The sequence below is a fragment of the Brevibacterium sp. ACRRH genome, from assembly GCF_022346365.1.
GTDB classification, from domain to species: Bacteria; Actinomycetota; Actinomycetes; order Actinomycetales; family Brevibacteriaceae; genus Brevibacterium; species Brevibacterium paucivorans.
Window position 1 is genome coordinate 1 of sequence record NZ_JAKRMN010000005.1, and the last position, 57,671, is coordinate 57,671.

Consider the following 57,671-nt stretch of genomic DNA (forward strand, 5'->3'; position numbering starts at 1 on the left):
CCCAGCAAGCTAGAGCTTCATCGTTCGACTTGCATGTGTTAAGCACGCCGCCAGCGTTCGTCCTGAGCCAGGATCAAACTCTCCACAAAAAACAAGAAAGAAAAACCCCAGCACCCAAAAAAGAAAAGACAAGAAAAAATCAAGCCAAATCAATCTGAGAACCAGAAAAAATAAAAAACTGGCATCACAAAAACAAACAAACACGCTATTGAGTTGAAAAAGAACACACACACAAAAACACTCACCAACACACAGCCGGCTCACGCTAAAGGTGGTTTTGTTCACCAGGGCTTCACTCTCTTGTAGTGAGTTGTTCGCCTTGGCGACGGATCTTTACTCTATATCATTCGAGACAGCTTTGCAACTTCAGTTTTGAGTGATCTGAAACATGCTGCGATCGAGTTGATCTGGAGTAAGATTCGGCTCTCTGGCTCGTTACCTCGCTGAGAGCAACGTTGAAAACTCTATACCGATTCGCCTGAGGTTTGCAAGTCGTTTTGCCCACTTTCTTCTGCGGGCCCCGAATTCCTCGCTACGCGCCATACGAGAGCGACACCTAAAGGGAGCAAAACTACAAGGGACCACACACCAAGAGCTGACGCAATTACGCCGTTGAATGGTGTACCAGCTGGCCAGAACAGCAACGTGATTCCAGCTGCCGCGTTGAAGAGTCCGTGGGCAAGCGCTGGAACCCAAATGGAACCTGATGCGCCGTACAGGTAGGCAAACAACGCGCCTAAGCCCATGCACGAAACCATCATGAGTGCCACGCCGGGCAGTCCAAACAGCCCAAAGTTGTAACCCATCATGATCATGGGAGCGTGCCACAGCCCCCAGATCGCACCGCCGATGACGACAGCCCACATGAAGCCAAAGCGCTGAGTCAACGCAGGGTACAAATAACCGCGCCAGCCCAGCTCCTCCCCCACTGCCGGTAGTGCGTTGAAGATGGCACCCAGTGGAATTTGCGCGAACTGCAGAACTAAGAACAGCGCAAGAGGAATACCCAGCGCCGATGCTGACTGGTGCGCCAGAGTATGTCCGTTAGCCGGCCACACGGGTGTCGCAATCGTGATGACAAGCGCGATGAGTAAGCTCACACCAAACGTCGCCACAAGCCCCATAAGAAGGCGACGAACGTATGGCCAGTTTCCTACCACACGCGGACCAAAGCCTGGCACGTCCACTGGTCGACTGGCACCCAACAGCGGAAATACGCGAGAAAACTTCACGCCACTAACCAACAGTGTGATCACTGCGGCAATACCGGGCGTGAACATCATGGCAACGCCACACGCCTGCGCGACCAGGCTCTGCGTGAACTGTTCTTCTTCCGTAGGCATAGGGCCAGACCCTGGATCCCCGGTTTCTTTGACAGCCGGAAGTGTGGGCGATAGGTCAATTCCCATCAACCAGATGGGCAACGTCACAAGCCATGCGAGCGCAAGTGCAAGAACAACATACAGTCCGATGGCCTTTCCACTAACCGGAAGGGCCTGTGAGCGGTTGTCTAACGTGTTCACCGCAGACATGCTACTGCGAGCGTCTTCTTTCCGCGTCGGAGGAGAGCTACTGCGTGGTCGCCTGCCGGCAGGAACTGATCCGCGGTCATCACGTGGTCTTCGGATTCGACTTTGACGTTGTTGATGTACGCGCCACCCTGCTGGATCGCTTTACGTACTTCACCCTTTGATTTGAGCTGTCCGGTCTGTGCGAACGCGTCGACGAACAGGTCAACGACGTTGATTCCGGCTGCTAGGGCAGCTGAGTCAATGTCGGTTCCGGGAAGGGCCGAGGTGGCGCCTGCGATCGTAGGTTCGTCTAGTTCGGTGAGTTCCCCGCGTCCGAAAAGAGCGTCGGCGGCGGCGAAGGCCTGGTCCGTGGCTTCTTTTCCATGGACGAGCTCCGTGACGTCCCGTGCGAGGGTTTTTTGCACGAGTCGCGTGTGAGGTGCTTCTTTGAACTGTTCGATGATGTCGTTGATTTCGTCGAGTTCACGAAGCGAGAACACCTTAAGGTAGCCCGGCGCGTCAGCGTCGGCGGTGTTGAGCCAGAACTGGCTGAATGCGTATGGGCTGGTCAGTGTTGGGTCGAGCCACACGGTTCCGGTTTCGGTTTTCCCGAACTTGGTTCCGTCGGCTTTTGTGATGAGTTTGATGGACATCGCGTGGACGCTGGTCCGTTCGACGCGACGAATGAGATCGGTTCCACTTGTCAGGTTGCCCCACTGGTCAGATCCACCCGTTTGGAGGGTGATTCCGTAGCGGCGGTAGAGCTCCAAGTAGTCGTTTCCTTGGAGCAGCTGGTATGCGAATTCGGTGAACGAAATTCCCGCGTCCGAATTCAACCGAGCAGACACCGCTTCTTTTGCCAGCATGCGATTCACTGAGAAGTGTTTACCTACGTCTCGTAAAAAGTCGAGCACGTTGATGTCGCCGGTCCAGTCGTAGTTGTTGACCATAGTGGCGGCGTTGGGGCCCTCGAAGTCGAGGAATGGCTGGATCTGGGCTCGGATCTTTTCCACCCATCCTTCGACGACGTCACGCGGGTTGAGCGAACGTTCAGACGTCATTCGAGGGTCACCGATCAGCCCGGTTGCCCCGCCTACCAGCATGAAAGGCGTGTGGCCGGCTGCTTGTAAGCGCCTGGCAACAAGAACTTGGACAAGGTTACCCATGTGCAGGCTGGGAGCCGTGGGGTCGAAGCCCACATAGAACTTCAGTGACTCTTCAGACAGCGCTTTACGCAAAGCGTCTTCGTCGGTCGTCTGAGCGACAAGCTCACGCTTGACTAGGTCACTAAAAATGTCCACGGGTTACCTTTCCTACTTCCTATTGCCATTCTGCATGACAGTGCTCAGTCTAATCCAGCTGATCCGCCCGAGGTGGTTGCCCCGAATTCTCGGAGGCGCGCCAGTTCTGCCCGGGCGTTGGAGAGTTGCTGTTCAACAGCCGACTGAGCTGTTCCTCCCTTGGCGTTGCGTGAGTTGATCGACCCCAGGGTCGTCAGAACGCTACGCACGTCCGAGGTGTAGTGCTCAGAAATGCTTGCATAGTCCTCATCGCTTAAGTCCCACAGTTCTACGCCACGGGATTCGGCCAGTTTCACTGCGGCACCTGAAAGTTCGTGTGCCACGCGGAATGGAACTCCTTGGCGCACCAACCATTCGGCAACGTCGGTGGCCAGTGCGAACCCGCGCGGGGCCAAGTGCGCCATGCGTTCGGTGTTGAACTTCAGGGTGGCGACCATTCCGGTGAAGGCTGGAAGCAGAAGTGTGAGTGTGTCGACTTGGTCAAACACTGGCTCTTTGTCTTCCTGCAAGTCGCGGTTGTATGCCAGTGGCTGAGCCTTAAGCGTGGCCAAAAGCCCGGTGAGGTCACCGATGAGACGTCCTGCTTTTCCTCGTGCGAGTTCAGCCACGTCTGGGTTCTTCTTTTGAGGCATGATCGACGATCCAGTGGAGAAACGGTCGTCGAGCTTGACGAAACCAAACTCTGCAGTCGCCCACACAATGATTTCTTCACTCAGACGCGACAGGTCCACCCCAATCATGGCCGCGCAGAACGCGAATTCTGCAAAGACATCGCGGCTGGCGGTTCCGTCGATCGAGTTTTCTACCGAATCGCTGAATCCAAGCTCAGCAGCAACAGCCTGCGGGTTGAGTCCCAGAGACGACCCTGCAAGCGCACCCGAACCGTACGCGGATACGTCTGCGCGCTTATCGAAGTCCATTAGACGGTCAACGTCACGCATGAGCGGCCACGCGTGGGCCAGCAGCTGGTGTGCCAGCAGAACAGGCTGCGCGTGCTGCAGGTGCGTACGCCCCGGCATAGGCGCGTCGATGTGAGCGTGAGCCTGTTCGATCAGGGCTTCGACAGTGTCCAACACCAGGGAGGCGATAATGCGTGCCGAGTCGCGCAAGTACATGCGCCCCATGGTGGCGATTTGGTCGTTGCGCGACCGCCCGGCACGCAGTTTGCCACCCAGCTGCTGACCGGCGATCTGGAGAAGACCGTTTTCCAGCGCGGAGTGGACGTCTTCATCGCCTTCGTCGGGCACAAACTCCCCGGAGTTCACTCGTGCTTCCAGTTCGTCCAGTGCACTGAGCATTCCGCGAAGTTCGTCTTCGTCCAGAAGCCCGGTTGCGTGCAGCACGCGTGCGTGAGCACGTGATCCGGCGAGGTCGTAGCTGGCGAGTCGCCAGTCAAAGTCGGTGGACTTTGACAGTTTTGCTAGTGCGTCGTCGGGGCCGTCTGCGAAGCGTCCACCCCACAGGCTGATGCCGGTCATAGTTCTCCTTAGTGTGAGTAGCCCAAGCGCTGGTTACGTGCGGTGGCCTGCTTAGAGGACAGTCCGTAGATGTCTATGAAACCGCGCGCTGCTGACTGGTCGAAGGACTGGCCTTCATCGTAGGTGGCCAGGTTGAAGTCGTACAGGGTGTTTTCTGAACGACGACCGGTGACGGTGGCGCGTCCACCGTGCAGGATCATGCGGATGTCACCGGATACGTGTTCCTGGGTGTCGTCGATGAACGCGTCGAGGCTGCCCTTGAGTTCTGAGAACCACTGGCCGTCGTACACGAGTTCGGTCCAGCGCTGGTCAACCGTGCGCTTGAAGCGTGCCTGTTCGCGTTCCAAGGTGATGTTTTCGAGCTCTTGGTGAGCCGCGATCAGGGTCATCGCACCGGGAGCTTCGTACACTTCGCGGCTCTTAATTCCAACCAAGCGGTCTTCGACGATGTCAATACGTCCGATTCCCTGGCGACCAGCACGTTCGTTGAGCTGCATGATCGCTTCGAGCGGGGTCACGGCGTTGCCGTCAATAGCCACCGGGATTCCCTTTTCGAAAGTGATGATGAGTTCGTCGGCCGGTGGTGGGAACGCTGGGTCGTCGGTGTAGTCGTAGACGTCCTTAGTTGGACCGTTCCAGATGTCTTCGAGGAACCCAGTTTCAACTGCGCGTCCCCACACGTTCTGGTCGATTGAGAACGGGTTGTTTTTGGTGGTAACGATGGGCAGTTCGTTGCGTTCTGCGTACTCGATTGCAGCTTCGCGGGTCAGGGCCAGGTCACGCACAGGTGCAATGGTCTTGAGCTCGGGAGCAAGCGACGTGATAGCCACCTCGAAGCGCACCTGGTCGTTACCTTTACCGGTGCATCCGTGGGATACCGTCGATGCACCAAACTGCTTAGCTGCTGCCACCAGGTGCTTGGCGATCACCGGGCGCGACAGAGCCGACACGTTTGGGTACGCACCCATGTACAGCGTGTTGGCCTTCAGCCCGGGCATACAGTATTCGTTTGCGAACTCGTCACGCGCATCAGCGACGTAGGCCTCAACGGCACCACAGTCCAACGCACGCTGACGGATCGTATCCAGGTCTTCGCCACCCTGGCCCACATCCACGGCCATTGCAACGACCTCGGCGCCGGTAGCTTCCTGGATCCACCCGATAGCTACGGACGTGTCCAGACCGCCCGAATATGCAAGAACAATACGTTCAGTCATGTTTACTCCTTGTCTTCCGCGCCAGCCAGGCAAATGAACTGGTTGGCAATGTCTTTTCCACCTTGTGGGTCTGCTGAAATGATGAGAACTGTGTCGTCGCCGGCGATTGTGCCGATGATTTCGGGAATCACCGAATGGTCGATCGTGGAGGCGAGGAACTGAGCCGCTCCTGGCGGGGTGCGCAGCACTGCGAGGTTGGCCGACCATGTGGCCGACACCAGCAATTCCTCCAGGTGCCGCTGAAGTTTCGCGTCCAGAACGTGCCCTTTGACCCCCTGCTCAAGGGAGCGGTCGCCTCCTTCACCGGGAACAGCGTATGCGTTTCCTTCTGCCGTGCGCACCTTGATGGCGCCCAGCTCCACCAGATCGCGTGACAGGGTCGCCTGTGTGACAGCGATTCCGGTGCCGGCCAGAAGCTCGATGAGTTCGGTCTGCGAGCGCACGTGGTTGCGACGGATGATGTCGATCAACAGCGCGTGGCGGGCGGCTTTTGTTCCGGGAATCGCGTTCGCGACGCCGCTGGTTTCGTTTGCAGAGTTGGCCCCGTTTTTACTCACGCGCCACTCCCCTGTGCGCCACTCCCCTGCGTTTGCGACATGAGCCATGCCATGAGCGCCTTTTGTGCGTGCAAGCGGTTTTCGGCTTCGTCAAAGACCACGGACTGGGGTCCGTCGATGACCTCTGCACTCACTTCGTATCCGCGGTAGGCGGGCAGACAGTGCATGAAGATGGGGTCATCGCCCAAGTCCATGAGTTCCTGCGTGACGGTGTAGGGAGTAAAGGGCGACTGGGCGTCGTTACGCCCGTGGGCGTCTTGCCCCATGGATACCCATGTGTCGGTGACCAGGATGTTTGCACCCGAGGCGGCTTCCCGTGGGTCTGTTGTGACGGTGACGCTGCCGCCGGTGTGGCAGGCGAGTTCGCGTGCTTCGGTGAGTACGTGGGTGGCTGGGTGGTAGCCTTCTGGCGCTGCGATGCGCACGTGCATTCCGGCGTTGACGCAGGCCAGCACGTACGAGTGGGCCATGTTGTTGGCACCGTCACCGAAGTAGCTCAAGGTCAGGCCCGCGAGCCCGTTTCCCTCACCGGTTGACCTGTGTTCGCGGATGGTGAGCAGGTCGGCTAGCAGTTGGCACGGGTGGTAGTCGTCGCACAGTGCGTTGATGACGGGCACTGTGGAGTTCTGTGCCATCTTTTGAAGTCCTTCGTGGGCGAAGGTGCGCCACACGATCGTGGACGTCATGGACGACATGACGCGTGCTGAGTCTTCAATGGTTTCCTTGTGCCCGATTTGGGATTCACCGGGGTTGATGATGAGTGGCTGCCCACCCAGTGCGGCGACACCCGCGGCGAAGGACACGCGTGTGCGGGTTGAGGTCTTGTCGAAGATGATCGCAACGGTCTGGGGCCCGGCGTACGGCTTGTGCGAGTACGGGTTGGCTTTGAGCTCCGCGGCCAGATCGAGTACTTCGTTGAGTTCGGCCGGGCTGAGGTCGGTGTCTTTGAGGAAGTGTCTGGTCATGCGATGTCCTGAAGAATCTGTGGAATCGAGTGGATGAACTGGTCGATCTGGCTAGTAGTCACAATAAGTGGTGGCGCGATGCGGACTCGCTCCGGGGTGGCCGGGTTGACGATGATTCCGTGTGTGAGCGCCGAGGCGGCAAAGGCTTTCGCTCCCCCGTTGGGTTCGAATGACAGCAGCAGGCCACTGCCCCGAACGCCGGTGATGCCGTCAAGGTTTTCGAGGCTGCTGCGTAGGTGTTCGCCGGTTGTGCGGACCTGTTCTAGCAGGCCGTCGCGTTCGATGACGTTGAGAACGGCGAGCCCGGCCGCGGTTGCAACGGGGTTGCCACTGTAGGTGGAGCCGTGTTCGCCGGGTTCCAGGAGTTTCGTCACGTGCTGCCCGAACGTGAGGGTCGCAGCAAGTGGGATTCCTCCGCCAATACCTTTAGCCGAGGTGACCACGTCTGGCACGACACCTTCGCCAATGTCTGGGTTTTGGAAGGCGTACCAGTGGCCGGTGCGTCCAATTCCGGTTTGGACTTCGTCAAGGATGAGAAGTGCTCCCGCCGCCGAGGTGGCTTCCCGTGCCGCTTTCAGATAACCGGCCGGGTGGGGACGGACCCCTGCTTCACCTTGAATGGGTTCGATGATGACGGCTGCGCAGGTGTCGTCGATGGCGCGGGTAAGCGCGTGAATGTCGCCGTGTGGAACGTGCTCGACTCCTGGGAGGAGTGGGTTGAAAGGTTCGCGGTAGGCGGGTTTGTGGGTCACGGAAAGGGAGCCAAGGGTGCGCCCGTGGAATCCGCCTTCGACGGCAACGATTTTTGGGCGTCCGGTTTTGCGTGCGATCTTCAGGGCCGCTTCGTTGGCTTCTGATCCGGAGTTGGAGAAGTACACGGAGGAACCTTTGGGCGCGTTCGCGACCTTGAGCAGTGCATGCGCGAGCTCGATCTGCGGATCGGATGCGAAGTAGTTCGAGATGTGCCCCAGCGTGAGCATCTGGTTGCTCACGGCTTTCACCAGGTCAGGGTGCGCGTGTCCTAATGAGTTGACCGCGATTCCGGCCAGGAAATCCAGGTACTGCTTACCTTCGGAGTCCCACACGTAGGCTCCGTCGCCGCGCACCAGCTTGAGCTGAGGTTTGCCCAGTGCGGGAAGAATTGCGTTGCTGTGTTCGTCTTGCCAGGTCATGCGTCGCCTCCTAGCACCATGGTTCCGATTCCTTCGTCGGTAAATACTTCGAGCAGGATCGAGTGGGCGGTTCGTCCGTCTACGACGTGAACCTGGTTGACACCCGCATCGACGGCTTCCAAAGCGGCTGTCATTTTGGGGATCATGCCCGAATCGAGTGACGGCAACAGTTCACGTAGCTCCTGCGCAGTGATTTCGCTGATGAGGCTGTCGGTGTCGGGCCAGTTGGCGTAGAGGCCTGGCACATCGGTGAGCATGATGAACTTGTCCGCCTTCATGTGCTTAGCAATCGCGGCTGCTGCCAAATCGGCGTTGATGTTCAGTGGCATGCCAGGTTCGCCATCGATTTCAGCGGCGACCGAACACACGACAGGGACACGCCCTTGGTCCAAAAGCTCATTGAGCACCTGCGTGTTGACCGCTTCGATGTTCCCCACACGCCCCAGTTCGGTGCGTTCGACTGGACGTGCCAACAGCAGGTCAGCGTCTTCCCCGGAAAGCCCAACGGCTGCGTCTCCGTTTTGGTTGATGCGCGAAACAATGTCGCGGTTGACCTGCCCAGCCAGCACCATACGGGTGACGACCGCCGCCTCGGGAGTGGTCACCCGCTGCCCGTCAACAAACTCACTGGGGATGCCCAACCTATCCAGCATTGCCCCAATTTGCGGGCCACCTCCGTGGACCACGATGGGCCGGATCCCAGCGAACCGCAAGAACGCCACGTCGTCGGCGAACGACTGCTGGAGTTCGTGGGAAATCATGGCGTTGCCACCGTATTTAATGACGATGGTGGCGCCGGAAAACTTCTTGATCCACGGCAGCGCCTCGGTGAGCGTCGAGGCTTTGATCTGCGCGCGGGCCACGCGTTGGGCGGGTGAAAGTTGTGTCATGACGAGTATGCGCTGTTCTCTTCGACGTACTGGTGGGTGAGGTCGTTGGTCCACACGGTGGCCTGGTGGTCGCCTGCGTTGAGGTTGATGTCCACGGTCACGTCGCGGGTGAAAACCACGCTTTGGGGGTCGGCGTGCGGGCCTGATGCCACGCACACGGGAACCCCGTTGACCGTCACGTCGATGTTGGCGGGGTCAAATTCGGCCGAGGTGGTTCCCACCTGCGCCACGATCCGTCCCCAGTTGGGGTCCTCACCGAAGATGGCGGTTTTGAACAGGTTGGAGCGGGACACGGCCCGGGAGACTTCCACGGCGTCGGCTTCGCTGGCCGCTCCCGAGGTGGTAATCGCGATATTGTGCGCGGCACCTTCCGCGTCGCTCATGAGTTGGCGGGCCAGGTCTTGGCAGGCCTCGGTTAGCGCTTGAGTGAAGGCGTCCAGGTCGGGGTGGACACCGCTGGCACCTGAACTCATGAGGACCACGGTGTCGTTGGTGGACATGCACGCGTCGGAGTCGAGCCTGTCGAAGCTACGGGCAGTTGCGTGGCGCAACGCGGAGTCGAGTTCTTCGGGGGTCAGTTGAGCGTCGGTGGTGAACACCACGAGCATGGTGGCGAGCGCAGGTGCCAGCATTCCGGCGCCCTTGGCGATTCCACCGATTATGCAGTCGCCCACGGGCACCTCGATGTTCTTGGGAACGGTGTCGGTGGTCATGATTGCCCGGGCGGCATCTTCTCCCCCGGTGGTGCTCAAGGCGTTGATCGCGGGCGCGATTCCACCCAGCAGCGTGTCGCGCCACGTCTGGTCCCCCACCCCAATCAGGCCGGTCGAACAGACCACGACATCGCTGGCCGTGACAGGGTCGGTGCCGGTCGCTGTCAGGCCGGCGGCCACCTCGGCGGCGGTCAACTCAGTGGTCTCATACCCGAACTGGCCGGTGAAGCAGTTGGCGCCCCCGGAGTTGAGGACAACGGCACGAGCCCCGCCACCTGCGGTGACTTTCTGCGAGAACAGAACGGGGTTGGCCTTGCACCGGTTGGACGTGTACACCGCGGCCACGGCGTGCTGGGGGCCGTCGTTGACGACGAGAGCCAGATCCGGGTGACCGCTGGGCTTGAGTCCCGCGGTGACTCCTGCTGCGCGGAATCCGCGTGGTGAGGTTACGGTCACGGTGCCACTCCTTGCTGTGTGAGGCCGGTTGTTTCGTCCAGGCCCAATGCCAGGTTCATGCTTTGGATCGCCTGCCCTGCGGTGCCGCGGACCAGGTTGTCGAGTGCGCACACGACGATCGCGGTTCCGGCGCGTTCGTCCACGGTGGCCTGGAGGTGCGCGGTGTGGGCGCCTGCCGTAGCCGAGGTGGCGGGCCACTGGCCCTGTGGCAGGACGGTCACGAAGGGTTCGGTTTCATAGGCCTTGGCCAGGGTTTGGCTGATCTGGCTGGCCGAGGTGTGGGTGGGCGCGGACACGGTTGCCAGGATGCCGCGCGCCATGGGTACCAGTGTTGGGGTGAAGGTGATGCGCGTGGTGGACTGCGCGACGTCTTCGCCAAGCACGTGGGCGAGGTTCTGTTCAATTTCGGGGATGTGGCGGTGAGTGCCGCCTACTGCGTATGGGCTGGCGTTGCCCAGAATTTCGCCGGCCAACAGGTGAGGCTTGAGGGCTTTTCCTGCCCCGGAGACTCCGTTGGCAAGTACCGCGGTGAGGGCGGTGTGGTCGATGAGGCCGCCTTTGACGAGTGGCTGCACGGCCAGCGTGACCGCGGTGACGTTGCAGCCAGGGACCGCGATGCGGCGGGCCTGGGCAAGGAGTTCACGTTGCGTGGGGCCCTGTGCGCGCAGAAGTTCAGGGAGACCGTATGTCCAGGTTCCTTGGTGTTCGGACTTGTAGTACGCTTCCCAGGCCTGGGCCAGTTCGAGGCGGTGATCCGCAGCCAGGTCGAGGATGAGGGTGTCTGGTGAGAGTTTTTCCAGCTCAGCGGCGATCTCACCACTAGCTCCGTGCGGCAGGGCCAGGACGACAACGTCGTGCCCGGCGAGCACCTGAGCGGTGGACGGTTGGATCTCCATATGCGCGTATTCGCGCAGGTGTGGCTGGTGGTTTCCGAGGAGTGAACCGGCAGTAGAATGGCCACAGACTGTTGTTACGTTTGCACATGGGTGTGCCGAAAGTAGCCTCAGCATTTCGCCACCGGCATATCCGGTCGCACCGGAGACGGCGACGGAAAAAGTCTTCATATGAATAACTATACATCACAGCCGAATTTTATTCACGTGAGCTGGATTGGAGGAACATGTACGCGGTACAGGCACAGCGCCCAGGAGGACCAGAAGTCCTGGAGTACGTCGAAGTAGACGACCCCACCCCGGGAGAAGGCGAGGTACTTGTCGACGTCAAAGCCACTGGTATGAACTTCATCGACACCTACCGCCGAAGTGGCATCTACCCCATGCAGTTCCCACACATTCCGGGCACTGAAGGTGCCGGTGTGGTGAGCCAGATAGGCGAAGGCGTCACGGATGTCCAGGTGGGAGACCGCGTTGCATGGCACGACTCCCCTGGTTCATATGCGCAGAAGGTCGCCGTAAGGGCCGACATGTTGGTCCCCGTGCCCGGCGACATCGACTTTGACACTGCAGCCGCGATTCTTCTGCAAGGGCTCACCGCGCACTACCTGGTCACGGGTTCACACCGCATTGAGCCCGGCCAGACGGCACTCGTTCACGCGGCCGCCGGAGGCGTGGGACTGTTGCTTACCCAGCTCATTACGCACATGGGCGGAAAAGTTATTGGCACCGTGAGCACTGAAGAGAAGGCACAGCTTGCCCGCGAAGCCGGAGCCCAGCACGTGTTCTTGTACGGCGAAGGCGTTGACATCGCCCAGACTGTCCGTGACCTCAGCGACGGTGAAGGTGTCCACGTGGTGTATGACGGCGTGGGTAAAGACACGTTCGACGCGTCCCTGGACTCACTGCGCGTGCGCGGTTCGCTTGTGGTGTTTGGCGGCGCCAGTGGGCAGGTTCCTCCGTTCGATGTGCAGCGCCTCAACGGAGCAGGTGGTATCTTCCTGTCCCGCCCATCCCTGCAGTGGTTTGTGCGCACACCTGAAGAGCGACGGGAGCGCAGCGAGGTTCTTTTCACCGGCCTGAAGGACGGCTGGTTGAAATTCCGGGTTGGCGCAACCTTCCCCCTTGACAAAGCCGCTGATGCTCACCGTGCATTAGAAGGGCGCAAAACCACTGGAAAAGTGGTCTTGAAGGCATAGACAACACACTCAAAGGAGAGAATACGTGAGCACACTCAGCACAGGCAGTGCGATCCTCACAGCGATTCGTAACTACGGTGTCGACACCGTTTTCGGCATCCCAGGAACCCACAACCTGGAGTTCTACCGGTCGCTCAAGGACTTGGGAATGCGCGTAGTGACCACCCGCCACGAACAGGGCGCCGGCTACGGATCTGACGGCTGGTCCCTCCAGACGGGACTTCCGGGGGTAGTAATTACCACCTCGGGACCGGGACTTCTCAACGCACTGTCTGCGGCTGCCACGTCATTCTGCGAATCCCGACCCATGCTCATCTTGGCACCCGGACCAGAGCAGGGAGCGGAGTTCGCGGACAAGGGCACCTTGCACGAAACCAAGGACCAGTTCAGTGCCGCGGCGGCCATTGTCGAAACCGCGGTGCGGGTCACCAGCGCGAGCGAAGCGGTGGAAGCGGTTCACGCGGCGTTTGAGCGCTTTGCCACGGCTCGCCCGCGCCCCACCTACATTGAGGTGCCGCTCGATGTTCTGGAACAGCAGGTCCAAGCGAACTCGCTTGACCTTGAGGCGCGCACGTACCAGCGTCCGGGATGCACGGATGAAGCCCTTTTGGAGCAGGCGCGTGTGGCTTTGCGCGGTGCGTCACGTCCCGTGATTGTGGCCGGCGGCGGGTCCCGAGGTGCCGCGGAGGAACTGCGCGAATTGGTCGACACGCTGGGCGCACCGATCGTGACCACACTCAACGCAAAGGGTGTCGTGGATGAGCACCACCCGCTGTCCTTGGGTGCGAACCTTCGGTTTACTCAAGTACGCGAGTATGCGCGCACGGCCGATGTTCTGCTGGTTGTGGGCTCGAAACTCGGTGAAGCGGAGCTGTGGGTCGAACGCTTGGAAGCCACGGGAACCGTGGTGCGCATTGATCTTGCGGAAGGGCAGATCAGCAAGAATCTCACGGCTGACATTGGCCTGGTGGGAGACGCCAAGGCCACGTTGCGTGCGCTTCTTGACGGCCTTGACGTCACGAGCCCGGCAGGTGATTTCCGGGCTGATGTCGCAGGAGCTTTGGAGGCTGCACGCGCTGAAGGCCTGGAGACTTCGCGGGAAAGCACGCTGATCGCCGAAGACATTGTTGCTGCGCTTCCGCACGACGCGATCGTGTCCACGGACTCGTCTCAGATCTGTTATTTGGGTCTGCTCAACGCGATCAAAGTGACGACCCCTAACTCCACTCCGTATATGGCCACATATGCGACTCTGGGTTACGGCCTGCCTGCTGCCCTGGGGGCGCGAATCGGTGCACCGGACCGCCCCACTTTTGCTGTTGTGGGTGACGGGGCACTTATGTTCAGTCTGCAAGAACTCATCACAGTGGTAGAACAGGGCGAAGACCTTACAGTGATCGTGATGGACAACGGGGGTTACGGAGAAATCCGTACGAACGAGATCTCTGCCGGCATTGACCCCGTTGGAGTGGAACTCACTCAGCCAGACTGGCCACTCATGGCCGCGGCCAGCGGAGGTCACGGCGTGAGGGTGGACGACCTCGGGCAACTCAAAGACGCAGTGGCCAATGCGGTAGAAGCTGGCGGTCTGCAGCTCATCCACATTGACGCGAAACGTTACACCACAGCCGGTTAAGTTTCTGGTTCGTGGCGCAAAGACGGAGCCAAGACCAACGCACCCAGTACGCATCCGGTGAGCAGAACCCAGGCACCAAAGTAGGTGAACAGTTTGAGTTCTGGGGTCAGTGGTGGGCCAAAGTCAGCGCTCATCATGACCACACCACCCAAAATTAGTGCGGTGGCGAGAACGGTTTGGACGCCTTTGTCGACGACGTTGCGGACCAGACCCTTGATCGCACTCAAATCAACACCCGAGGTGCCGATGTCCAAGCTACCGTCCTCCAGGTGGCGCACCACGCGGGAGACCTGCGCGGGCAGGTCCAAGGCAAGGGATGACGTAGTCAGGGCGTACAGTTCGGAGTCTTTGCGCACAGTTTCCAAGGACAGGGATTCGCGCATGATGCCACTGGCTCTGGAGCGTGCCAGGTCCAGCATGTTGATGTCGGGGTCGATGTAGGCGATGCTACTTTCGAGCGTTGCCAGGGCGCGCAGGGCCTGAGCGATGGATCCGGGCAGTGAGAAGCCACCCCGGAGGAAGAATTCAAGCATTTCGTCGATCGCGGAGCTCACGGACCCGTTGCCCGACAGTGACATGAGGATCTCACCGATGTCGCGCTGTAGTTCGCGCACGTCTACGCCGGATGGGGTGCCCAGCATGTCCAAGACTGCGTGAGTTGCCGCACGGGAGTTTTGCGAATCGAACGCCATGAGGAGCACTGCGATATCGTGGCGGTCGCGCCGGTCGATGTGTCCCACTGACCCGAAATCGACCAGTCCACCACGGCCAGACGGTTCGATAATGATGTTTCCTGGGTGGAGGTCGGAATGGAACACGCCGTCGACCAACACTTGGCGAGCAATCATGATGAACAGTTCTTCTGCCAGTTCGTACCGGGCGATCGTGGACAAGTTGTCGACGATAGACCCGGCCTTTGACAAGACTTGGCCGTGAACGTGTTCCATCACGATGACGTTGGGGCCGGACAGCTCTTCGAACACTCGCGGGATTCTCATGAGTGTGCTACCGGACTCCAGTGCGGATTCGCGGAGGAGCTTCATGTTGCCGACTTCGCCACGGTAGTCCAGTTCGTCGTTGAGCGCGTCGACGAAGTTTTCGGCCAGGCGCACAATTCCCAGTTTCCTAGCCCACCCGGCCATCCGTTCGATCTGGTTAGCCAGGGTCACAACGATGTCGGAGTCTGCCCTCACCTGAGCGCGAATCTTGGGACGCTGGACCTTAACAACGACCTCGGTCCCGTCATGCATGACCGCCCGATGGACCTGCGCAACGGACGCGGCGGCAAGCGGGGTGCGGTCGAAACTCGCAAAAACCTCGTCGACGCCCCTCCCCCACTCTTCTTCCAAATCAGATTCCACTTCAGCGAAATCGACAGCGGGCACGTCGGACTGAAGCTTGGAGAACTCTTCGACGAACACAGTGGGGACGGCATCGGCGCGGGTAGCGATGAACTGCCCCAGTTTCACGAACGTCACCCCGGCAGCCGCAAACGCCTCGGCGGTGGTTTTTGCGATCTCACGCATGTTGAGACGGAAACTTGGGACGCGCGGGCGCAGATACCGCACGAGCCCGAACCGGATGAGGATGCGCTGAATTTGTGCGAGCCTGCGCATGCGCCGGTACCGCACGGGAATGCGAGTGAGCGAGCGTACCACGTTGCTCAGCGAGCCGGACGGGAGGATGATTTCGATGCCCAACAGCAGCGTGATTTGGATAACCACGAACCAGCCGAAGAGCAACAGGAACACCATGATCGCTGCGAAGCCCATTTCGGGGCCGGGGAAACTGCCGTGGTCGTAAATTTTCAGGATCTCGAACGCTTGGAGCGTGATAGGCCACAGGCTCATGCCCATCACCAGGGACACGATTGTGTTGCGAAGTATGCCCGTACCCACGGATACGACGCGACGGACCAGAACACCCACGACTACCGCGTTGAGTAGTCCCAAGAGTATGGTCCACACAATCGTTTGCATGAGAATCCTTCCCCTTTGAGCCCCGCTTTACAAGGTCAGACGTAGGCGCCGGTGGTCCTCGGTTAGGTTCATGGCTTTGAGCGATTCCACGGTGTCGTGACCGGCGCGAGCGAACCGGCCGGAGAACGCGTCGAGTTCCCCGGACGCGAAGCCCAGTGCCAGATCGATCACGTCTTGTGGTTTGGTCCAGTCGTCATCACCACGCCAGTCGTGAACGGGCATGGAGGTGGTCATATCGGAGCGGATGACACCTGGGGCAAGTTCGAAGATCCGCAGACCCTTGTCATATCCGTAGTGGTGAACGGAGTCCGCCAGCCTAAACAGCGCGACTTTAGACGCCGAATATGCCGCATACTGCGGTGTTCCGTGCGAGCCTGAACCGGAGTTGATGTCAATGATGCGGGCGGGTTTGTGCGCTTCCGCTTTGCTCAGCAGGTGTGGCGCAAACGTGCGAATCATGTAGAACGGGCCCAGCACATTGGTAGTGATGGTGCGCTCCAGCTGTTCCGGTGGAACGTCCCACACGGGACCTTCGGGTGCTTCGATAACGCCTGCGTTGTTGATGAGAACGCCGAGGTCGTCCCCGGTTTCCGTTTCAATCTCACGGACCCTCGTGAGAAGGGCTTCAATTGCGTTGGGGTCGGTGACGTCGACGCCTTCCCCGTGGACGCGGTCGCCGTGCTCTATGCCCAGTTCTTGGGCCAGTTCAGCAGCGTGGGCGCTGGCTTTCGAGGCGTCAGTTGCCGTGAAGATGACGCGGTAGCCGGCGGTGAGAAACCCGCGGACCAGGTGGCTTCCGATTCCGCGGGTTCCTCCCGTGATGAGCGCGATCGTCATGAGCGCACCTCAACGCCGAACTTGGCGTGGGCGTTGTCGGTGGCTTTCACACGCAGAGCCGAAGCTTCGTCTGCGGTGAGGGTACGGTCGGCGGCGCGGAAGGTCATGCGGAATGCGACTGACTTCTTACCTTCGCCCACTTGGTCGCCCGTGTAAAGGTCGAAGATGTCCAGGTCTTCGAGTTCCGGCCCGGCACCTTCGCGCAGAGCACGCGCAAGGTCTGCCGCGGGGACTGATTCGTCCACGATGAGTGCAACGTCTTGGCGTGAAACTGGGTAGGTGGACAGGGCACCGTCCCACGCACGTTCAAGCGAGTGAGTGAACAGCGCGTCGAGGTCCACTTCGAAGGCGCACGTGCGGGCGGGAAGCCCCAGGTTTTCAATCGCCTTGGGGTGGAGTTCACCCGCGTGACCCACCACGGTGTCGCCCAGTGTGAACTCTGCGCAACGGCCTGGGTGGAATGGCGCTGTCTGAGCCGCGCGCACGTCCAGGGTCAGGCCCAGGGCTCCGGCGATGCGGTGGACGAGGTCGATTGCGTCGGTGGCTTCGACGTTACGGCCCTTACCCCACACGCCCAGGCGCTCAATTTTGCCGGTCATGACGGCAGCTGCGTGAAGTGGCTGCGGCGGAACGGCCGAACGCAGAGTTTCGAGTTCCTCTTCAGTTGGGTGGTAACCGGGGGCGAATGTGCCGGTCGCAGTGGCCTGTGCCTCTGGTTGCGTGACCAGGCCGGTTTCAAACACGAATACGTCTTTGAAGCCGCGTCCCAGGTTCTTGTTGACCGCGTCCGGCAGGGTTGCGAGCAGGTGGGAGCGCAGAAGTGGCTGGTCATCGGCCATGGGGTTGGCCAGGCGCACCATTGTGCGACGTGGGTCGTCTGCTTCGAGGAGCAGTGCGTCGCTACGGGTGTCTGCGGTGAACGGGTAGGTGAGAACTTCGGTCAGTCCCACGTGGGCCAGCAGATTCGACACCGTGCGCAGAGCCTTTTGGCGGTGGGTCAGGCCCGATCCGCCTGGCGCTTGAGGTGCGACCGAAGGGATCTGGTCGTAGCCGTTGACGCGCGCGATTTCTTCGATGAGGTCCTCGGGCCCCGTGAGGTCCGGGCGCCAGCTGGGCGCTGTGACAGCCAGGGTCGATTGCCCGTCAACCGCGTGGTCGACCTTGCATCCCACCGCAGTGAGAGCGTTCTCTACCTGCTCACTCGTGTAGTCCACACCTACGCGCTTGGCGGCAGCGTCGGCGAGGAGTGGGATCACGTTAGGTTCCGGGACAGACCCGACGACAGTCACCTCGGGCGCGATGGTGCCCCCGGCAAGTTCCTGCAGTAGCTGTGCGCAACGCATGGCGGCAGCTGGTCCCAGGTGTGGGTCGACTCCGCGTTCAAAGCGACGAGCGGCTTCGCTGGGGAGTTTGTGGCGGCGTGCGCTACGGGCGATAGTCACCTTGTCGAAGTGGGCGGCTTCAATGATGACCGAGGTGGTTGTTTCGCTGACCTCGGTGTCCTGCCCGCCCATGACGCCGGCCAGCCCGATGACGCGTTGACCATAGTTGGCTTCGTTGAAGTCCTGTTCAGGGTCCCCGGCGGGGGTTCCGGCGTAGTTGTCGGTGATGAGCAGGTCTTCGGGGTGGAGTTTGCGCTCAACGTCGTCCAGGGTGGTGAGTTTTTCCCCGGCGCGGGCGCGGCGCACCGTGATTTTGGAGCCAAGTTTGTCTGCGTCGTAGGCGTGGAGGGGCTGGCCCAGTTCCAGCATGACGTAGTTGGTGATGTCGACGACCAGGGACAGTGGTCGCATGCCGGCTTCCAGGAGGCGCTTTTGCATCCAGTACGGGCTTGAACCCTGTGCATCGATTCCGTCCACGCGCATGGCCGTGAAGCGCGAACAACCGTGCTGGCCGTGGATGGGTGCAGTGTCCTCGAGGTCCACGCGGTAGCCGTCCAGTGACGGTTCGGGGACGTCGATGTTGGCGGGGTCGTTGAAGGTTTGGTTCTTCAGTAGCGCGTATTCGCGTGCGATGCCCCGCATGGACAGTTGGTAGCCACGGTCAGGGGTGACATTGACGTCGAGTGTGGTGTGGTCAAGGCCTAGGAGTTTGATGGCGTCGTCACCGGGTTCACCGGTGAGACCCAGGTCTTTGAGCACGATGATGCCGCCCTGGTCTTCGCCCAGACCCAGTTCTTTAAGCGAGCAGATCATGCCGTCGGAAACGTGGCCATAGGTTTTGCGAGCAGCGATTTCGAAGTTGCCTGGGAGCACTGCGCCGGGCAGGCACGCGACCACCAGGTCACCTTCGACAAAGTTGTGGGCACCGCACACGATTCCGCGGGGTTCGTCCTCGCCTACGTCAACGCTGCACCAGTTGATGGTTTTACCGTTGGAGTGCTTTTCCTTTTCCAACGAAAGGACGCGGGCAACGACCAGCGGGCCGGTCACCTCGGGACCAAAAAAGTCTTCTTCTTCCAGACCGATTGACGCGAACTGCGCGGCCAGCTCATGAGCGTCCGGTGACGCGGAAAGGTCAACGTAGTCAGATAGCCATTCCAGTGATACGCGCATTAGTCCATTACTCCAAACGTGTGAGAAAAGCGGAGGTCGCCTTCCACCATGTCGTGCATGTCGTTGATTCCCTCTTTGAGCATGAGGGTGCGTTCAATACCCATTCCGAATGCGAAGCCCTGGTAGACGTCAGGGTCGATTCCGGCGGCGCGCAGAACGTTGGGGTGGACCATTCCGCAGCCACCCCATTCGATCCAGCCGGGACCGCCCACCTTGTTGGGGAACCAGAAGTCCATTTCGGCGCTGGGCTCCGTGAACGGGAAGTACGAGGGGCGCAGACGGGTGTGTGATTCGGGGCCGAACATGGCGCGGGCGAATTCGTCGAGCGTGCCCTTGAGGTTAGCCATGGTGAGGCCCTTGTCGATTGCGATGCCTTCGACCTGGTGGAAGACCGGGGTGTGCGTGGCGTCGAGTTCGTCGGTGCGGAAGGTCTTGCCGGGGCACACAACGTAGAGTGGCACGCCGCGTTCCAGCAGGGAGCGCGACTGCACGGGTGAGGTGTGCGTGCGCAGAACCAGGCCGGATTCTTTGGGGTCGGCGAAGAACGTGTCTTGCATTTGGCGGGCCGGGTGGTCTGGGCCGAAGTTCAGGGAGTCGAAGTTGAACCATTCGTGTTCAATTTCCGGGCCCTGGGCGACTTCCCAGCCGTGGCCAACGAAGTGGTCTGCGATCTGTTCTTGCAAAAGTGTCAGCGGGTGACGGGCACCGGTCTGGGCGCGGTTACTGGGGAGGGTGACGTCGATAGCTTCTTCGACGAGCACCTGGGCGTCGCGCTCCGCCTCGAGGGTGGCCAGGCGGGCGGCGAACGCCTTGTTCACACGACCTCGGGACTGGCCCACCAGCTTCCCTGCCTGCGCTTTTTGGGACTTGTCGAGTTTGCCGATTTCCCGGTTAGCAAGGGCCAGCGGGGACTTGTCGCCCATGTGCGCAATTTTTGCGTCTTTGAGTTCGTCAAGCGTGTGAGCCGCTTCAAATGCGTGAAGCGCCGTCTCAACCGCAGCGGTTACGGACGCTTCGTCCAATGGGTCACAGGCATGCTCTGACATGGGCCTTCTTTCTGTTGTCTGGTGCTTGTGCACGGGGCCGGGCTAACGCCATCTTAACGCCCAGCTTTAGGTGTAGTTGTGGTTGCGGGCCGATTCGTACAGGCACACGGCAGCCGCCGTGGCAAGGTTGAGGCTTTCGGCCTGGCCGTAGAGCGGGATTGCCACGGCCGAGTCTGCTTGTTTGCGGTCTTTTTCTGGCAGACCCCAGGCTTCGTTGCCGAATACCCAGGTGGTTGGTTGTGACAAGTCAAGGCCGGCGTCCCAGGGGACGTGGAGGTCGTGTGCCGGTGGGTGGGCGTCTGCTGCCAACACCTGAAGCCCGCGGGCGCGGGCGAGTTCGACCACCTCGGGAAGCCCCACACCGGTCACCACGGGAAGGTGAAACAGGGAGCCGGCGGTGGCGCGCACGGTCTTGGGGTTGTACACGTCCACGGACGAGTTGGTAAAGATGACGGAGTCGGCACCGGCGGCGTCAGCTACGCGGAGGACGGTGCCGGCGTTGCCGGGGTCGCGCACTTGGGACAGGACCACGACGAGTTTGGAGTCCTTGGTGATGGCTTGCGGGAGTTCGGTGTCGATGTGCTCGACGATGGCGACGATGTCTTGGGAGGTGACGGTGTCGGTGAGTTCGGCAAGGGCCGCCGAGGTGGCTTCCCGGATGGGGATGTTGGCGGCCTTGGCGTGTTCGAGGATGTCAGGGTGGCGTTCCGCCGCTTCCGAGGTGGCCCACACGTCAAGGATGGCGCCGGTTGGGCGGTGGCGGGTTTGGCCGTCTTCTACGCCAACGGTTGCGCGGTGGGGTTTTTTGGTGGCTTGGTGGATGAGAGCTTCGCGGACAGCTTGGGGGCCTTCAACGATGAAGCGACCCATTTTGGTGCGCCAGTTTCGTTTCGTCAGTTTCACCGCTTCGCGTAGCCGTTTGGATTGCGGTGTGAGCGGAGGGCCGGTGAGATTGGTGGCGGAGTTGCGGGGGTGGGCAGGGTCTGACATGTTAGCAACCCTAGCAAGGTCGCAGGGGCCCGGCCCCCGGAAAGTAGACACCGTGGGGGTGAAATTATTGGCTTTACTCTAGCGCATTGTTAGGAAGCGTGAGTTTCGTACTCAATGGGTGTGAGGTACTTGCACCAGGAATGCCTTCGGGTGGTGTTGTAGCGCGCACACCATGCGAAGACGTCGCGCCGGCAGACTAGCTGATTGGAAAAGACTTTCTGGTCTTTGAGCACTTCTCGTTTCAACGCCGCGTTAAACGACTCCGCGAGTGAATTATCAGCGCTGCTGCCAACTGCTCCCATCGACTGGGTGACGTTGAGTCTTCGGCAGACAGCCTGAAACTGCGATGAGGTATACACGCTGCCATGATCTGAGTGGAAGATCGCCCCGGAGAGACTGCCACGGGTACGGCGAGCATGCTCGAGCGCTTCTTCGACGAGGTCGGTGCGCATGTGGTCTGCGATCGCGAAGCCGACGAGCATCCGCGAGTAGCAGTCAATCACAGAAGCCAGATACATATTCGACCCGTCTGCGATCGGCAGATAGGTAATATCGCCGACGAGGATCCTATTGGCAGCTGGCGCAGTGAAGTTACGCTTGACCAGGTCAGCGAATATAAAGCGATGACGCTCACGCTGCGTTGTCGTGACCTTACGTTTTTTCGTGTAGCCGCGCAGCTGAAGCTTCCTCATAATCCGGGCGATGCGCTTATGGTTGACCGGTCCGGTGCTACTGTACGCATCGTTGAAAGTCAGCTCGGCGGCAATGCGTTTTGCGCCGTAGAGCTGCCTCTTGTCGTCGAAGATGGCCTGGACCTTGGCTCCGAGTATGGCATCATCAACCAGTCTGCGGTGCCGCTGGGCGCTGCTAGCTTTCCATTTGTAGTAGGAGCTGCGGTTTAACCCGAGTACGGTGCACATCCGCTTGACCGAGTAATCGGTGCGGTGGTCATCAACGAACCGGAAGCGGATCACCAGTTCGTCTCTTCCATGAAATATTTGGCTGCCTTACACAAAATATCGCGTTCTTCTTTCAGGCGGGCGTTTCCCTGTTGCAGCTGACGTAGCTTCTCAGCATCGGTCAGTTGCCTCGCACGATCAGCACGTAAGCCCGCTGAAAGCTGGGGTTTCGTGCCAGTTCCGTACTTATCAACCCATACGCGAAGCGTGGAGCGGTTGATCCCTAAATCAGCGGCCGCAGCGTTCAACGACACCTGTGGATCGTTCTCGTACATCGCGACCGCGTCGCGCTTGAACTGATCCGAATAAACCTTCCTAGGCATGGAGGTAGATTACCTTTCCCCGACTCAACACAGCCGGAATCAGAGGTGTCTACCAAACAGGGGTCAGGTCCCTATCTATCAACGATCAGGCGCTCAAACGTTGGGCGTTAAATAAGCGGAACGAAAGCCAGGACGCTTCATACGGAAGCTGGGTTAACATTTACTCATGTCTGTTTCTGAGCTGTCCACCAGTACCCAGAACTATTTGAAAGCTATCTGGGGGCTAAAGGAATGGTCATCCGAGCCCGTTACCGCCACACTTATAGCGAAACAGCTGGGACTCAAGCTCTCCTCGGTCTCCGATGCAGTGCGCAAAATGTCGAAGCAAGGGCTCGTGTCACACACGCCCTATGGCTCTGTGGAGTTAACCGAACTTGGCAGGCAGTACGCATTGGTCATGGTGCGCCGCCACCGATTGCTTGAGTCTTTTTTGGTTCAAGCATTGGATTATACGTGGGACGAGGTCCATGATGAAGCCGAAAATCTTGAACACGCGGTGTCTGACATGCTCATAGAGCGCGTGGATAAGTTCCTCAATTACCCCACTAGGGATCCACACGGCGACCCTATCCCTACGGTTGATGGACAGATCACTATCCCCAGTGCGCACCGTCTCACCGACAGCGGCGCACAACCGCAGGTGACCGTGGAACGCATTTCTGATTCCGACCCACAACTGCTGGCCTTCCTCAAAGAGCAAGGCATCGTCACTGGGGCTGTTCTTACCACGCGCGAAGGAACGCCCTTTTCAGAATCGCTCGAAGTACAGGTAGCCGACAGTACTCAGTGGGTAGTACTTGGGCGCCCAGCTACGGACGCAGTGTTTGTAGCACACCACAGCCTGTAGTCTTTCCCTTTCTCATTAATCCTGTCCCTACCTGCCCTTTTAAAAACTACGGTGCGGCGTAGTTTGCAACTACGGTAGTACGTAGTTAATATTTTCGATCATCACCTATCCCACTTATGGCTAAGGCCAGGATGAGCAGGATTGTCATGTCAGACTCACCAGATTTGGTGTACTTTTCTAGCGTTTCTGAAAACACAAAAAGATTCGTCGAACGCTTAGATAGACCCGCAGTGCGCATTCCACTGCGGCCCAAGAAAACCGGAATGATCCAGGTTTCACACCCGTACGTACTCATCGTTCCAACCTACGGCGGTGGCTCGCTCAAACGCGCAGTCCCCAAACAGGTCATCGACTTCCTCAATGACCCAATCAACCGTTCCTTTATCCGGGGCGTGATTACCTCAGGCAATACCAACTTCGGAAGCGCTTACTGCGTCGCCGGCCGCATCATTTCCGCTAAGTGCCACGTTCCAGAGCTGTATCACTTCGAGCTACTCGGCACGCAGAAGGACGTTGCCGCTGTAAAGCAGGGCCTTCACAAGTTTTGGGAGCAGCAAAGCAACTAACAATTACACCCCATTGATTTCCCACAAAATGAAGACCACATCCGCAACACACAGATTGGAAACCACAATGCCGCCACTTAAGGCCACCCCCACACAGCCCATTGGCCCTACGCCCCGCACCGCTTCAGCAGACGATGCCGGCGGTGTCGGTAAGCGCAAGAGCTACCATGCACTCAACGCGCAGCTGAACCTATTCGACGATTCGGGAAGAATCCAGTTCGACAAGGACATTGAGGCAACACAAGACTTTTTAGCGCACCATGTCACTCCCCGCATGCATCAGTTTGAATCCACCAAGCAGCGCTTGGAGTGGTTGGTTGATAACGAATACTACGAGCGGGAATTCCTTGAGCTTTATGATGACGATTTTCTGTGCACTATGTACGACAGAGCCCACCGAGCCAAGCATCAGTTCCGCACTTTCCTCGGCGCATTTAAGTTCTTTACTTCATACGCACTGAAAACCTTTGATGGCTCGCGATTTCTGGAAGGCTACGAAGAACGCGTCGCCACCACAGCTTTGTACCTTGCACAGGGCGATGAAGAGCTTGCGGAGAAGCTGGTGGATGACATCATGACCGGACGCTTCCAGCCCGCCACCCCTACTTTTCTCAACGCAGGAAAAGCCCAGCGTGGCGAAATGGTCTCCTGCTTCCTCCTTCGCATCGAAGACAATTTGGAAAGCATTGGCCGCAGCGTGAACTCTGCACTGCAGCTTTCAAAACGCGGCGGTGGTGTGGCCTTGTTACTGAGCAATCTGCGCGAATCCGGAGCCCCAATCAAAAAGATTGAGAACCAAGCTTCCGGCGTAGTCCCAGTCATGAAAATTCTGGAAGATAGCTTCAGCTATGCCAACCAATTGGGCGCTCGACAGGGCGCTGGAGCCGTCTACCTACATGCGCACCATCCAGATATTCTTCGTTTCCTGGATACCAAGCGGGAAAATGCCGATGAGAAAGTCCGCATTAAGACTCTTTCGCTGGGAGTTGTTATTCCAGATATAACCTTCCAGCTGGCCAAAGAGAACAAGGATATGCATCTTTTTAGCCCGTATGACATCGCTCGCGAGTACGGCGTAGCCATGTCTGACATGTCTATCACCGAGTATTACGACGAGCTGGTTTCCAATCCGCGAATTTCTCATACGACTATCAAGGCCCGCGAGTTTTTCACCACGCTGGCTGAGCTTCAGTTTGAATCTGGATACCCCTACATACTCTTTGAGGATACGGTCAACCGCGCTAATCCCCTCAAAGGACATATCAATATGTCCAATCTGTGTAGTGAGATCCTCCAGGTCAACACGCCATCCACCTACGGCGCCTCAGGTAACTACACCACCGTTGGCCAGGACATTTCCTGCAATCTAGGGTCGCTCAACATCGCTAAAGCTTTTGAATCACCGGACTTTGGGGAAACTGTTGAAACCGCGGTGCGCGCTCTCACGAAGGTCTCAGACCTAACAAATATCGAAGCTGTTCCTTCCATCGCTCACGGTAATGCATCCATGCATGCCATCGGGTTGGGCCAAATGAATCTCCACGGTTTCCTGGCTTCCAAGCGTATTCCTTATGGCTGCGCCGAAGCACTGGACTTTACAAATATCTATTTCCTGACCGTGACCTATCATGCGCTCCGTGCATCCCATGCGCTAGCGGTTGAGAAAGGTCAACGATTCACTGGCTTTGAAGAATCCACCTATGCCACTGGCGTCTACTTCGACAAGTACATCGACCAAGACTGGGCGCCGGCCACTGACCACGTAAAACAGCTATTCCATGAGGCTGGCGTGCAGATTCCTCAACGCGAGGATTGGCTACGGCTCAAGAACCAAGTGATGCAAGACGGCATCTACAACGCCTACTTGCAGGCAGTTCCACCCACTGGATCAATTTCCTACATCAATGACTCCACCGCGTCCATACACCCGATTGCCTCCAAGATTGAAATACGCAAGGAAGGCCGCTTGGGGCGCGTGTACTACCCCGCACCGGAAATGACCAACGACAACTTGGAGTATTTCGATGACTCCTACACCGTGGGGTACAAAAAAATCATCGACACCTACGCTATGGCCACCCAACACGTGGACCAAGGGCTTTCCCTGACTTTGTTCTTCACCGCTGACACCACTACGCGGGACATCAACAAGGCACAAATCTATGCCTGGAAAGCCGGAATCAAGACCTTGTACTACATCCGTTTACGCCAACCTGCACTCCAGGGAACCGAGGTCGAAGGCTGCGTTTCCTGTGCTCTGTAGGAACACGGTCCTTCCTTCATTCACAACCATCCATCAAGAAAGAAAGAAGCTATGTCTTCAACATCAAACACTGCTGAGCTAACCAGCATCTCAGTTACGCCGCCAAGTTACCGGCATGACCCTTCAGCCCGCATCCGCGCCATCAATTGGAATCGGGTGAGCGATGAGAAGGATCTTGAAGTGTGGAACCGCCTCACCGCCAACTTTTGGTTGCCAGAAAAGGTTCCACTTTCAAACGATCTCCCGGCGTGGCAGAGGATGACACCGGAGGAACGCAACCTCACCATGCGGGTGTTCACGGGACTCACCACCCTGGACACCGTCCAGGCCACTGTGGGCGAAATCTGTCAGATCCAAGATGCCCGCACCGAGCACGAGGAGGCCGTGTATACCAACATCGCCTTCATGCAATCAGTCCATGCCCGTTCTTACTCTTCAGTGTTTTCTACTTTGAGCAGTACGAAAGAAATTGATGAGGCATACCGCTGGGCGGTGAATAATGACCTTCTCCAGGCACGCGCCAAAAAAGTGCTCACTCATTATTTTGGACCCGATCCACTCAAGCGCAAAGTGTCATCGACGCTGCTTTCCTCGCTGCTTCTCTACGCGGGTTTCTATCTTCCCCTGCATTTTTCCGTCCACGCCACCCTGACAAATACGGCAGACATGATTCGCCTCATTCTGCGTGACAAGGCAGTGCACGGTTACTACTCAGGCTACAAGTACCAGCGCGGACTGGAAACGTCTGCTCCACAACGGCAACAGGAGATGCATGATTTCACTATTTCCTTGCTCGAAGAGCTTTATGCCCTAGAGCTGGATTATTCCGGCGAGCTATATGAGCCGTTGGGGCTCATGGATGATGTAGCTGTATTCGTTCGCTATAACGCCAATAAGGCGCTCATGAATTTGGGCTACCCGGACTACTTCCCACCTGAAGAAACGGAAGTGAACCCGGAAATCCTCGCTGCCCTAGCACCTGGAGCAGATGAAAACCATGACTTCTTCTCCGGCTCCGGTTCCTCCTATGTCATTGGCACCGCTGAAGAAACGAGTGATGATGACTGGGTTTTCTAAACCGTTTCCACGACCAGACCAAGGAAGCTGGCTTGAGACCATCGCGCTGTTTGAAGCCATCCGCGAAGGAAACCAACCAGCAGCCATGCGGCTTTTGGATACGTCCGCCGCACGGGAGGCCGTCCTCGGGGGACTGTTAGGACTCATCGAACTGTACTTCCGCCATGAAGAAGACAAAGTGGATAACTTTCTTACTGCCGCCCACGCCGCCGGGCCACCGCCTGCCTTTGGCTGCAAGCCTTTTCTCCCTTGATCGCACGTACCTACGCCCAACTAAGAAGAAAGGACTTCCTATGACCACCCCACGCATTAGTGTTATCGTCGGCAGCCTGCGCCGCGGCTCATTTGCGCGCAAGATTGCACACGAAGTGCTCACAATGATCCCTGAAAACTACCAGGCAGACATCGTTGAAATCCGTGACTTGCCGCTCTATGACTTCGACTACGATGACCCCTCGGTCACGGACAAGCCCATTCCAGCTGAGTACACCACTTTCCGCGACACCATCAAGAACTCGAGCGGCGTCCTCTTTGTTACCCCGGAAAATAACCGTACTATCCCTGCCTGTCTCAAGAATGCAGTGGACATCGGTTCCAAGCCCAACTCGGATGTGGCTTGGAAGAACCTTCCCGCAGGTATCATCAGCCACTCTGTAGGCCGCATGGGCGGCTACAGTTCACAGAAGAACCTCCGGCTCGCCCTGTCCTACTTCGATATGCCGCTTCCTGGTCAGCCCGAGGTATTCCTTGGCCAATCCCCCACCCTCTTCGAAGACTCCGGCCATCTCAATGAAGGCACCGCAGGCTTTGTCAAAGACTACGTTATACGCTTCCTGCAGTTGGTCGACATGACATTAACAGCCAAGCACAGCTAGCGACGGCGACTAACCCTAGCCACCGCCCTCTACGAAGTACTTGAAGGCTTCTAAAGGGCCTTCTCAAAGACACAAACCCCGGATTCACACTCATCCTTGAGTTACCTGAATCCGGGGTTTCGCTTTCCCTCGACCACACACAAAAGGGTCTCTTCCGGTTTTGGGGTGCGTAGCGGGGTGAGGTAGAACATGACGGGTTCAGCGGGTCACCACAACATGTAGGGGTCCCTGGTGTGAAGATGAAAGTTCCTACACAACCATCTACACCCACCAGGGACCCGTACTGTGAAGCCTACTGGAAACCTCGTTGCTGACACCATCTGCCGTACCGCGGAAATCGGACTTGCCATCACCGGTGCCGCTGACGCCGGACCATTGACCATCATTGAGGCCACGCCAGTAGCCGTTTCTGGTGTGTGTCCGGACTGTGGGCAGTCAGGAAAGCTGCGCGACCACATCACCCGTCGACTCGTTGATCTTCCTGTCGTCGGATTCCCCACTAGGCTGCACGTAACAGTCCCTAGATTCTTGTGCACAGCCACGTCGTGCCCAAGGAAGATCTTCCAGGCCTCCTTGGCTTGCGCGGATGACGGCTCCAAGCTCACGCACCGGGTCACCCGCTGGATCTTGCAACGCCTTGCTATTGACTGAAGCGTCCTGGGTTCAGTTCCTACCTCAGGTAAGGAAGGATTAGGCACTATGCCCAGAAAGTATTCCGTTGAGTTCAAGGAGAAGGCGGTCCATCAGATCATCGAAATGGTCCGTCTGGAGTCTTGCTCACTGCAACGCGCCTACACGGAGGTCGGTGAGCTGCTTGGAGTATCCCACCACACGTTGCGGGCTTGGTACCGTGACAGCGCTTCAGTACGAGACAATTCTGATGCGCCAGGCGGCGAAACAATAGAAGAAGAGCTCAAGCGTCTGCGCCGCGAAAACCGCGAACTGAAACGAGCAAACGGGATTCTTAAGACAGCTTCGGCTTTTTTCGCAGCGGAACTCGACCGACCCACGACCAAATGATCTCCTACATCGACGCGTACAAAGATCAATTTGGGGTCGAGGCCATCTGCCGAGTCCTTAAACAAGCAGATCGTGGATTCATCACCTCCCGGGGCTACCGCAAGGCGACCACTCGTGTTCCCAGCGCAAGGGCCTTAAGCGATAGCCTGCTCATCCCAGAGATTCGGCGTGTACACGCGGAGAATTTCTCGGTCTACGGCATCCGCAAAATGTGGCACGCGATGAACCGTGAAGGCTTTCATATCGGTCGCGACAAGACCGCACGTCTGATGAAACTCGCAGGTGTTTCCGGCCGCCGACGTGGGCGAACCCCGGTGACAACGATTAGCCCGAAGACACCGGATCACCGCCCGGACCTTGTGCGCCGAAACTTTCGTGCACAGGCACCAGGCAGGCTTTGGGTTGCCGACATTACCTACGTTCGCACCCTGTCAGGATTCGCCTATACCGCGTTTGTCGTGGATGTATTCAGCCGAAAAATTGTTGGTGTCGCTACACGCTCGACGATGCGTACCGACGCGCTGCCGATGGAGGCTTTGGAGCATGCGTTAACGACTGCAGGGCGAATCCATGGAAACCAGCTCATTCACCACAGCGATCGGGGCAGCCAGTATGTGTCACTGAAGTAGGGCCCGGCCCCCGGAAAGTAGACACCGTGGGGGTGAAATTATTGGCTTTACTCTAGCGCATTGTTAGGAAGCGTGAGTTTCGTACTCAATGGGTGTGAGGTACTTGCACCAGGAATGCCTTCGGGTGGTGTTGTAGCGCGCACACCATGCGAAGACGTCGCGCCGGCAGACTAGCTGATTGGAAAAGACTTTCTGGTCTTTGAGCACTTCTCGTTTCAACGCCGCGTTAAACGACTCCGCGAGTGAATTATCAGCGCTGCTGCCAACTGCTCCCATCGACTGGGTGACGTTGAGTCTTCGGCAGACAGCCTGAAACTGCGATGAGGTATACACGCTGCCATGATCTGAGTGGAAGATCGCCCCGGAGAGACTGCCACGGGTACGGCGAGCATGCTCGAGCGCTTCTTCGACGAGGTCGGTGCGCATGTGGTCTGCGATCGCGAAGCCGACGAGCATCCGCGAGTAGCAGTCAATCACAGAAGCCAGATACATATTCGACCCGTCTGCGATCGGCAGATAGGTAATATCGCCGACGAGGATCCTATTGGCAGCTGGCGCAGTGAAGTTACGCTTGACCAGGTCAGCGAATATAAAGCGATGACGCTCACGCTGCGTTGTCGTGACCTTACGTTTTTTCGTGTAGCCGCGCAGCTGAAGCTTCCTCATAATCCGGGCGATGCGCTTATGGTTGACCGGTCCGGTGCTACTGTACGCATCGTTGAAAGTCAGCTCGGCGGCAATGCGTTTTGCGCCGTAGAGCTGCCTCTTGTCGTCGAAGATGGCCTGGACCTTGGCTCCGAGTATGGCATCATCAACCAGTCTGCGGTGCCGCTGGGCGCTGCTAGCTTTCCATTTGTAGTAGGAGCTGCGGTTTAACCCGAGTACGGTGCACATCCGCTTGACCGAGTAATCGGTGCGGTGGTCATCAACGAACCGGAAGCGGATCACCAGTTCGTCTCTTCCATGAAATATTTGGCTGCCTTACACAAAATATCGCGTTCTTCTTTCAGGCGGGCGTTTCCCTGTTGCAGCTGACGTAGCTTCTCAGCATCGGTCAGTTGCCTCGCACGATCAGCACGTAAGCCCGCTGAAAGCTGGGGTTTCGTGCCAGTTCCGTACTTATCAACCCATACGCGAAGCGTGGAGCGGTTGATCCCTAAATCAGCGGCCGCAGCGTTCAACGACACCTGTGGATCGTTCTCGTACATCGCGACCGCGTCGAGCTTGAACTGATCCGAATAAACCTTCCTAGGCATGGAGGTAGATTACCTTTCCCCGACTCAACACAGCCGGAATCAGAGGTGTCTACCAAACAGGGGTCAGGTCCCAGCCTAGAAATCGCGCCAAACATTCACTGAACGTTTGCTTCTCCATGCATTTAGCCAAAACCGACAACGGAACGCACGTACCAGACTATGACACGGTTAACCCTAGTAACCGTTCATGGTAGGCCTGAGCCACAGCATAAGTGGTCGCCAAGTCTTGCCAGTTCGACGAAAGTTATGGGCTTCAATTTTTCGATTTTGCACCCTTCAAGATCCCCTGCAGAAGCAAAAGTGAGGCTCTCAGCTATACGGATAATGTAAGCGCGCCCGCGCGTCGCAAGCTTTCTGTCCCGGCCGAGACGGACAGTACCTGATTGCCAAGGAACGCTTGACCCGATCCAAGGTCAACGAATCTGTTTTGCATTATCAGGACGCGGACATGATGAGCAGTCTCGTCGGTCTACACCAGCCTTTTTGCACTCACAGTTGACCGATCACGCCTACCAATTACTCCAGGACTGATGTGTAAGAACGCGCGGTGTGTGTCCGCCATGCGAACCATCGACTGCAACGAGGAGAAATCTATACGAAGCACACTCGGCAACTCTTGTTCTCTCTTTGTCGAGAACCAATCATGCATCTCTTCTTGCGAAACGTTCAGAACTTGTTCAATCACTGACCTAACACGTCTCGAACCTCATCGTCTCTTACTCCAAAGAACCAGCAGCCACCTACGAGCAGAAGACAGCAAGTCGCGGCGCTCCAAGCAAGCGTTACACCACTTACCGAGATGAGAACTCCAGCCAGAAGCGATGCCCCAGCCTTAGCCAACCCTGCAAATGCATTACGTAACAGCGTGAAACTACCCACCCGACTTGGCGTCGGTGCTTGGTTTGTTAAAACCTGCATTGCAAGCACATTTACAGTTCCGAAGAATGCGCATAGAAACAAAAGTATTGGTGCGATAAAAGGCGAGCGAACAAACACAAACGCGAAACAACTCGCACTCGCGAGCGGTAATGACCATTTCAAGATTGATACTAACGGAACCGCAGCAAAACTGAGGCATGCCCCCGCAACGACACCTCCAACGGACACGGAAACCGAAAGAAGAGAAAGATAGGATGCCGTCGAACCATCGACTAGCAAGTCCGCTAGTGGGGCAATCATCGTGTCAATGTACGGAAGGAACGCGCTACTTGGAACGGTAAACATCAAAACGATCACCATTATTCGCGACAAGTTTCCAGCCGATGTTTCTATTTTTCGTTCTGTAGCGCTGCGATCCACTCCGCGCTTAATACGATCATGAACTCCAAATCGATGGCGTGAACCCTTATGCGAAAGCGCAACATTAGCGAAGCACAACGAAAGGCAATAGAGAGCACATGTCAAAGCAAAACACCACACCACTCCTACAACGTCTATAAGCAGCCCTGCACATCCAGCGCCGACCAGCCCACCGACAATACCCAAAGCGGTCGATTTCTGTAACACGAGCGCACCTTCTACGCCGGGAAACTTTAACCTTATTACGCGACCCACAAACGCTTTATTGAACGCTTTTACAATGCTTAAGCTTGATTGCACCAATAACACTGTTGCCACAAAAGTAATCAGCGATGCGCTCATTGCTTGACTAAGAAGAAGGGCAAGAGACCCAACAACTAATATGAAATTGGAGATTGATAGGTGACGCTCAGTACCTTTCCGGTCAACAACAGACCGGAACACAATGCTTGCAATAACTCCAGGTAGATATGCAGTTGCACCGACAATTCCTACTAAGATAGAACTTCTTGTTGCAGAAAAAACAGAAAATATAAGAGCAAGACCTTGCATTGCTTCGGCACAACTTGAAGTGCAGTAAAATGCTTTTAACGCCAAAGCGTTTTGATGATTCTGATGTCTATGCGATGCACTCATTACACATCCGACATTCCGCGAGGAAGCCGCTCGAGCTTTTCATCTGTAGACACTGTCCACTTTCGGAAACTCCAGCCATGACCGACCCGGCATTCGACAAAGGAACTGAGGAGGCAGAAAGAGGCCGGTCTATACAACTCAGCGGTGAGCCGAGACTCGCGCCCATCATCAAGCACCTCAAAGTGACACTCAGCTTTTCGCAGTCCAATCACGCTTAACGTCCTATACACACATCCGTTGAATGAGTCACGTACGAGAATGAGTATTCTACGAGGCGCCTGAGCTACACGTTCCCGAATTATCAACTACTGGACAATCCTACTGTGACGTTGCGCACTTTTCTTGCGCACCGCCATGAAACCTTCAAAATCAGTGGTTCTCAAAAGTGTTGCAATCTCAGCAACACAACAACGTCCCTGCGCGCGACAGATCCTCTCTCACAGATCCGCATAAAAAATCGGGGCGGACTGAAGTCCACCCCGATTTTTACAGACCTAGTGCGTATCAGCACCCAGCCAGCAACCTGGCCAACGTCTACTTATGCAGCGTTGTTCTTAGGTGCGTTGACGTCAGCTGGGAGTGCCGACTTTGCAACCTCGACCAGCGAGGTGAAGACTGCTGGGTCGTTCACTGCCAGTTCAGCCAGCATGCGGCGGTCAACCTCAACCTGTGCGGCCTTGAGGCCCTGGATGAAACGGTTGTAAGTCATGCCGTTTGCGCGGGCACCGGCGTTAATGCGCTGGATCCACAGGCGACGGAAGTCACCCTTGCGCTGGCGGCGGTCACGGTAGCTGTATACCAGTGAGTGGATGACCTGCTCTTTTGCCTTGCGGTACAGGCGTGAGCGCTGACCGCGGTATCCCTTTGCGCGTTCGAGGATTACCCGACGCTTCTTCTTGGCGTTAATCGCCCTTTTCACACGTGCCACGTGTTCTCCTTAAAAATCTAAATGTGTTCAGCGGTAGTGAGCCAAGCGAGCGGCTTGGTCCACGTACGTGTCAGCGGCCCTTGAACTTACCCAGAAGCTTCTTGGCCTTGGCTGCGTCACCCGGTGCCAGTACCTGGTCCTGGGAGATCTGACGCTTACGCTTCGAGCTCTTGTGTTCAGCGAGGTGGCGGTTACCTACGCCTTCGCGCATGATTTTTCCGCTACCCGTAACGCGCACGCGCTTCTTCGTACCGCTGTGGGTCTTCTGCTTCGGCATTGTGCCGTCTCCTTACGTTTTACATCGACGACGCTCGTGAGCGCCGTTTTCTATTCAGCTGTGTGAGAGCTTTAAGCTTCTTCGCGTGCTTCGGCTTTAGCCTGAGCTGCGCGTTCGCGCCGCGACTTTACTTCAGCCTTCGTGCCCTTCGCGCCTTTGGTTGCGCGACGGCTTTCAGCCTTAGCATCGGCCTTCGATTTGACCGGCGCGATGACCATGACCATGTTGCGTCCGTCGACACGCGGTGCAGATTCGACAGTTCCCAATTCTGCGACGTCGTCTGCCAACTTGTTGAGCAGTTTCATACCCATTTCTGGGCGAGACTGCTCACGTCCACGGAACATGATCATGACCTTGACCTTGTCGCCACCGGAAAGGAAGCGACTGACATGGCCCTTTTTAGTTTCGTAGTCGTGGTCATCGATCTTGAGGCGGAACCGGATTTCCTTCAAAGCCATGTTGGCTTGATTCTTCCGAGCTTCACGAGCCTTCTGGGCAGATTCATACTTGAACTTGCCGTAGTCCATGAGTTTGACAACAGGTGGCTTGGCCTGAGGCGCAACCTCTACAAGGTCCAGATCGGCCGAGCGAGCAAGGTCGAGTGCCTTCCTGATGGCGACAATTCCAACCTGTTCTCCGTTTGGTCCGACGAGTCGAACCTCTGGAACTCGAATGCGATCGTTAATACGCGGCTCGCTGATGTGTTGCTCCTTCTCAAGATGATTGTTCACGAGTGGGGCACAAAAAAGGCCCCCTTTGCACAAAGGGAGCCCACATGAACGTTCGCACGAACGCATCCATCTGAAACACAGATATACATATCTTCTATTCAAATGGTGGTAACCCGGCTACTGAAAATAACCAAGGTGGGAGTGAAACTCCGCTTTGCACAGGCTCCAGCATACACGAACTGAAGCGAGAAAGAGAAATGTGGGCTTGTATGTCACTATTGTGGTCATGACGACCCACAGTTTTGACAATAGTGACTTTAATGCCGGCGATGATAACGGCGCCAGCAACAGCATTGACAGCAACGACGCCGAACAGCAGGCGTTACGCGACATTGCTGATGTGCCGGCGGTTGAGATTATTTCTTCTGCCGCGGTGCACTTGATGAGTGCAGCTGCTGTGAAGTGCGGTCTTGCAGAGGACACACCGGAGTCGAGTGGGCGGGATCTGCAGGATCTTGATGAAGCGCGCAAGTTGATTACTGCGTTGGCTGGGCTGGTTACGGCGGCTTCGACCGAGGTTGGCGATCACCATGCGCGCCCGTTGCGTGATGGGTTGCGGTCGTTGCAGTTGGCGTTCCGCGAGGCGTCGTCGATTCCGGATGCGCCAGGTAAGGGACCGGGCGAGAAGTTTACTGGACCTGTGAGCTAGTGCGGCGCTGGCCGTGTTGGTTAGTGGCCTAGTACCCATTCAGGGAACGGGTCTGTGTAGTTTTCCCATGCTTGGACTCCGTCGAGGAGTTCGGAGTCGGTGAGGGTGGCGGTGTCGAGCACTGCACGGAGTTCTGCGGCGTGAAGGTCAACACCTGTGATGCCAAGTTCTTGACCAAAAGCCAGTTGTTGATCTGGGGTGTCGCGTGCCGCTGGTTCTAGGGATACTGCGGGGCCGGTGTTACTCCATAGTCCCGTGATGCCGGGGCGGCTTGCGAGTCTGACGAATCCTGCTACGCGGATGACGGTTCCGCATATGCCCGAGGTGATGACACGGTCGAAGGCGCTGTGGAGCCGGGCTGGGTGGAAGGGGCGGAGGTTTTCGTAGAGGAACGAGGTGACGCGAGGGTGCGTACGCGGTGGCGTGTGGCTTGAGTTGAGTAGTTGCACCCACCCGGGCATGGTGAGTTCGGGGCTGATGGGCAGGTTACTGTGGATGGTTGCGCTGATTGACTCGGTGTCGCTCCAGATTATGCGTACAGTTGGGTTGAGATGGCTCAGCAGGGCTTGAGCCATTTCCCATTCGAAGGGCTTCGCCCCTACTAAGCATATGTGGGTGGCGTATTCGATGCATCCGGCGGCGCATTGGCAGGCGGGGGTGCAGTCGTCGAGTGGTATGCCGTGTTCGAAGCGGACGTGGTGCACGTCAATGTCACTGGCGAGGTCGTCGAGTAGTGCGCGGGCTTCAACGGCTACGACGACTGCGCGTAGTTCGACGTCTGGTCGCGAAAGGGAGCCGATGATGTCTTCGACCTGCGCTGAGTGCGGGTAGTCGGCGACAATTCCGGGGTGAGTGCCCAGTTCCGGGAGTGGGCTTGGTTCTGGAAGTGAGTCTGTTGCGTGTAGTGAGTCGATGAGTCGTGAGCCGGCTGTGACGGGGTCGGTGGTTCCGATTGGGCGATAACGGTATCCGAGGTTGTGGGCGATGTCGGTGGCGGTGAGGTAGCGGGCGTCTGGCGATCGACCCACGACGGCTACGACTGGGAGAAGAGTCATGGCGAGGATCTTAGCGAGACTTTGTCGCTGGGACTAAGAGCCCGATAAATATGTGTTCATATCATGCGTGACCAGGCATTATACAAGCGGAGCCGAGCGCCCTAGAGTGTGCTTTCGACATTTTCTATGACTGTCCACGAGCACTACTAGCACTAGAGGAGCTACCCCATGAAGGTCCGAGCATCACTGCGATCCATCAAGAACCAAAAAGGCGCTCAGGTTGTTAAGCGCAAAGGCCGCATCTACGTGATCAACAAGCAGAACCCCCGCATGAAAGCCCGACAGAAGTAAGCATTCTTGCCCTTAGCCCTGCACTCTCATTAACCCTTCAGTGGAGCGCGTGCCAATCACGAAGGTGTGATTGGGAGGAGTGCTGGTTTTAGTACGTAACGTTAGGCCCACTAAAATATCCAAACATGCCGCCTAACATTAATAAGAAGAATTATCGTCTGGCAGACATGAGCCTATCGCCAGATGACGCGGTACCCTACCCTGACCCCGATGAAACGGCCGAAGTCATTGAGGACCGTATCGATATGGCTGAATTCGGCACTGTTTTGCATGTTCGGGAGTGGCGTGGCTCTGACGATACGGTGGAGCAGTTTGCTCTCATGCTCAATGTCTCCCCCGAACACGAAGCGTATAACCGGTGTCGGCAGCTCAAGGGCGGCATGGCAAATTTTGAGCAGGTGAGACGCACTGACACGTGGCACAGCACTATTCACAGCCATCAATATTTCATCGACTGTGACGAGTGTGATTGGCAACTTCACACGAAGCTAGTCGGAGGTATCCACAAGGATGAATCCCGCCGCGTCGTTCACGGAACGTTCCAAAAGCACTATTATGAAATGTTGTATCCGTTTGTCTACCTTGAGCGTTGGGAGGCCGGTAAACAATGAGCGAAGTGCAAAAACGACACTACAGCGCGCGTATGGCGGTTGCGCAACTGTTTCGTTCGTTCCTTGACGAAAACGGCGAGCGTGCCCGCCTCATGGAGCGACTGGGCGTTAAAACTATGCCAGTCATTATTCCGGCTCTGGGTGATACCTTGGCGTCGAACATTCGCGAAGCGGCCAACCGCCATTTCCAAAGCGGTGAGCAACATGTAGTCGTTCCGGTTTGCTTGCCAGTCCGAAGCTCCAAGACAATGAAGCTATTCATACTCGTTGTTTCAACGCAGGACACTAAGACTTTCTGGCAACTGGATATGAACGAACTTCACGACAGTGGTGAAATGGCACAGGTCGTCGAGACGCTAGACGCGCGCAAGAAGTGGGAGATTAAAGACCTTGACTCCCAGCAGCAAGAATTAAAAGACCTGGCGGCTTCGATTTAGCCGATAGCTAGAAGACAAAACCAGCCAACACCAAGGGCGCCTCCCCCAGTGGGGAGACGCCCTTGCGGGTTAAGCGAACCGTGCACCTACAGGAACACGCGCCTACAACAACTTGGCCCTACAGGAAGATGCCGTTTCCTGGTCCCAGTGGCAGATCCAGGAAGTACCAAATCGCCAGCAACGCCGCCCACGTAAGCCAGAACGGAATCACAAACGGCAGCATGCGCGAAACCAAGGTACCGATTCCCGCCTCGGGCTCATACCTGCGCAACAGCCCCAGGATCACAATCATGTACGGGTTCAGCGGCGTAATCACCTGCGTCGCCGAGTCACCCACACGGAACGCCGCCTGCACAAACGCCGGCTCCAGCCCAATCAGAGCGAACATGGGCACGAACACACCAGCCATGATCGTCCACATGGACGACCCAGAAATAATGAACAAGTTCAGCACACTGGCCAGCAGGATGAAGCCAATGATCACGGGGAACCCGGTCAGGTTCGCGGCCTTGAGCCCCTCGGCGCCAGTCACCGCAATCCACGACCCAATCCCCGTCCAGTTAAACAGCGCAATGAACTGCCCCAGAATGAACGCCAGCACCAGGAAGCTAATCATGTCGATGAGCGCCTTGCCCATCATGTCGACCACATCGGCCATCTTGGTGACGGTCTTCACGACCACACCGTAGACCACACCCATCCCCATGAAGTAGATGAACACAATAAATGCGATCGACGACAGCAGCGGCGACTGCGGCAGGAAGCCACCTTCTTCATTTCGCCACGGCGAGTTCGGAATCAGCACGGCCCACAGCAAGATCACCGTCAGAATCGCACCGAAAATCAGCGACGCAATCAGCGCCTTCTTCTCAGCCGGCTTCAGGTACTGCGAAATCTCCTCGCCCTCGCCAGCCTCGGCTTCTTCCACCTTCTCACGCGGAGAGTTAATGCGTTCAAGCTGCGGCTCCAACACCCGGGAGATGATGAACCCACACACAATCGCCAGCGCAATCGACGACGCGATGTTGAACCAGTAGTTGGACACCGGGTTAACCGCCGCGTACTCCTGCCCCGGCAGGGTGTTCATGACCGAGGTGGTAATTCCCGCGAACAGAGCGTCCAGTGACGTGGGTACGAGTGCAGTAGAGTAACCGGCACCCACTGCGGCGAACCCTCCCAGCAGACCAGCCACCGGGTGACGCCCCGCCGCCTTGAACACCAGAGCGGCCAGTGGCGGAATCACCACGAACGCCGAGTCAGCCATGATCGACCCGGTCACACCCACGATCCCCACCGCGTACGGCAACAACCAGCGCGGCGAGGATCCGAACGCCACGCGCACCATAGCCGCGAGCATTCCGGTCTTTTCAGCCACACCAACCGCCAACAGAATCGGCAAAACGGTCACCAGCGGCGGGAAGCCAATGTAGTTATCACCCAGCATCGTGGTGAACCACGACAGCCCCTCACCCGTGAACAAGCCCTTAATCGCAATAGTTTCAGGGCCTTCTTTTCCTGGCACCTCAACGGACACACCGGCCATCGCCATAGCGGTGGACACGACTCCAGTAATGAGGAACAGCCCCAGGAACAGGGTGAACGGTTCAGGAAGTTTGTTTCCGACTTTCTCGACACCCTCAAGCATTCGCACGGACAGCGAAGGCTTGGCGTCTTTAGCCGAGTTGGTGGCACTACTCATTGTGTCTCCAAGGTTTGTAGGTCTGTGGTAAAAGCCAGACGGCTTCCGGTCGAAGCCAAGTGGCCCCAAGTGAAAGAATCGTCAGTTAAAGAAATTCGGCACATCCATCCGCCCTCCGGCGGCTTCAAAATCGGCAGTCACGCTCGCCGCGAGCTCGTCGTCAAACAGGAAGTCAGCCGCCGTCATGGCCAGGCCGTACGCCCCGTCAACAACGCCCTTCGACGCGCTCTGGGACCCAGATGCCGCTTCAAACGCCCGCGTGTGCAACGCCACCGATTCGTCTGAAATCTTAAGTAACGGGTGGATCCCTGGCACGCGATACGACACGTTCCCAAAGTCGGTCGACGCCGCAATCGACTCGTCAAGCACACCCGCCGGCAACGGCTGCCGCCCCACCGTGTTCTGGTGCTTCACCCACCTGTCGGTCAGCGGCTGGTTCGTGCGAATCGGAAGGCTCGGCGGGTGTACGTCCCACTGCAACTCGACCGCCGTACCCGTCATCAACGCTGCGCCCTGCGCCACATCATGCACACGCTCCGACAAGTCTTTCAGCGTCTCCGGGAACTTCGACCGCACGTACACCTGCACCTGCGCTTCCTCGGTGACGATCGACGGGCGCGTGCCACCTTCCGGAATAACCGCGTGGATTCGGTCAATCGGCGGCATCTGCTGCCTGAGCAACCCCAGCCCCTGGTAGAACAGGTTGGCCGCGTCCAACGCGTTGCGTCCCATGAACGGTTGCGCCGAGGCGTGCGCCGACACCCCCTTGTACGTCACCGTGAGCGTGCGCCGGCCCAGCCACACTTGGTCGGCACAGTCGTATCCGTACCCGTGCAACATGATGGCCGCGTCGAGCGAATCAAACGCACCTTCCCGCGCCATGTACTCCTTGCCGGTGTGCCCCTCCTCGGCGGGCGTGCCCAGCAGGACCACCTTCCCCGGCAACTGCGCCTTCGCATGCGCGCGAGCCAGCACCAAGAACGCCCCCACCCCGGTCGCACAAATGACGTTGTGCCCGCACGCGTGCCCGATCTCCGGCAACGCGTCGTACTCTGCCAGGATGCCGATAGTGCGCCCGGTGGACTCGCCGTCACCGACCTCGGCCCCGGCATCTCCACCCACCTGGGCGAGCACGGAGGTTTCCACCCCATACACTCCCGTCTGCGCGTCAATACCGTGCGCCCGCAACAGCTCAACGATCGCTTGGGCGCTCTCCCGCTCCTCAAACGCGGTCTCAGCCAACTGGTGAATCCGCGCGGACAGCTGGTGAAGGTCGTCAGTCACCGCCTCCAGCTCCTGCTTGACTACCTGCGCAAACGCGTCCGGCGCTCCCCCATCCCGAGGTGGTTCATAGGTCCGCCGTGCGGCCCGTTCCGCGGTGGCGCGGGCGATCTCGTCGGCGTAGTGCGTCGACGGTGGAATCGGCTCCGAAAGGTTCGTTCGTCGAATTTCCATGGTGTGATCGTACTCTCAATTGAACGATTTTGGAACGGTCGCTCGGTGCGTCTCATACATCGACACCCTATTGATCGCGGACATGCGACCATCACTACCGCACTGATAAACTCGTTCGCGCGAAAATGGTCCAACCACCAGCAGGAGAGTTCATGGACAACTTCACGACCAACGACTTTGGCATACCCGTTGGTTCTGACCGGCACTCCTTGTCCCTGGGCCCCGACGGCCCGATCCTCCTCCAAGACCATTACCTGATCGAAAGACTCGCCCACTTCGACCGCGAGCGCGTGCCTGAACGTGTTGTCCACGCCAAGGGCGGTGGCGCGTTTGGAACGTTCACGGTGACTGAAGACGTGTCGTCTTTCACTCGCGCGGCCGTGTTTCAGCCAGGCACTAAGACCGAGGTGTTAGCCCGGTTTTCGACTGTGGCCGGTGAGCAGGGCTCGCCTGACACGTGGCGCGACCCTCGCGGGTTCGCGCTGAAGTTTTACACCACCGAAGGCAACCTGGACATCGTTGGCAACAACACCCCGGTGTTCTTCATTCGTGACGCAATCCAGTTCCCCGACTTCATTCACTCGCAGAAACGCAGGTCAGACTCTGGTCTGCGCGATAACACTATGCAGTGGGACTTCTGGACCCAGAACCCCGCCTCGGCCCACCAGGTCACGTACCTCATGGGTGACCGGGGTGTCCCGCGTTCGTGGCGCGAACAGAACGGATACGGATCGCACTCGTTCCAGTGGATCAACGAACAGGGTGAACGCTTCTGGATCAAATACCACTTCATTTCACAGCAGAAGTCCGCATTCATCGAAAAGTACGGCCACGAAGGCTTCTCCCAAGACGAAGCCGACCAGATGGCCAGCGTGGACGCCGACTTCCACCGCCGCGACCTTTTCGAAGCGATCCAAGACGGCAACTTCCCCAGCTGGGACCTCGAAGTTCAGGTGATCCCCTACGAAGAAGGCCTGAACTACCACACCAACATTTTCGACGTCACCAAGACCGTATCGAAGAAGGACTACCCACGCATCAAGGTGGGCACCTTGACACTGAACCGCAACCCGGAAGACTTCTTCGCTGAAATTGAGCAGGCCGCGTTCTCCCCGTCATCACTGGTACCCGGAACCGGACTGTCACCAGACAAAATGCTCATGGGTCGCCTGTTCAGCTACCCGGACACGCACCGTCACCGGATCGGCCCCAACTACGCACAACTGCCCGTCAACAAGCCACGCGCAGCAACCAAACGTAGCTACAGCCGCGACGGTGCCATGACACATGAAAACTACCCCAAGGAAATGGGCGAATACGCGACCAACACCTACGGTGGCCCACAGGCTGATTCAGAACGGGTCACGGAACAGAACATCACCGCGTTCTCCGGTGACGCAGTCCGCGCAGCCGCTACCTTGCGTGAGAACGACGGGGACTTTAACCAGGCAGGCGACCTGGTGCGCAACGTCCTCGACGACGCCGCTCGCGACCGCCTTGTGGGGAACATCGCCGGACACGTCATGGCGGTGACCGACGACCAGCTACTCCCCCGCATCTTCCAGTACTGGCGCAACGTTGACGCCGAACTGGGCGCACGCGTGGAGTCCGTGGTGACCGCTACGCGCGCTGAGCGTCAGTAAAACTCATAGTGAGCGAGTCAACCAGCTCAACAACCTGCTGCGTTTGACTCAATTCCGCGTTAAACGCCTGGACTTCTTCCGGCTGGGGCTCGCGGTTCACACGGACGGTGAGGGACACCTCGGGCCCGGAGGTCACCACGTTCGCCGACCCCACGCCCACGGCCACGGATTCAATCCAACTGTGACGCCCGGCAACCTGAGCCACCGCGTTCACCACCTGCGGGTTCGCCCACGCTGGCGTCCAGTCCAACCCTTGCAGCCACGCCCACAGCGCTGGCCTACGAATCAGGAAGGCCCGTTCACTTCCTGGATCGAGCACCACCAGTTGCGCGCCCTCTTCAACCGCGGCCGCGCCTAAGCGTTCCGCCTGTGTGGGCACCGGCCGGGCGTTTCCATGCCACGCCGTCAAGGCGCGAATCCCGGTGAAGGCCGGGGTGCATTCACGACCGTCGGCGGCCGCCAGCCTGACCATGGCCATTTCGCTCTTGTTGTCATGTACCAGCCCGCGTTCGTCAGTGGTGTGCTCGACGGCAGTGGGGAGCACCGGCGCGTACACGCGTTTTTCACGTAGCGCCCCGATGACCTGTTGGTGCAACGCCGGCTCAAACGGGCTCGCATGAACTGCGTCGAGGGCATCGATGAGCGCCTGGTCTGCTTCCCCCGTATCACCGGAAAACGGGTTGGGTTTAAGGTCACGCCCAACCCACGGCGTTCCCGCGGAATCGGCTGTGTTGGGTTCTTGGTGCTCGTGGCTCATTCGCTGGCGACGTCCAGGGCTTCAGGAAGCGTGAACTTCCCGGCGTACAATGCCTTTCCAACGATCGCAGAGTCGACGCCCACCGGCACCAGCTCACGTAGTGCAGCGATGTCGTCCAGTGATGCGATTCCACCTGACGCCACGAGCGGCTTCTGGGTCTTTTCAGCAATCTGCTTGAGCAGTTCCGTGTTGGGGCCGCGCAGGGTGCCGTCCTTAGTGACGTCGGTGACCACGTAGCGTGAGCACCCTGCTTCCTCGAGCGCTGCCAGCACTTCCCACAGGTCGCCACCGTCACGGGTCCACCCGCGAGCCGCCAGCGTGGTTCCACGCACGTCTAGTCCAACCGCGACCTTGTCGCCGTACTCGTTGATCACCTGCGCGGTCCACTCAGGGTTTTCAAGCGCCGCTGTACCGATGTTGACGCGTTCTGCACCCGTGTCGAGCGCACGTTCGAGGCTTTCGGTGTCGCGAATTCCACCCGACACCTCAACCTTGATGGACAGGGACTTGGTCACCTGTTCGAGCAACTTCTGGTTGGACCCACGACCAAACGCCGCATCGAGGTCCACGAGGTGAATCCATTCGGCACCCTGCTCTTCGAACGTGCCGGCAACTTCGATGGGCGAACCGTATTCGGTTTCCGTCCCCGCTTCGCCTTGCACCAGGCGGACCGCGCGCCCGTCGGCTACGTCAACGGCGGGAAGAAGGGTCAGTTTCGCTGAGTCTACGAGGTTGGTCATTGATTCTCCTTGCTGCGAACGTGCTTCAGCCAGTTAGTTAAGAGTGTGAGGCCCGCGTCCCCCGACTTCTCTGGGTGGAACTGGGTTGCCCACGTGGGCCCGTCTTCCACGGCGGCGATGAACTGTTCACCGTGGGTACATGTGGTGTTGAGCGCTCCGGGCACAGGCGTGTGTGCCGCGTATGAGTGGACGAAGTAGAAGTGTTCATGTTCGACACCTGCGAACATCGCTGACCCTTGTGCAGGGGTCACGGTGTTCCACCCCATGTGTGGAACGACTGGGGCTTTGAGGTGAGTGACCGTGCCCGGCCACAGTGCCACGCCCGAGGCGGTTGTCCCGTGCTCTGTTCCGGACTGGAAGAGGATCTGCTGGCCCACGCAAATGCCCAGTGTGGGCTTGTTCTGCTGGTGGCGTGTGCGCACAATGTCGTGGCCACCTACACGTTCGAGCGCATCCATGACGGCACTGAAGGCTCCAACCCCTGGGATCAGCAGGCCCTCTGCGTCCAGCGCAGCGTCACGCTCACCGGTGAGCGTGACCTGCGCTCCTGCGGATTCGAGCGCGCGAACCGCGGATCGGACGTTTCCCGACCCGTAGTCCAGCACCACGACCTGCGTCATTTGCGTCTCGCTAACAACGCATTGATGCGATAGAGCGAGAACCCGAAGATCACCGCCGCGACCACGACACCGGCCCACGCGATTGGGTTGATGTTAAGCGCCACGAGCGCACCGAGCACGATCCCAATAAACCCGACGAGCGCCACGACCATCCACAGAAGCGCGGTGCGCGCAAGGGCAGCGCGCTCCGGGGTCATGGTTGCCGCCGAGGCTTCGTACCTACTCATCGCCGTGACGTCGATGGCGCCCTCGGCAGTTTCCGGTTCAATCGTTTCGAGCAGTAGCTTCTCCACGATGCCCGGCAGGTTGTTCAATGCAAGCCCTGCGGGAACGTCAGCTTCGCGTTTGCCGTGACGGTAGTGTCCGGCGTCGATGTGTTCATCCGCACGGGTCAGCAACAAGACTTCGTGCTTCCCCGCCAGTTTGGAAATCGCCGAGGCTGCCCGGTTGCCTTCCTCGGTTGAGGACGACTGCTGCACGACCGCTGAAAAGTCACCGACCGGGACGACGTACCCGTCGATGTTGTTGAGTTTGCATGCAGCGGCAAGCTGTTTGGGCAGTCCAAACGGGGTGACGATGACAGTCCGGCTCACAAGGCTCCTTTTGTGGATGGAATGGCGTCGGTGCGCGGGTCAGGTTCGACTGCTGTGCGCAGTGCTCGCGCGAACGCTTTGAACTGGGCTTCGGCAATGTGGTGGGGGTCGCGCCCCGCCAGCAACGTCACATGAGCTGTCAGCCCAGCTGAAATACTTAGCGATTCTAACGCGTGCCCCACCATCGATCCGGTGAAGTGCCCACCGATCAGGTGATACTGCTGCCCCTCAGGTTCTCCTGTGTGAACAAAGTACGGGCGCCCGGAAATGTCGACCACTGCCCGCGCCAAGCTTTCATCAAGTGGCACATACGCGTGTCCGTACCTGCGGATACCAGCTTTTGTGCCAAGCGCTTCTTTGAGCGCTTGGCCGATCACAATCGACGTGTCCTCCACGGTGTGGTGGACGTCGATGTGCGTGTCGCCGGTTGCGTTGATCTCCATGTCAATGCATGAGTGCTTGGACAGCGCCGTGAGCATGTGGTCGAAGAAGGGAACGCCCGTTGAGATGGTTGAGGTCCCAACCCCGTCGAGGTTGAGGGTGACGGTAACGTCGGATTCCGAGGTCGTTCGAGTAACCGTTGCTGTGCGGGTCATGCCTGTCCTTGGAGGTGAGGGTGGGTGCGCGTCACGTCGGTGATTGCGCGAATGAATTCCGTGGTTTCGAAGTCGGTTCCCGCGTTGACGCGCAAGTGCCCGGGGATACCGTTGTTGCGCACCAGGACGCCGTGTGCGAGTAGCGCTTCGAACATCGCCTGCGGGTCCGTGACGTTTCCGAACATCAGGAAATTCGAGTCACTGGACACGACCGAGTACCCCAGTCCCGTCAACGCTTGACTCATGGTGTTGCGCGATTCCACAAGGCGTTCCACGTTTTCCAGCAGTGCTGGCGTGTGTTCAAGCGCTGCACACGCCGCCGCCTGAGTCAGGCGTGACAGGTGATACGGCAGACGCACCAGGCGCAGAACATCAATGAAGTCCGGATGCGCAACAGCGTAACCGACGCGCGCTCCGGCAAAAGCGAACGCTTTACTCATGGTGCGCGAAACCACCAAACGTGGGTTGTCTGGTAGTAGGTCGAGTGCAGTTTGGAATCCGGGCCGCGCGAATTCGGCGTAGGCCTCGTCGACAATGACGATGCCTGTCGTCACTTCAAGAACTGCTTCTACGACCTGAATCGGAGTTGAGCAACCCGTGGGGTTGTTGGGAGTACAAATGAAGGTGATGTCTGGCTTGTTCTCACGCACTGCGTTAACTGCAGTGTCGACATCGAGCGTGAAGTCGTCGTTGCGTGAGGCTTTGATCCATGTGGCACCCGTCGATGTGGTGATAAGCGGGTGCATCGAATAGCTGGGCTCAAACCCGAGTCCTGTGCGCCCTGGTCCCGCAAACGCTTGGACAATGTGCGAAAGAACTTCATTCGAGCCATTGGCTGCCCAAATCCATTCGGGCGGAATCTGGGTGAGCTCACCGTTGCCTTGCTTTTCCAGAACCGTGGACAGGTATTGCGACAGGAGCTCCCGTAGGCGAGTGAACTCACGATCCGGGTAGCGGTTGAGGTGTTGGAGCTGTTCCCCAAGGTTCTTTTGCAGCGCCTCAACCACGACTGGTGGAACGTCATACGAGTTCTCGTTGACGTTGAGGCGCACGGGCACATCATGCACTGGAGCACCGTAGGGCTTCGCACCGCGCAAATCGTTTCGAACCGGGAGATTTTCAACCACGCCACGAGTTTAACGTGAGGGCACTTCGAGCTTTTGTCCGGGTCGAACAAGCGAGCCGTCGAGGCCGTTGAGCGCCTTAATCTGCTTCACCACCTGGTCGGTGGGAACACCTTCACTGTGTTCACGTGCGATAGTCCACAGTGACTGGTCCTCCTGCACTGTCACCGTCACGGTCTGAGCTGATGCCCCACCTTCAGAAGCCTGCGCCGGCAACACGGCCAACGTAATAGCAAACGCCGCGACAACCAACGCAAGCACAACCACTAGCCGACGAACCGCATATGTGCGAGCCATTCGTGTCATCTCAATCCTCCATTCGAACTAATGTTCTATCGAATCTATGTTCTATTGAACACAACATTCGAACAAATGTCTACTGTTTCTCGAACAAATGTGCGAAAATAGATTCAAACGCGATCCCTTTCGCTTTCATACCTGACTGTTCCAGGAGGGTCTGACACAGTTTTTGGATCGCACGTTTTAGCAGGTCACACATTGGGAGGAAACGTGGCAGAGAAGGCAAAGCGGGGCCGGGGGCGCCCACGCAACGAAAGCGTCATCGCAGACATTCAAGAGCAAGAGTCACTGCACTCGCGCTCACTACCAGAAGACTCAATCTCACGCACCGACAGGCGACTGACCCCACGTCAGCGCCAAGTCCTCGAATGCATCGAACACGCCGTCTACACCAACGGCTACCCACCAAGCATGCGTGAAATTGGCCAGGCGGCGGGCCTGGCCTCGCTGTCATCGGTTGCCCACCAGCTCAACCAGCTGGAACGCTTGGGGTACGTCCGTCGCGACCCTAAACGACCTCGGGCCCTTGAAGTCGTCAACCCCGACGAAATTGAGTACAACAACAACATCACCCCAGAAACCTCCGCGAACACCGCACTGGTTCCTGTCGTGGGACGCATCGCGGCCGGTGGCCCCATCACGGCAGAACAGCACGTTGAGGACGTCTTCCCACTCCCCCGTCAGGTTGTGGGCTCAGGCGAAATGTTCCTCGTGCAGGTCGTAGGTGATTCCATGATCGACGCTGCCATCTGCGATGGCGACTGGGTCGTGGTGCGCAAACAGTCCACGGCCAACAACGGCGAAATCGTAGCCGCCCTGCTCGACAACGAAGCCACCGTGAAGACGCTCAAGCGCGAAGGCGGCAAGCAGTGGTTGCTCCCTGAAAACAAGGACTACGAACCCATCGACGGCGATCACGCGCTCATCATGGGTCTAGTCACCGCCGTTATTCGTCGGTTGTAGAAGCTGCAGCGGCACCAGCGCCGGCTTCCCCGGCAGCAACTCCCGTTGCGAGGCGCTGCAAGGCCTGCTTCACCAGTTCAGAGTTAGTAGTCCGCCACAGTGGCGGAAGCGAGTCGAGCAAAAACTTCGAATAGCCTGCTGTGCGCGCACGCGAGTCCAACAACGCAACCACACCGCGGTCGTGTGACGTGCGGATCAGCCTCCCAGCTCCCTGCGCCAACCGCAACGCCGCGTGCGTTGCCGACACCGCCATGAACCCGTTCGCACCTCTAGCCGCAGCGGCCTGAGTGCGCGCCTGCGACAACGGGTCGTCGGGGCGTGGAAACGGAATCCGGTCAATAAGCACCAACCGGTTGGTCAATCCCGGCACATCCACGCCCTGCCACAGCGACATGGTGCCAAACAGAACGGCCGAATCATCGGCGGCGAAGTCCCTCACCAGTACCGACAACGTGTCCTCGCCTTGCAAGTACACCGGGTAGCGCGTGCGCTCCCGCACAAACTGGGCGGCCTCTTCAGCGGCACGCCGGGACGAAAACAGTCCCAGGGCACCACCTCGGGACGCCTCAATCAGTTCCACGATTTCGTCCAACACCTGGACGTTGACCCCTGACCTGCCGGGTTTGGGCAGGTGCCCGGCCACGTAGAGGATCCCCTGCTTTTGGTAGTCAAACGGGCTACCCACGTCGATCGCGTCGTACCGGGGCGCATCCTCCCCAGCCAGACCCAGGGCAGCCGCAACCGGTTCAAACTTGCCACCCAACGCCAGGGTCGCCGAGGTCGCCACCACGGTGGACTCAGCAAACAACCCGTTCCGCAACGTACCCGCCACACTCAGCGGCGCCACAACGAGCGACGTAGTGGTGGTTTCCTTAAACGTATTCGTCGAAATCCACGCGACATCGTTGCTGTTGCGGTCCAACAACCGCTCCACTAGCTCATACGCTTCGTCAATACGCGCGCGTGCCATATGTCGCCCGGCGTCGGGCTCGGACTCCTTGGACACTCCCCCGACCTGCGAACTCAAGTCCCGCAACGCGTCATGCACGGCCGACAGCGCGTCGCCCAGGTCTTCTGGCCACACGCGCAACAGACCGGGCTCGTGCTCTTCCAGGGCAGCCGCAAACTGATCGCTGGCCTTGGTGAGCGCCTGAACGGTGTTCGCCGTGGCGGCCGTGTGCTTCTTAGCCGTCGACGCCACAGCGCTTAGAAGCGCATGCGTGATTGCCCCGGTGAGCGCGCCGGTCACACGGTCGCGCAGTTCGTGTGCCTCGTCGATCACCACCGCCGAATGCTCCGGCAACACCGACTGCTCCCCTTGCGCTTCAATCGCCAAGAGCGCGTGGTTGGTGACCACAATGTCGGAGTCCGCGGCCGTGTTCTTGGCGCGTTCGGCAAAGCACTCTTCGAACATGGGGCACGTGGACCCCAGGCAGTCAAACGAGTTCACGGACACCAGCGACCATGTCCGGTCGGACACGCCGGGCACCAGGTCGTCCCGGTCCCCCGTCGAGGTCGCATCGGCCCACTCCCGGATCCGCGCGATCTCGGCTTCGGTCGCGGTCATTGAGCCACCTCGGTGCCCTTCAATGTCAGCACCAACGTCGAACAACGCGGACTCTTCATCACCCGGGTACCCGCCTCCCAGCTTGTGGAGGCACACGTAGTTGCGCCGTCCTTTTAACACCGCCGAGGTGGGCTTCCGCCCGGTGATGGCCCCTACCGTTTTCGTAAGTCGGGGTAGGTCGCGTTGGATGATCTGTGACTGCAGGGCAAGTGTTGCGGTGGAGATGATGACCCGGTCACCGGTTCGCAGCGTGTATTCGACACTGGGCACCAGATAGCCCAGGGATTTCCCGGTTCCGGTGCCTGCTTGCACCAGCAGGTGCGTCTGGTTGTCCAAGGCGCTCGATACTGCTTGGGCCATGGTGGTCTGGCCTTCGCGGTGGGTTCCGCCTAGGGCATCTACGGCTGCGTCAAGGAGTTGTTCTACGTCTGAGCTCATGTGGTTCACCCAAAGATATGTGGGTCGACCATGTCTGGCTGTCGAAATTGTTCGAGTTCGTGCAGAAGATCGGGCTCCACCATGGCCACCAGTAGCGTGCCCTGAGAGGTGTATTTCTCAGACTCAACCGTGCCTTCGTCGTGGGCCCGGGCAATGAGCTCACCACGGTCGAACGGGATGAGTGCGGTGATGTGGTGGGACGGGCGCGGCAACAGGTCATCGATGCGGTCACGAAGCTCGTCGATCCCCTGCCCCGAGTGCGCGGACACAACGACGGCGTTTGGGTACGTGTTGAGCACGCGCGCCAGGGTGTCTGGATTCGCGATATCGGCTTTGTTGAAGACGATGAGTTCAGGAATGTCTCCGGTTTCGGCTTCGTTGAGCACTTCGTGTACCGCCCGAATCTGAGCCAGTGGGTCCGCGTGGGAGGCGTCGACAATGTGAAGGAGGAGATCGGCATCCGAAGCCTCTTCCAGCGTGGAGCGGAAGGCTTCAACGAGCTGGTGGGGCAGGTTGCGCACAAACCCCACCGTGTCGGTGTACGTGAACACACGGCCATCGGCTGTGTGTGCCTGACGGACCGTGGGGTCCAGGGTGGCGAACAGTTCGTTCTTCACCATGACCCCGGCGTCCGTGAGCCGGTTGAGCAAGGAGGACTTACCAGCGTTGGTGTAGCCCACGATGGCCACACTGGGCACCTTGTTGCGTGTGCGGTTGGAGCGTTTGGTTTCGCGGGCTGGCGCCATCGCCTTGATCTCGCGGCGGAGTTTAGCCATGCGCGTGCGAATCCGACGACGGTCGAGCTCAATTTTAGTTTCACCAGGTCCGCGGGACCCGATTCCAGCACCTCCGGCCACACGACCACCGGCCTGCCGGGACATGGAATCACCCCAACCACGCAAACGCGGAAGCAGGTACTCCAGCTGCGCTAACTCCACTTGCGCTTTACCCTCGCGGCTTTTAGCGTGTTGGGCGAAAATGTCCAAGATCAGGGCAACTCGGTCAATCACTTTGACCTTGACCACGTCTTCCAGCGCACGGCGTTGGCTGGGCGCAAGTTCGGTGTCGGTAATGACGGTGTCGGCGCCAACGCTGGCGACGATCTGGGCGAGCTCTTGCGCCTTTCCGCGTCCCAAGTACGTGGACGGATCAGGGGTATCGCGTCGTTGCAAAACCCCGTCGAGTACACGTGAACCGGCAGTTTCAGCTAGGGCGGCGAGTTCGCGGAGCGAGGTTTCTGCTTCTTCGGTTGAACCTGAATACACTCCTGCGAGCACCACGTTTTCAAGTCGAATCTGCCTATATTCGACCTCGGTAATGTCTTCGAGTTCGGTCGATAGTCCGTTGACACGTCGTAGTGCTTCACGTTCTAGAAGATCAAGCTGACTGTAGTCGTCGCTTGCGAGGTGGTCATCCGTCAGTGAGTCGGAGGCTCGGGACAGCACCCTGTCGATCATTTCGCGGTGCTTATCTGATTGCATTGAGCTCTTTCTGTCGATAGCTAGAGACATTATTGTTTCACACTGGTGCTTTAGCATGATGGGGTGAACGATCACTACTTCTCATCTCAACCGCACACTGCGTCGAAGCCTCGCACCATCACGGTGCGTCTTGCTGGTCGCGAAGTTGACGTCACCACTGATGCAGGCGTCTTTTCCCCGTCGCGACTGGATCCTGGCACCGCGGTGTTGTTGAAGAATCTGCCTGCTCCTCCTACCGGGGACATTCTGGATTTGGGGTGCGGTTGGGGCCCCATCAGCCTGCAAGCCGGTCTCGAAGCACGTGATGACGACACCGATGTGCGCGTGTGGGCATTAGACGTCAATGAACGCTCCTTATCGCTGACCCGTGAGAACGCGAAGACCGCCGGCCTGGCGTCTGTCACTCCCGTGCTCGCCCAGGACATTCCGGACAGCGTCCAGTTTTCAGCGATCTGGTCGAACCCGCCCATTCGTGTGGGCAAGGAAGTGCTGCACGACCTTCTTTTGACGTGGCTTCCGCGCCTGGTTCCCGGCGGTGAAGCGTGGCTTGTGGTGTCCAAGAACCTGGGTGCTGACTCGCTGGCCACGTGGATGGTAGAGAATCTGCCGGGTGGCTGGGATGTGCGCAAGGAGGCGTCTGCCAAAGGCTTCCGCGTTTTGGTGGTTACAAAACCGGAAGATCCCGAGGTGTGACTTCGTAAGTGATGACCGCCGGCCCTGACAGCGCCACGGTTTCCCCTGTGATGTCGATGCGAACTGCCCCACCGGGTTGGTGGACCGTCCATGTGGTTGGGGCTTGTGGGCCGCGCCCGGCCCACACGTAGGCTGCCAACGCCGAGGCGCACGCGCCCGTTCCGCACGCGTGGGTTTCGCCAACTCCACGTTCATGTACACGCATCCGCAACGTCCCTGTTGTGGGGTCGTTGTCCGGTTCGATCACGATGTATTCGACGTTGGTTCCCGCTGGTGGCACGGGTTCGACGTGCGGGAGTTCGTGCAGTTTAGCGGCTTCGAGTTCTTCTGCGTGAGCCAGCGCGACCACGGTGTGCGGGTTACCCATGTCCACGGTCAGCCCTGGACGGGCTACACGGACTCCGGGCGTTTCGACTGTTGCGTCGAACGCTTCACCGCCACCAGGCAGTTGCCACTTGCCCATGTCGACTTTGTACCAGGGCTCGTCTCCGCCCAGTGGGTCGGGAATCACCGTGACGTGCTTGATGCCCGCCCGAGTTCCAACCGCAAACGACTGCGACTGCACGAGGTCGTATGTCCGCAGGTAGTGGGCAAAAACGCGCACTCCGTTTCCGCACATTTCGGCGATTGAGCCGTCCGCGTTGCGGTAGTCCATGAACCATTCGGCACCACCGTCATGAGCCATGTCCCCGGCCTCTTCACCCAGTGCCGCGCTTCGAATCACACGAATGACCCCGTCGCCACCAATCCCGGTGTGGCGGTCAGCAAGCGCGCGCACGCCATCCGGGTCTAGCGCGTGCTCACCGTGTGGGTCGTGGAGGAGAACAAAGTCGTTGGCGGTTCCGTGTCCTTTAACGAGTTGTCCGTCAATCATGCTGTCTCCTTGATGTAGTCAAGCGCGTTCTGTGGCGTGTGCGGGTCGGCGGCGTCAAACCACTGAATGCGCGGATCGCGCCGGAACCAGGTTTCTTGTCGTTTCGCGAACTGGCGGGTTCGCGTCACTGTTGAGTCAATGGCTAAGTCGGCACTCATTTTGTCGTCGAGGTAGTCAATGATCTGCGCATACCCAATTGCGTGTCGCGCGGTTTTGCCGTCCCGCAGCCCCTGGTCGAGCAGCGTGCGCACCTCGTCGACCCAACCGGCGTCCCACATAAGGTGGACACGGTCGGCAATGCGCTGGTGCAGGGTTTCGCGGTCTTGCGCCAGCCCCACCTGGATAGTGGGGGTGAAGTACGTGTATTCGGGCAGTTCAGAGCTGAACGTGTCGCCCGTCAGTGCAATCACTTCAAGCGCCCGCACGATCCTCCGCGCGTCGGTAGGTTTGATTGTGCTGGCCGCTTTGGGGTCGAGCTCTTCGAGCATCGTATGCATGTCGTGAAGCGCTCCGGCGTCGGCAATTCCTTCCAGCCGAGCCCGCATCGCCGGGTCTGTTCCGGGAAAGTTCATGACGTCGGTTGCCGCTCGCACGTAGAGTCCCGATCCGCCAACAATGATGGGGGTACGCCCCCGCTGGTGGATCTGGTCGATCAGGGCACGCGCACTGCGTTGGTATTCACTGACCGCGGCGTCCTGCGTGACATCCAGGATGTCGAGCAGGTGGTGTGGGACTTCCGCGCGTTGTTCGGGTGTCACTTTCGCGGTCCCAATGTCCATGCCGCGGTAGAACTGCATGGAGTCTGCGTTGATGATTTCGCCATCGAGGTGGTGAGCCAAAGTAATTGCCAGGTCTGATTTGCCTGTTGCGGTGGCCCCCACAACGTTGATGACGGTCACGGTTAGTTTGCTCCTACTCGGATGGTGGGCAGTCCCAGGTTCGTGGGTCCCGAGGTGGCAGCCCCTCCCGTGGTTCCGCAGCTTTCTGCTTGGGAGAGGTCCCACGCGTCGCCAGCCGGTGTGCGCCTCACGGTGTATTCCGAATCGCTGATGAGAAAGTACGGTTTCGCTTCGGTCACCGTTGCTGTCACGATGTCGCCGGGACGCGCGTCCAGTCCTTCTTGAGCCCGCACGTGAACGAGTCGGTTGTCGCGTGCTCGACCGGACATGCGCCCGTGTTGCGGGTCGGGTCCGCTGTTGACGAGTACTTCAACCTGATTGCCCACGCACGCTTTGTTTTCTTCCCACGCGATCTGGTCTTGAAGTTCGACCAGGCGTTCGAACCGATCTTGCACCACGTCTTTTGGAATCTGGTTCTCCATGGTGGCAGCCGGCGTACCGGGGCGGATCGAGTACTGGAACGTGTACGCCTGCGTAAACCGGGCTTGGCGCACCACGTCCATGGTCAGTTCGAAGTCTTCCTCGGTTTCACCGGGGAATCCAACAATGATGTCGGTGGTGATCGACGCGTGCGGAATGCGTTCGCGTACCTTGTCCAGAATGTTCATGAAGCGTTTGGTGCGGTAGGACCTGCGCATGGCTTTCAGCACGGTGTCCGACCCTGACTGCAGTGGCATGTGCAGCTGTGGCATGACCGTTGGGGTTTCGGCCATCGCCTCAATGACGTCGTCGGAAAACGCAGCCGGGTGTGGGCTGGTAAAGCGCACGCGTTCAATTCCCGGCACTTTGCCCACTGCGCGCAGAAGTTTGCTGAACGCTTGGCGGTCACGGAATTCAGTTCCGTAGGAGTTCACGTTCTGCCCCAGCAAGGTCACCTCGATGACACCTTGTGCAGCCAAAGCTTCGACTTCAGCGAGGATGTCACCTGGGCGACGGTCCTTCTCTTTTCCGCGCAGGTGAGGCACGATGCAGAACGTACACGTGTTGTTGCACCCCACGGAGATGGAGACCCAACCAGAGTGGGTCGATTCGCGCCTAGTGGGAAGCGTGGAGGGGAAAACTTCGAGGCTTTCCTTGATCTCAACTTGAGCTTCTTTGTTGTGGCGCGCGCGTTCCAGGAGCACGGGAAGTGAGCCCATGTTGTGCGTTCCGAACACCACATCGACCCATGGGGCACGTTCCACGATGGTGTCGCGGTCCTTTTGCGCCATGCACCCACCCACTGCGATCTGCAGTTCTGGGTGGCTTTCCTTCACTTCTGCTAAACGGCCCAGGTTCCCGTACAAGCGGTTGTCGGCGTTTTCGCGTACCGCACAGGTGTTAAACACCACGACATCGGCTTGTTCATTGGGCTGGGCTGGCGTATATCCAGCGTCGTCGAGAAGACCTGAGAGGCGTTCAGAGTCGTGAACATTCATCTGGCACCCGTATGTTTTCACTTCATAGGTGCGGTTTAGTACGTCAGTCATCAGACCTACATTCTACAGGGCTGCCCACTGCACAACCGCTCAGGTTTCGTCGAGTGCGCGCAAGGTCACATCCATGCTGATGCTCTGCGGGAACCCGCGTCTGGCAAGCATCGCAAGAATACGTCGCAAGCGCGTCTCACGCGGTAGCCCCACGGTCGAACGCGCCTTTTTCAGCGCCACCCCGAAAGCCACCTCGTGCTCGTCTTCTACCTGGTCGAGAGCGTAACGAATGTGTTTGTCCGCGACCCCACGCTTAGCGAGCTCACGCCGCAGCGCAGACGTTGACAGATTCCGCTTTTCGCGGTGTACCCGCACGTAATTCTGCGCGTACTCTTCGTCGTTGAGCAACCCTGCTCGTTGCAGTTTGGCCAACACACGTTCAACAGCGTCTTCAGCGTGTTCCCGCGCGATGAGCTTCTTTCGAAGTTCGTCAACCGAATAGTCACGCACACTCAAAATGTTCAAAGCCCGTTTCTTGGCTTGTTTGTATTCCGGGTCGTGCGCCTGTGGATCGGGTTCCGGCTGAGCGCCGTGCGCCTCGATCTTGTCGATCGACTGTTGTAGCGATTCAATGAGCTGTGCGCTACTCACGAGTTATCACTCCTGAGGCTTCTGTTCCTCGGTTTCGTCTTCGATAATGCCAAGCTTCATGAGGATCTTGGTCTCAATTTCGTCGGCGAGTTCAGGATTGTCACGCAAGAAGTTACGAACGTTCTCTTTACCCTGCCCAAGCTGGTCCCCCTCATATGTGAACCAAGAGCCAGACTTGCGCACGATTCCGTTCTCTACACCCATGTCGATGATGGAACCTTCGCGTGAGATCCCTTGACCGTAGATGATGTCGAATTCGGCCTGCTTAAACGGAGGCGCAACCTTGTTCTTCACCACCTTTACGCGCGTCTTGTTACCTACTGCGTCGGTGCCTTCTTTCAAGGTTTCAATCCGTCGCACGTCGAGGCGCACAGATGCGTAGAACTTCAGTGCCTTACCGCCCGAGGTGGTTTCCGGCGAACCGAAGAACACACCCACCTTTTCGCGGAGCTGGTTAATGAAGATGGCAGTGGTCTTGGAATGCGCCAGAGCACCCGTGATTTTGCGCAGCGCTTGCGACATGAGGCGGGCTTGGAGACCCACGTGCGAGTCACCCATTTCACCTTCGATTTCTGCCTTAGGAACAAGAGCCGCGACCGAGTCGATCACGATAATGTCCAGCGCGCCTGAGCGGATGAGCATGTCGGCGATTTCAAGTGCCTGCTCACCGGTGTCTGGCTGCGAAACCAGAAGCTGGTCTGTGTCGACTCCCAGTTTGGCCGCGTATTCCGGGTCAAGCGCGTGCTCAGCGTCAATGAACGCTGCCAGACCGCCGGCCTTCTGCGCGTTCGCAACGGCGTGGAGCGCAACGGTTGTCTTACCGGATGATTCTGGGCCGTAAACTTCGATCACACGGCCGCGTGGCAGTCCCCCAATTCCGAGCGCCACGTCGAGCGCGAGCGAACCGGTCGGGATTGCTTCAATGGGTTGGCGTTCCTGCGAACCCAAACGCATGATGGAGCCTTTTCCGTACTGGCGTTCCACCTGGCTGAGCGCAGTTTCGAGTGCCCTTTGTTTGTTGTCGGCACCAGCGTTTGCGTTACTT

The 57,671-nt window shown here is 58.4% G+C and carries 53 protein-coding genes, 1 rRNA gene and 2 pseudogenes (1 of these 56 running past the window's edge); 17 read left to right on the top strand and 39 right to left on the bottom strand.

Annotated elements, in window-relative coordinates; genetic code table 11:
• From MHX53_RS06075 to argC, 11 genes are all read right to left on the bottom strand, one after another.
• Positions 1-89: ribosomal RNA gene (locus MHX53_RS06075) — 16S ribosomal RNA — on the bottom strand; the annotation flags it as partial.
• Between the two features lie 375 nt (positions 90-464).
• A complete protein-coding gene (locus MHX53_RS11780) occupies positions 465-1,523 on the bottom strand; it encodes a type II CAAX endopeptidase family protein (protein WP_180965399.1) in 1,059 nt (352 codons plus the stop codon).
• The gene (tyrS, locus tag MHX53_RS06085) at positions 1,520-2,812 is read right to left on the bottom strand and encodes a tyrosine--tRNA ligase (protein WP_102239599.1); all 1,293 of its coding nucleotides are present in this window, start codon (positions 2,810-2,812) and stop codon (positions 1,520-1,522) included. Before tyrS ends, MHX53_RS11780 begins: the two co-directional genes overlap by 4 nt.
• A gap of 44 nt (positions 2,813-2,856) precedes the next feature.
• A complete protein-coding gene (gene argH, locus MHX53_RS06090; protein WP_102239600.1) occupies positions 2,857-4,290 on the bottom strand; it encodes an argininosuccinate lyase in 1,434 nt (477 codons plus the stop codon).
• A gap of 8 nt (positions 4,291-4,298) precedes the next feature.
• Positions 4,299-5,507, bottom strand: a complete 1,209-nt coding sequence (locus tag MHX53_RS06095) for an argininosuccinate synthase (protein ID WP_102239601.1) — start codon at positions 5,505-5,507, stop codon at positions 4,299-4,301.
• A gap of 2 nt (positions 5,508-5,509) precedes the next feature.
• Entirely contained in the window at positions 5,510-6,064 is a 555-nt protein-coding gene (locus MHX53_RS06100) for an arginine repressor (protein WP_239271602.1), read from the bottom strand.
• Complete coding sequence (gene argF, locus MHX53_RS06105; protein WP_239271603.1) at positions 6,061-7,029, bottom strand: ornithine carbamoyltransferase; 969 nt, start codon at positions 7,027-7,029, stop codon at positions 6,061-6,063. Before argF ends, MHX53_RS06100 begins: the two co-directional genes overlap by 4 nt.
• The gene (locus tag MHX53_RS06110) at positions 7,026-8,201 is read right to left on the bottom strand and encodes an acetylornithine transaminase (protein WP_239271604.1); all 1,176 of its coding nucleotides are present in this window, start codon (positions 8,199-8,201) and stop codon (positions 7,026-7,028) included. The genes argF and MHX53_RS06110 overlap by 4 nt, the downstream gene beginning before the upstream one ends.
• Positions 8,198-9,091: an acetylglutamate kinase gene (argB, locus tag MHX53_RS06115; protein WP_239271605.1), complete on the bottom strand. Its 894-nt coding sequence runs from the start codon at positions 9,089-9,091 to the stop codon at positions 8,198-8,200. The genes MHX53_RS06110 and argB overlap by 4 nt, the downstream gene beginning before the upstream one ends.
• Entirely contained in the window at positions 9,088-10,260 is a 1,173-nt protein-coding gene (argJ, locus tag MHX53_RS06120) for a bifunctional glutamate N-acetyltransferase/amino-acid acetyltransferase ArgJ (RefSeq protein WP_239271606.1), read from the bottom strand. Before argJ ends, argB begins: the two co-directional genes overlap by 4 nt.
• Positions 10,257-11,324 carry an N-acetyl-gamma-glutamyl-phosphate reductase gene (gene argC, locus MHX53_RS06125; RefSeq protein ID WP_102239607.1) on the bottom strand — a complete coding sequence of 356 codons (1,068 nt, stop codon included), beginning with the start codon at positions 11,322-11,324 and terminating at the stop codon, positions 10,257-10,259. Before argC ends, argJ begins: the two co-directional genes overlap by 4 nt.
• 56 nt (positions 11,325-11,380) lie before the next feature.
• Here argC and MHX53_RS06130 point away from each other — a divergent pair, with 56 nt between their 5' ends.
• Complete coding sequence (locus MHX53_RS06130) at positions 11,381-12,352, top strand: quinone oxidoreductase (RefSeq protein WP_102239608.1); 972 nt, start codon at positions 11,381-11,383, stop codon at positions 12,350-12,352.
• A gap of 25 nt (positions 12,353-12,377) precedes the next feature.
• Positions 12,378-13,988 (top strand): thiamine pyrophosphate-binding protein, encoded by a 1,611-nt coding sequence (locus tag MHX53_RS11785; protein ID WP_102239609.1) that lies wholly within the window; start codon positions 12,378-12,380, stop codon positions 13,986-13,988.
• Here the strand turns inward: MHX53_RS11785 and MHX53_RS06140 are convergent.
• From MHX53_RS06140 to MHX53_RS06165, 6 genes are all read right to left on the bottom strand, one after another.
• On the bottom strand, positions 13,985-15,967 hold the full coding sequence (locus tag MHX53_RS06140) for an AarF/UbiB family protein (protein ID WP_102239610.1): 1,983 nt from the start codon (positions 15,965-15,967) through the stop codon (positions 13,985-13,987). The genes MHX53_RS11785 and MHX53_RS06140 overlap by 4 nt on opposite strands.
• Before the next feature lie 27 nt (positions 15,968-15,994).
• A complete protein-coding gene (locus MHX53_RS06145) occupies positions 15,995-16,804 on the bottom strand; it encodes an SDR family oxidoreductase (protein ID WP_102239611.1) in 810 nt (269 codons plus the stop codon).
• Positions 16,801-19,359: a phenylalanine--tRNA ligase subunit beta gene (gene pheT / locus MHX53_RS06150; RefSeq protein ID WP_102239612.1), complete on the bottom strand. Its 2,559-nt coding sequence runs from the start codon at positions 19,357-19,359 to the stop codon at positions 16,801-16,803. The genes MHX53_RS06145 and pheT overlap by 4 nt, the downstream gene beginning before the upstream one ends.
• Complete coding sequence (pheS, locus tag MHX53_RS06155; protein WP_102239613.1) at positions 19,359-20,405, bottom strand: phenylalanine--tRNA ligase subunit alpha; 1,047 nt, start codon at positions 20,403-20,405, stop codon at positions 19,359-19,361. Before pheS ends, pheT begins: the two co-directional genes overlap by 1 nt.
• A gap of 66 nt (positions 20,406-20,471) precedes the next feature.
• A complete protein-coding gene (locus MHX53_RS06160) occupies positions 20,472-21,395 on the bottom strand; it encodes an RNA methyltransferase (protein WP_180965400.1) in 924 nt (307 codons plus the stop codon).
• A gap of 89 nt (positions 21,396-21,484) precedes the next feature.
• A protein-coding gene (locus MHX53_RS06165; protein WP_102239615.1) for an IS3-like element IS3502 family transposase occupies positions 21,485-22,677 on the bottom strand; the annotation gives its coding sequence in 2 pieces (ribosomal slippage) (positions 21,485-22,389 and positions 22,389-22,677; 1,194 coding nt in all).
• 166 nt (positions 22,678-22,843) lie between these two features.
• Between MHX53_RS06165 and MHX53_RS06170 the strand changes: the two genes are divergently transcribed.
• The 8 genes and pseudogenes from MHX53_RS06170 to MHX53_RS06205 form a co-directional block, all read left to right on the top strand.
• Entirely contained in the window at positions 22,844-23,524 is a 681-nt protein-coding gene (locus MHX53_RS06170) for a metal-dependent transcriptional regulator (protein WP_102239616.1), read from the top strand.
• 146 nt (positions 23,525-23,670) lie between these two features.
• Complete coding sequence (gene nrdI / locus MHX53_RS06175; protein WP_033399510.1) at positions 23,671-24,090, top strand: class Ib ribonucleoside-diphosphate reductase assembly flavoprotein NrdI; 420 nt, start codon at positions 23,671-23,673, stop codon at positions 24,088-24,090.
• Between the two features lie 67 nt (positions 24,091-24,157).
• Positions 24,158-26,353: a class 1b ribonucleoside-diphosphate reductase subunit alpha gene (gene nrdE, locus MHX53_RS06180; RefSeq protein ID WP_052205721.1), complete on the top strand. Its 2,196-nt coding sequence runs from the start codon at positions 24,158-24,160 to the stop codon at positions 26,351-26,353.
• A gap of 51 nt (positions 26,354-26,404) precedes the next feature.
• Positions 26,405-27,430, top strand: a complete 1,026-nt coding sequence (gene nrdF / locus MHX53_RS06185; RefSeq protein ID WP_102239617.1) for a class 1b ribonucleoside-diphosphate reductase subunit beta — start codon at positions 26,405-26,407, stop codon at positions 27,428-27,430.
• Positions 27,414-27,683, top strand: coding sequence for a hypothetical protein (locus MHX53_RS06190; protein WP_102239618.1), 270 nt, complete (start codon positions 27,414-27,416; stop codon positions 27,681-27,683). Before nrdF ends, MHX53_RS06190 begins: the two co-directional genes overlap by 17 nt.
• Positions 27,684-27,723: 40 nt before the next feature.
• Positions 27,724-28,305 carry an NADPH-dependent FMN reductase gene (locus tag MHX53_RS06195; RefSeq protein ID WP_022862715.1) on the top strand — a complete coding sequence of 194 codons (582 nt, stop codon included), beginning with the start codon at positions 27,724-27,726 and terminating at the stop codon, positions 28,303-28,305.
• 285 nt (positions 28,306-28,590) lie between these two features.
• Positions 28,591-28,953, top strand: a pseudogene (locus tag MHX53_RS06200) (transposase family protein); the annotation flags it as partial.
• 51 nt (positions 28,954-29,004) lie between these two features.
• Positions 29,005-29,951: pseudogene (locus tag MHX53_RS06205) on the top strand (IS3 family transposase); the annotation flags it as partial.
• Between the two features lie 66 nt (positions 29,952-30,017).
• On the opposite strand, the gene MHX53_RS06210 reads toward MHX53_RS06205, so the two are convergent.
• The 5 genes from MHX53_RS06210 to infC all read right to left on the bottom strand — a co-directional run bounded on the left by MHX53_RS06210 (position 30,018) and on the right by infC (position 35,081).
• A protein-coding gene (locus MHX53_RS06210; protein ID WP_239271607.1) for an IS3-like element IS3502 family transposase occupies positions 30,018-31,210 on the bottom strand; the annotation gives its coding sequence in 2 pieces (ribosomal slippage) (positions 30,018-30,922 and positions 30,922-31,210; 1,194 coding nt in all).
• A gap of 681 nt (positions 31,211-31,891) precedes the next feature.
• Entirely contained in the window at positions 31,892-33,145 is a 1,254-nt protein-coding gene (locus MHX53_RS06215) for an MFS transporter (protein ID WP_146004649.1), read from the bottom strand.
• A gap of 538 nt (positions 33,146-33,683) precedes the next feature.
• Complete coding sequence (gene rplT, locus MHX53_RS06220) at positions 33,684-34,073, bottom strand: 50S ribosomal protein L20 (RefSeq protein WP_102238813.1); 390 nt, start codon at positions 34,071-34,073, stop codon at positions 33,684-33,686.
• 70 nt (positions 34,074-34,143) lie between these two features.
• Positions 34,144-34,350, bottom strand: coding sequence for a 50S ribosomal protein L35 (rpmI, locus tag MHX53_RS06225; protein WP_102238812.1), 207 nt, complete (start codon positions 34,348-34,350; stop codon positions 34,144-34,146).
• Positions 34,351-34,421: 71 nt separating this feature from the next.
• Positions 34,422-35,081 carry a translation initiation factor IF-3 gene (infC, locus tag MHX53_RS06230; protein ID WP_239271608.1) on the bottom strand — a complete coding sequence of 220 codons (660 nt, stop codon included), beginning with the start codon at positions 35,079-35,081 and terminating at the stop codon, positions 34,422-34,424.
• 226 nt (positions 35,082-35,307) lie between these two features.
• Between infC and MHX53_RS06235 the strand changes: the two genes are divergently transcribed.
• Positions 35,308-35,730 (top strand): DUF1844 domain-containing protein, encoded by a 423-nt coding sequence (locus MHX53_RS06235; protein ID WP_239271609.1) that lies wholly within the window; start codon positions 35,308-35,310, stop codon positions 35,728-35,730.
• 20 nt (positions 35,731-35,750) lie between these two features.
• On the opposite strand, the gene MHX53_RS06240 is transcribed toward MHX53_RS06235, so the two are convergent.
• Positions 35,751-36,785: a GTP-binding protein gene (locus tag MHX53_RS06240; protein ID WP_239271610.1), complete on the bottom strand. Its 1,035-nt coding sequence runs from the start codon at positions 36,783-36,785 to the stop codon at positions 35,751-35,753.
• Positions 36,786-36,953: 168 nt separating this feature from the next.
• On the opposite strand from MHX53_RS06240, the gene ykgO reads away from it, so the two are divergent.
• The 3 genes from ykgO (at position 36,954) to MHX53_RS06255 (ending at position 38,124) form a co-directional block, all read left to right on the top strand.
• Positions 36,954-37,076, top strand: coding sequence for a type B 50S ribosomal protein L36 (gene ykgO / locus MHX53_RS06245; protein WP_005883678.1), 123 nt, complete (start codon positions 36,954-36,956; stop codon positions 37,074-37,076).
• A gap of 125 nt (positions 37,077-37,201) precedes the next feature.
• Positions 37,202-37,687: a hypothetical protein gene (locus MHX53_RS06250; RefSeq protein ID WP_102238809.1), complete on the top strand. Its 486-nt coding sequence runs from the start codon at positions 37,202-37,204 to the stop codon at positions 37,685-37,687.
• A complete protein-coding gene (locus MHX53_RS06255) occupies positions 37,684-38,124 on the top strand; it encodes a hypothetical protein (RefSeq protein WP_146004648.1) in 441 nt (146 codons plus the stop codon). Before MHX53_RS06250 ends, MHX53_RS06255 begins: the two co-directional genes overlap by 4 nt.
• A 118-nt stretch (positions 38,125-38,242) precedes the next feature.
• Here the strand turns inward: MHX53_RS06255 and MHX53_RS06260 are convergent, their stop codons facing one another.
• Both MHX53_RS06260 and MHX53_RS06265 read right to left on the bottom strand, forming a co-directional pair.
• Positions 38,243-39,823, bottom strand: coding sequence for an AbgT family transporter (locus MHX53_RS06260; protein ID WP_102238807.1), 1,581 nt, complete (start codon positions 39,821-39,823; stop codon positions 38,243-38,245).
• 81 nt (positions 39,824-39,904) lie between these two features.
• A complete protein-coding gene (locus tag MHX53_RS06265) occupies positions 39,905-41,278 on the bottom strand; it encodes a M20 family metallopeptidase (protein WP_204515753.1) in 1,374 nt (457 codons plus the stop codon).
• Positions 41,279-41,430: 152 nt separating this feature from the next.
• Here MHX53_RS06265 and MHX53_RS06270 point away from each other — a divergent pair, with 152 nt between their 5' ends.
• Positions 41,431-42,921, top strand: a complete 1,491-nt coding sequence (locus MHX53_RS06270; protein WP_239271611.1) for a catalase — start codon at positions 41,431-41,433, stop codon at positions 42,919-42,921.
• Here MHX53_RS06270 and MHX53_RS06275 read toward each other — a convergent pair.
• From MHX53_RS06275 to MHX53_RS06305, 7 genes are read right to left on the bottom strand one after another with little or no spacing between them, the layout of a single operon-like run.
• Positions 42,899-43,678, bottom strand: a complete 780-nt coding sequence (locus MHX53_RS06275) for an SseB family protein (RefSeq protein ID WP_239271612.1) — start codon at positions 43,676-43,678, stop codon at positions 42,899-42,901. The genes MHX53_RS06270 and MHX53_RS06275 overlap by 23 nt on opposite strands.
• Positions 43,675-44,418, bottom strand: coding sequence for a bifunctional 1-(5-phosphoribosyl)-5-((5-phosphoribosylamino)methylideneamino)imidazole-4-carboxamide isomerase/phosphoribosylanthranilate isomerase PriA (gene priA / locus MHX53_RS06280; protein ID WP_239271613.1), 744 nt, complete (start codon positions 44,416-44,418; stop codon positions 43,675-43,677). Before priA ends, MHX53_RS06275 begins: the two co-directional genes overlap by 4 nt.
• Positions 44,415-45,038, bottom strand: a complete 624-nt coding sequence (hisH, locus tag MHX53_RS06285; RefSeq protein ID WP_239271614.1) for an imidazole glycerol phosphate synthase subunit HisH — start codon at positions 45,036-45,038, stop codon at positions 44,415-44,417. Before hisH ends, priA begins: the two co-directional genes overlap by 4 nt.
• Positions 45,035-45,631, bottom strand: a complete 597-nt coding sequence (locus MHX53_RS06290) for a hypothetical protein (RefSeq protein WP_239271615.1) — start codon at positions 45,629-45,631, stop codon at positions 45,035-45,037. The genes hisH and MHX53_RS06290 overlap by 4 nt, the downstream gene beginning before the upstream one ends.
• Positions 45,628-46,227, bottom strand: coding sequence for an imidazoleglycerol-phosphate dehydratase HisB (gene hisB, locus MHX53_RS06295; RefSeq protein ID WP_239271616.1), 600 nt, complete (start codon positions 46,225-46,227; stop codon positions 45,628-45,630). The genes MHX53_RS06290 and hisB overlap by 4 nt, the downstream gene beginning before the upstream one ends.
• Positions 46,224-47,354 (bottom strand): histidinol-phosphate transaminase, encoded by a 1,131-nt coding sequence (locus MHX53_RS06300; RefSeq protein WP_239271617.1) that lies wholly within the window; start codon positions 47,352-47,354, stop codon positions 46,224-46,226. Before MHX53_RS06300 ends, hisB begins: the two co-directional genes overlap by 4 nt.
• Positions 47,355-47,363: 9 nt before the next feature.
• The gene (locus tag MHX53_RS06305) at positions 47,364-47,657 is read right to left on the bottom strand and encodes a LysM peptidoglycan-binding domain-containing protein (protein ID WP_239271618.1); all 294 of its coding nucleotides are present in this window, start codon (positions 47,655-47,657) and stop codon (positions 47,364-47,366) included.
• 282 nt (positions 47,658-47,939) lie between these two features.
• Between MHX53_RS06305 and lexA the strand changes: the two genes are divergently transcribed.
• Entirely contained in the window at positions 47,940-48,614 is a 675-nt protein-coding gene (gene lexA, locus MHX53_RS06310; protein ID WP_219722381.1) for a transcriptional repressor LexA, read from the top strand.
• On the opposite strand, the gene MHX53_RS06315 is transcribed toward lexA, so the two are convergent.
• Together MHX53_RS06315 and hflX are read right to left on the bottom strand one after the other, a co-directional pair.
• The gene (locus tag MHX53_RS06315; RefSeq protein ID WP_239271619.1) at positions 48,598-50,619 is read right to left on the bottom strand and encodes an ATP-dependent DNA helicase; all 2,022 of its coding nucleotides are present in this window, start codon (positions 50,617-50,619) and stop codon (positions 48,598-48,600) included. The genes lexA and MHX53_RS06315 overlap by 17 nt on opposite strands.
• A gap of 5 nt (positions 50,620-50,624) precedes the next feature.
• Positions 50,625-52,100, bottom strand: coding sequence for a GTPase HflX (hflX, locus tag MHX53_RS06320; protein WP_239271620.1), 1,476 nt, complete (start codon positions 52,098-52,100; stop codon positions 50,625-50,627).
• A 63-nt stretch (positions 52,101-52,163) separates the two neighbouring features.
• Here hflX and MHX53_RS06325 point away from each other — a divergent pair, with 63 nt between their 5' ends.
• Positions 52,164-52,793, top strand: coding sequence for a methyltransferase (locus MHX53_RS06325; RefSeq protein ID WP_239271621.1), 630 nt, complete (start codon positions 52,164-52,166; stop codon positions 52,791-52,793).
• On the opposite strand, the gene dapF is transcribed toward MHX53_RS06325, so the two are convergent.
• The 5 genes in view from dapF to recA are tightly spaced (at most 39 nt apart) and all read right to left on the bottom strand, a layout consistent with a single transcriptional unit that may run on beyond the window.
• On the bottom strand, positions 52,765-53,667 hold the full coding sequence (dapF, locus tag MHX53_RS06330) for a diaminopimelate epimerase (protein WP_239271622.1): 903 nt from the start codon (positions 53,665-53,667) through the stop codon (positions 52,765-52,767). The genes MHX53_RS06325 and dapF overlap by 29 nt on opposite strands.
• On the bottom strand, positions 53,664-54,566 hold the full coding sequence (gene miaA, locus MHX53_RS06335) for a tRNA (adenosine(37)-N6)-dimethylallyltransferase MiaA (RefSeq protein ID WP_239271623.1): 903 nt from the start codon (positions 54,564-54,566) through the stop codon (positions 53,664-53,666). Before miaA ends, dapF begins: the two co-directional genes overlap by 4 nt.
• Positions 54,567-54,568: 2 nt before the next feature.
• Positions 54,569-56,035: a tRNA (N6-isopentenyl adenosine(37)-C2)-methylthiotransferase MiaB gene (gene miaB, locus MHX53_RS06340; protein WP_239271624.1), complete on the bottom strand. Its 1,467-nt coding sequence runs from the start codon at positions 56,033-56,035 to the stop codon at positions 54,569-54,571.
• A 39-nt stretch (positions 56,036-56,074) separates the two neighbouring features.
• Positions 56,075-56,626 carry a regulatory protein RecX gene (locus MHX53_RS06345; RefSeq protein ID WP_239271625.1) on the bottom strand — a complete coding sequence of 184 codons (552 nt, stop codon included), beginning with the start codon at positions 56,624-56,626 and terminating at the stop codon, positions 56,075-56,077.
• A gap of 6 nt (positions 56,627-56,632) precedes the next feature.
• A protein-coding gene (gene recA, locus MHX53_RS06350) for a recombinase RecA (RefSeq protein ID WP_239271626.1) crosses the window boundary here: on the bottom strand, positions 56,633-57,671 show its 3' portion. 14 nt of this gene lie beyond the right edge of the window; the window shows 1,039 of its 1,053 coding nt (coding positions 15-1,053); the start codon falls outside the window, past its right edge; it ends in the stop codon at positions 56,633-56,635.

Excerpts from the sequence above, each read along its gene's own strand:
- argH (WP_102239600.1), bottom strand. The coding sequence starts at position 4,290 with ATGACCGGCATCAGCCTGTGGGGTGGACGCTTCGCAGACGGCCCCGAC.
- nrdF (WP_102239617.1), top strand. The coding sequence starts at position 26,405 with ATGTCTTCAACATCAAACACTGCTGAGCTAACCAGCATCTCAGTTACG.
- MHX53_RS06305 (WP_239271618.1), bottom strand. The coding sequence starts at position 47,657 with ATGACACGAATGGCTCGCACATATGCGGTTCGTCGGCTAGTGGTTGTG.
- MHX53_RS06265 (WP_204515753.1), bottom strand. The coding sequence starts at position 41,278 with ATGGAAATTCGACGAACGAACCTTTCGGAGCCGATTCCACCGTCGACG.
- argF (WP_239271603.1), bottom strand. The coding sequence starts at position 7,029 with ATGACCAGACACTTCCTCAAAGACACCGACCTCAGCCCGGCCGAACTC.
- MHX53_RS06240 (WP_239271610.1), bottom strand. The coding sequence starts at position 36,785 with ATGACTCTTCTCCCAGTCGTAGCCGTCGTGGGTCGATCGCCAGACGCC.
- MHX53_RS06130 (WP_102239608.1), top strand. The coding sequence starts at position 11,381 with ATGTACGCGGTACAGGCACAGCGCCCAGGAGGACCAGAAGTCCTGGAG.
- MHX53_RS06260 (WP_102238807.1), bottom strand. The coding sequence starts at position 39,823 with ATGAGTAGTGCCACCAACTCGGCTAAAGACGCCAAGCCTTCGCTGTCC.
- MHX53_RS06110 (WP_239271604.1), bottom strand. The coding sequence starts at position 8,201 with ATGACCTGGCAAGACGAACACAGCAACGCAATTCTTCCCGCACTGGGC.
- argB (WP_239271605.1), bottom strand. The coding sequence starts at position 9,091 with ATGACACAACTTTCACCCGCCCAACGCGTGGCCCGCGCGCAGATCAAA.
- pheT (WP_102239612.1), bottom strand. The coding sequence starts at position 19,359 with ATGCGCGTATCACTGGAATGGCTATCTGACTACGTTGACCTTTCCGCG.
- MHX53_RS06170 (WP_102239616.1), top strand. The coding sequence starts at position 22,844 with ATGTCTGTTTCTGAGCTGTCCACCAGTACCCAGAACTATTTGAAAGCT.
- MHX53_RS06145 (WP_102239611.1), bottom strand. The coding sequence starts at position 16,804 with ATGACGATCGCGCTCATCACGGGAGGAACCCGCGGAATCGGAAGCCAC.
- nrdI (WP_033399510.1), top strand. The coding sequence starts at position 23,671 with ATGTCAGACTCACCAGATTTGGTGTACTTTTCTAGCGTTTCTGAAAAC.
- hisB (WP_239271616.1), bottom strand. The coding sequence starts at position 46,227 with ATGACCCGCACAGCAACGGTTACTCGAACGACCTCGGAATCCGACGTT.
- MHX53_RS06215 (WP_146004649.1), bottom strand. The coding sequence starts at position 33,145 with ATGAGTGCATCGCATAGACATCAGAATCATCAAAACGCTTTGGCGTTA.
- rpmI (WP_102238812.1), bottom strand. The coding sequence starts at position 34,350 with ATGCCGAAGCAGAAGACCCACAGCGGTACGAAGAAGCGCGTGCGCGTT.
- MHX53_RS06195 (WP_022862715.1), top strand. The coding sequence starts at position 27,724 with ATGACCACCCCACGCATTAGTGTTATCGTCGGCAGCCTGCGCCGCGGC.
- miaB (WP_239271624.1), bottom strand. The coding sequence starts at position 56,035 with ATGACTGACGTACTAAACCGCACCTATGAAGTGAAAACATACGGGTGC.
- MHX53_RS06235 (WP_239271609.1), top strand. The coding sequence starts at position 35,308 with ATGACGACCCACAGTTTTGACAATAGTGACTTTAATGCCGGCGATGAT.
- ykgO (WP_005883678.1), top strand. The coding sequence starts at position 36,954 with ATGAAGGTCCGAGCATCACTGCGATCCATCAAGAACCAAAAAGGCGCT.
- MHX53_RS06190 (WP_102239618.1), top strand. The coding sequence starts at position 27,414 with ATGACTGGGTTTTCTAAACCGTTTCCACGACCAGACCAAGGAAGCTGG.
- pheS (WP_102239613.1), bottom strand. The coding sequence starts at position 20,405 with ATGTCAGAGCATGCCTGTGACCCATTGGACGAAGCGTCCGTAACCGCT.
- dapF (WP_239271622.1), bottom strand. The coding sequence starts at position 53,667 with ATGATTGACGGACAACTCGTTAAAGGACACGGAACCGCCAACGACTTT.
- MHX53_RS06315 (WP_239271619.1), bottom strand. The coding sequence starts at position 50,619 with ATGAGCTCAGACGTAGAACAACTCCTTGACGCAGCCGTAGATGCCCTA.
- MHX53_RS06140 (WP_102239610.1), bottom strand. The coding sequence starts at position 15,967 with ATGCAAACGATTGTGTGGACCATACTCTTGGGACTACTCAACGCGGTA.
- hisH (WP_239271614.1), bottom strand. The coding sequence starts at position 45,038 with ATGACGCAGGTCGTGGTGCTGGACTACGGGTCGGGAAACGTCCGATCC.
- argC (WP_102239607.1), bottom strand. The coding sequence starts at position 11,324 with ATGAAGACTTTTTCCGTCGCCGTCTCCGGTGCGACCGGATATGCCGGT.
- MHX53_RS06255 (WP_146004648.1), top strand. The coding sequence starts at position 37,684 with ATGAGCGAAGTGCAAAAACGACACTACAGCGCGCGTATGGCGGTTGCG.
- MHX53_RS06160 (WP_180965400.1), bottom strand. The coding sequence starts at position 21,395 with ATGTCAGACCCTGCCCACCCCCGCAACTCCGCCACCAATCTCACCGGC.
- MHX53_RS06250 (WP_102238809.1), top strand. The coding sequence starts at position 37,202 with ATGCCGCCTAACATTAATAAGAAGAATTATCGTCTGGCAGACATGAGC.
- nrdE (WP_052205721.1), top strand. The coding sequence starts at position 24,158 with ATGCCGCCACTTAAGGCCACCCCCACACAGCCCATTGGCCCTACGCCC.
- MHX53_RS06095 (WP_102239601.1), bottom strand. The coding sequence starts at position 5,507 with ATGACTGAACGTATTGTTCTTGCATATTCGGGCGGTCTGGACACGTCC.
- hflX (WP_239271620.1), bottom strand. The coding sequence starts at position 52,100 with ATGCAATCAGATAAGCACCGCGAAATGATCGACAGGGTGCTGTCCCGA.
- MHX53_RS06275 (WP_239271612.1), bottom strand. The coding sequence starts at position 43,678 with ATGAGCCACGAGCACCAAGAACCCAACACAGCCGATTCCGCGGGAACG.
- priA (WP_239271613.1), bottom strand. The coding sequence starts at position 44,418 with ATGACCAACCTCGTAGACTCAGCGAAACTGACCCTTCTTCCCGCCGTT.
- MHX53_RS06270 (WP_239271611.1), top strand. The coding sequence starts at position 41,431 with ATGGACAACTTCACGACCAACGACTTTGGCATACCCGTTGGTTCTGAC.